Below are 57,671 nucleotides of genomic sequence, written 5' to 3' on the forward strand. Positions count from 1 at the left end.
GGCCGGCGAGCCGGTCCGGGTGGCCGCCTACCGGTTCGACGACCCCGCCGGTGCCGTCGGTATCGAGACGATCCTGGTACGGGTCGACGCCGGCCCGGTCTACCAGGTCCCGCTGACCTACCGGGACGCGCCGTTGGCCGACGCCGACGAGTGGCTGGTCGGCACCACCCACCACTCGGTGCTCGGCCCCCGCTGGGTCTACGACGGGTGCGGCGACCCGGTCTACGCCGCCGCCCTGGCCGCCGCCATCCTCACCGGCACCGGTCAGGCGCAGGAGTACTTCGAGATCGACGGAGTGCGGGAAGTCCGCGAGCCGTCCATGACGGTGGCCGGCACCGGCAACGTCGGGGCCCCCGTCGTCGGCGCGGTACGCCAGGTGGGCGACGGCGACCCGACCAGCATCGGCACCGACACCGTCGACCTGCTCGTCGCCCGCCGGCTGTCCGGTGCCGGACTGCCCGACGACGGGCCGGCCGCCGCCACCCTGACCGGCCGTTGGCCTGGGCAGTCGACCCCGGTGCCGCTGGCCCGAGCCCTGCCCCGCTGATCACCCGGCGGGCCCCGGCACCACCGGGCGGGCCGGGTGGGTCGCCGTCGTCCGGTGTCCGCGCCGCCATCCGCCGTGCCGTGCCGGCGGTGTCGCTTGTGGTCGATCGGGCACGATGCGTCAGCTTCGTCTCCCCACGCGTCCCGAAGGTGACACGATGCGGCGATGGCAGTGACGACACGGATGTTGGGTCGCAGCGGCATCGAGGTCAGCGCCCTCGGCATGGGCTGCTGGACGATCGGCGGCCCCTGGGCCGAGGGCACCCAACCGCTGGGCTGGGGCGCGGTCGACGACGAGGAGTCGGTGCGGGCCGTCCGCCGCGCGCTCGACCTCGGGGTGACCTTCTTCGACACCGCCGACACATACGGCGCGGGGCACAGTGAGCGGGTCCTCGGCCGGGCGCTGGCCGGCCGCCGCGACGAGGCGGTGATCGCCACCAAATGGGGGTACACCTTCGACGAACGGTCCCGGCAGGCCACCGGCGAGGACGCCTCCCCGGCGTACCTGCGGCGGGCGGTCGTCGACTCGCTGCGCCGCCTCGACACCGACCGGATCGACCTCTACCAGCTGCACCTGGGTGACCTCCCGCTGCCGCGGGTGGAGGCGCTGGTCGGCACCTGCGAGGAACTGGTCGCCGACGGCCTCGTCCGGGCGTACGGCTGGAGCACCGACCGGGCCGACCGGGCCGCCGGGTTCGCCCAGGCGGCTCCGCACGCCACCGCCATCCAGCACAGCCTGTCGGTGCTGCGCGACGCCCCGGTGATGCTGGCCGCCTGCGACAAGCACGACCTGGCCAGCGTCAACCGGGGGCCGCTCGCGATGGGGTTGCTCACCGGCAAGTACACCAACGGCTCCACGCTGCCCCGCGACGACGTGCGGGGAGTGGCGCCGGGTTGGCTGGAGTGGTTCCGCAGCGGTCGACCCGCACCGGAGTGGCTGCGTCGGGTCACCGCCGTGCGGGGCGCGCTCACCGCCGACGGGCGGACCCTGGTCCAGGGCGCGCTGGGTTGGCTCTGGGCGCGCAGCGACCGGACGGTGCCGATCCCCGGTTGCCGTACCGTCGCCCAGGTCGAGGAGAACGCCGCCGCGTTGCGCCTCGGCCCGCTCACCCCGGACCACTTCGCCGAGGTGGAACGGCAACTCGCCGCCCTGCGTACAGCCGCCCTCCGGGACGCCGACCGCCCCCACTGGCCACTACCCCCCGTCCCCGCCGCCCGCCCCTGACCCCTCAAACCTCCGTCCCCCACCCCCGCCACCTCCCACCCCCGTCGATCATGGAGTTGTGGGCCCCGCGTAAGCGACATATGGGGACTCAACCCCCACCACAACTCCATGATCGACGCGGTGGGGTGGTGGGCGGGTTGGGGGTGGGGGTGGGGTGGGTTATTTCGGGGTGGGGGTGGGGGTGTAGTGGGCGAAGGTGCGGCGGAAGGTGCCGGTGCCGGCGGTCAGGGCCCGCAACTGCACGGCGTAACGCAGCAGTTCCTGGGCGGGGACCTCGGCCCGGACCAGGGTGCGGCCCTCGACGTCCGGGTCGACCTCGGTGCCGAGCACCCGGCCCCGCCGGCCGGACAGGTCACCCAGCACCGCACCGACCGAGGAGTCGGCGACCCGGACCACCACCTCGTCGACCGGCTCCAACAGGGTCGGAGCGCCCCGCTCGGCGGCGTCGCGCAGGGCGAGCGCGCCGGCCGCCTGGAACGCGGCATCGGAGGAGTCGACGCTGTGCGCCTTGCCGTCGACCAGGGTCACCCGCACGTCCACCACCGGATGCCCGGCGACCACCCCGCGGGCCAGTTGCGCCCGGACACCCTTCTCCACCGCCGGTACGTAGTGGTGCGGCACCGCCCCGCCGACCACCCGGTCGACGAACTCGACACCCGCCCCCCGGGGCAGCGGCTCCACCTCGATGTCGCAGACGGCGTACTGACCGTGCCCGCCGGACTGCTTGACGTGCCGGCCGTGTCCGGTGGCGGCGGCCGTGAACGTCTCCCGCAACGGCACCCGCACCGGCTCGGTGTCCAGCTCCACCCCGCCGGCCCGGAGCCGGTCGAGCACCACGTCGGCGTGTGCCTCGCCCATGCACCAGAGCACCAGTTGGTGGGTGTCCGGGTTGCGCTCCAGCCGCAGCGTCGGGTCGCCGACGATCAACCGGCCCAGGTTGCGGGCCAGGGCGTCCTCGTCGGCCCGGCTCCGGGCGGCCACCGCCACCGGCAGCAGCGGCTCCGGCATCTCCCAGGGCGCGATCAGCAGCGGCTCCCCCTTCGCCGAGACGGTGTCGCCGGTCTCCGCGCTGCCCGCCTTGGTGATCGCGCAGATGTCGCCCGCGACGCACGCGTCCACCTCGCGCAGGGCGGCCCCGAGCGGGCGGTAGACGTGCCCGACCCGCTCGTCGGCGTCGTGGTCGGGGTGGCCGCGCTCGACCAGCCCGTGCCCCGACACGTGCACCGTCTGGTCGGGGCGCAGCGTGCCGGAGAAGACCCGGACCAGGCAGACCCGGCCGACGTGCCGGTCGACGGTGGTCCGGACCACCTCGGCGACCAACGGGCCGTCCGGGTCGCAGTGCAGCGGCGGGCGGGGGGAGCCGTCCACCCCGGTCACCGCCGGGACCTCGCGTTCCAGCGGTGACGGGAAGGCCGACACCAGGGCGTCGAGCAGCACGTCCAGCCCGACGCCGGTGGCCGCGCAGACCGGCGTCACCGGGTGGAAGTGGCCCCGGGCGACCGCCCGCTCCAGGTCGGTGACCAGCACGTCGGTGTCGATCTCCTCGCCGTCGAGGTAGCGGTCCATCAGGGTCTCGTCCTCGCTCTCGGCGATGATCCCCTCGATCAGCTCACCCCGGGACTCGGTGATCGCCGGCAGGTGCTGCGGGTCCGGCTCCCGGACGTCGGCGGGCAGCCTGGCCGAGTAGTCGTGCACCCGCCGGGTGATCAACGCGAGCAGCCCGACGACCGCCTCGCCGTCGTCGCCCAGCATCGGCAGGTGCAGCGGGAGCACGTTGTCTCCGAAGACCCGCTGGCACAGCGCCACCGCCTCGTCGAAGTCGGCGCGCGGGTGGTCCAGCCGGGTGACCGCCACGGCGCGCGGCAGGTCCACGGCGGCGCACTCCTCCCAGAGGGCGGCGGTGGCGGCGTCCATCCCGTCGACGGCGGACACCACGAACAGCGCCGCGTCGGCGGCCCGCAGCCCGGCCCGCAGCTCGCCGACGAAGTCGCCGTACCCGGGGGTGTCCAGGAGGTTGACCGTCACCCCGGCGTGCACCAGCGGGGCGCAGGCGAGGCTTACCGAGCGCTGCTGGCGTACCGCGGCGGGGTCGTGGTCGCAGACGGTGGTGCCGGCGGCGACGGTGCCGGCCCGGTCGATCGTGCCGGTGGCCGCGAGCAGCGCCTCGACCAGGGTCGTCTTGCCGGCGCCGGAGTGTCCGACGAGCACCACGTTGCGTACCCGGTCGGGCGTGGTCACCACCGGCGTGTCACCGGTGGCGCCCTGGTCCTGGTTCTTCTGCGCCATCGCGGCGCACCTCCCTGAGCCGGTGGTGGGTGGCGACCGCCGCGCACGACGGGGAGCGGCCCGGTCGGGTGCCGCGGCGATATCCTCCGGTGGCCCGGCGACCGGCGAACGGTCAACGGGCGAGGTGGTGAGCTGGCTCACCTTGCGCCCCGATCCCACACCCGTCGACGGACCCCGCACAAGTCTCGTCGGGCGGGTCGGGCGACCGGCCGTATCGCGCGGCACTGCCGGCCGTTATCGTGGGACCGCCATGGCGAAGATCTTCCAAGTGACGGCCCGCGCGGGGATGACCCGCGTCGTGGAGCCGGTCGCGCGCGGTCTGCTCCGCGCCGGTGTGTCCCCCAACGCGGTCACCGTGGCCGGCACCGTCGGCGTGCTCGTCGGCGCGCTCGGCTTCGGTGCCCGCGGCCAGCTGGTGGCCGGAGCGCTGATCGTGACCTTCTTCGCGCTGACCGACATGCTCGACGGGACGATGGCCCGGATGAGCGGCGGCTCGACCCGGTTCGGCGCGTTCCTCGACTCGTCGATGGACCGGGTCTCCGACAGCGCGGTGTTCGGTGCGGTCGCCTACTGGCTGGCCACCGAGGGCAACCACTCCGGGGTGGCCGCCGCGTTGATCTGCCTGGCCGCCGGAGGGCTGGTCTCCTATGTCAAGGCCCGCGCCGAGGGGTTGGGGATGAGCGGGAACGTGGGCGTCGCGGAACGCACCGAACGGCTGCTGATCGTCGGGGTCGGTGGGCTGCTCACCGGCCTCGGGGTCGGCCCGGCCCTGGAGATCTCGCTCTGGCTGCTCGCCGCCGTGTCGATCTTCACGGTCGGCCAGCGGGTGGCCCACGTTTACCGGCAGGCGCAACAGGCCGGCCCCGAGTGAACCTCACCGAACTCGGCTACGTCGCCGGCTGGCGGCTGGCCCGCGCGCTGCCCCGGCCCGTGGTCGCCGCGGCCTTCCAGGCGGGCGCCGACCGCGCCCACCGCGCCCGGGGCAAGGGCGCCACCCGACTGCGCGCCAACCTGCGCCGGGTGGTCGGCCCCGACCTGCCCGAGACGGAGCTGGACGCACTGGCCAAGCAGGGTATGCGGTCGTACGCCCGGTACTGGATGGAGGCGTTCCGGCTGCCCTCGCGCAGCCGCCAGCAGATCCTCGACGGGTTCCACCTCGGCGGGTCGGAGCTGCTCGTCGCCGACGTGGCGGCCGGCCGGGGCGCGGTGGTGGCGTTGCCGCACGCCGGCAACTGGGACGCCGCCGGTGCCTGGGTGGCCGCCAGCGGCCTGCCGATCACCACGGTCGCCGAGCGGCTCAAGCCGGAGGGCGTCTACAAGCGCTTCCTCGCCTTCCGCGAAGGTCTCGGCATGGAGATCCTGCCCACCCACGGCGGTGCCCGGCCCGCCTTCGACGTGCTGGTGGACCGGCTCGGCGCGGGCACCGTGGTGCCGCTGCTGGCCGACCGGGACCTGTCCGCCCGGGGCATCGAGGTGGACTTCTTCGGCGGCCGTACCCGGATGCCGGCCGGGCCCGCCCTGCTGACCATCCGCACCGGCGCCCCGCTCTACGTGGCGTCGCTGTGGTACGAACCGGACATGCCGCGCGCGCAGTTGGAGGGCCCGCTGCCGGTGCCCGACCCGGACAGCGCACCGTTGGACGAGCGGGTCCGGGTGCTGACTCAGCGGATTGCCGACTGTCTGGCGGCGGGCATCGCCCGTCATCCGCAAGACTGGCACATGTTGCAGCGGATGTGGCTGGACCAGCGGGGCTCCACCGACGGCGGGTCCACCGCGGCGCCGCCCCCGGCCAGCGCCGGTTCGGTCTGAGGGGAGGGGGCGCCAGTGCGGATCGGCATCGTGTGCCCGTACTCCTTCGACGTCCCCGGCGGGGTGCAGAACCACGTCATGGACCTGGCCGAGGCGCTGCTCGGACTGGGGCACGAGGTGAGTGTCCTGGCCCCCGCCGACGAGGAGTCGACGCTGCCGCCGTACGTGGTCTCCGCCGGGCGGGCGGTGCCGCTGCCGTACAACGGTTCGGTGGCCCGGATCGCGTTCGGGCCGGTCTCCACCGCCCGGGTGCGGCGCTGGCTCACCCGGGGCGAGTTCGACGTGCTGCACGTGCACGAGCCGCTCACCCCGAGCCTGTCGATGCTGGCGGTGCTCTCCGCCCGGGGGCCGGTGGTGGCGACCTTCCACACCGCGATGACCCGGTCCCGGGTGCTCGCCGCCGCCCAGGGGGTGCTCCAGATCCTGCTGGAGCGGATCACCGCCCGGATCGCGGTCAGCGCGTTGGCCCGCAAGGTGCAGGTCGAGCACATGGACGGCGGGGCGGTGGAGATCCCCAACGGGGTGGCGGTGGCGAAGTTCGCCGGGGTCGAGCCGTTGCCCGGCTGGCCGGGGGAGTGCGCCACCGGCAGCGGCGGGACGCTGGGTTTCCTCGGCCGGTTCACCGAGGCCCGCAAGGGTTTCCCGATCCTGCGGGACGCCTTCGTCGCGCTGGCCGCGCACCGGCCGGGGCTGCGCCTGCTGGTGGCCGGGCCCGGCGACCCGGACGACCTGTTCGGGCGGTTCCCGGCGGAGCTGCGCGACCGGGTCACGTTCCTCGGTCTGGTCTCCGAGGTCGACAAGGCCCGGATGCTGCGCAGCGTCGACCTCTACGTCGCCCCGAACACCGGCGGCGAATCGTTCGGCATGATCCTCACCGAGGCGCTGGCGGCCGGCGCGACAGTGGTCGCCAGCGACCTGGACGCGTTCCGGCGGGTGCTCGACGGCGGGCGGGCCGGCCGGCTCTTCCCGACCGGTGACCCGGCCGGCCTGCGGACCGTCCTGGCGGAGCTGCTCGACGACCCGGCGCAGCGGGCCGCGTTGAGCGCCTGCGGCGATCAGGTGGTGGCCCACTACGACTGGCCGGTGGTGGCCCGTCGGGTGGTGGAGGTCTACGCGGCGGCCATCGAGGCCACCGACGGTCGGGTCATCGACCAGGAGTGGGCGGGGCTGGGTGGTCCGCGGTGACCCCGACGGTGCCGCAGCTGTGGGCGGTGTCGGTCGCCGTGGTCGTCGTCGCCCTGGTCGTGGTCTACCTGGTCTGGACGGCGGGCCGGGTCGAGCGGTTGCAGACCCGGGCGGAGTCGGCGGCCCGCGCGCTCGACGCCCATCTGCTGCGCCGGGCCGCCGCCGCCGCGGTGCTGGCCGAGCAGCGACACGGCGTGGAGCTGTACGCGGCGGCGCGGATCGCCCTGGACGCCGTCCCCGAGGAGCGGGAGGCGGCGGAGAACGACCTCACCCGGCAACTGCGGGCGGCCCGGCTGGACCCGGCCGATCCCTCCTGCGGGGCGGTGATCGCGGCGAGCCGGCGGCTGGCGCTGTCCCGGCAGGTGCACACCGACCTGGTGCGGGACGCGCGTAGCGCGCGGAGCCGACCGCTGGTGCGGGTGTGCCGGATGGGCCGCCGCCACCCCTGGCCGCGGTATTTCGACATCGACGACCCCACCCTGGCCCTGCCCGCCGACGTCCCGGCGGGCTGACCGGGGCTGCCGACCGGTGGCTGCCCGACGGTGCGGCCCCTCTCGCGGTGGTGGCCCCGGGTCGCGGTGGTGGCTCGGGTCGCGGTGGCGGGGCCGGGTGGCGGTGGCGGGCGGGTCACCGGGGCGGGCGGCACCGGCCCGGGTCGAGCCGGGGTGACGGGGGCCACAGGGCAGGCCACCGTGGGGCCGATTGGCTGTCGGAGCGGCGTCCGGGGCGTCATAGCATCAGCCGGAGTCAGCCCCTGAGCACGTCCGAGGAGTGATGGACCATGTCCGAAACGACGTCCCCGAGCGCCGATGCCCCCCAGGTCCGGGGCACCGCCCGCGTCAAGCGCGGCATGGCCGAGATGCTCAAGGGCGGCGTGATCATGGATGTGGTCACCGCCGAGCAGGCCAGGATCGCCGAGGACGCCGGTGCGGTCGCCGTCATGGCGCTGGAGCGGGTACCGGCCGACATCCGCGCCCAGGGTGGCGTGTCCCGGATGAGCGACCCGGACATGATCGACGGCATCATCGCGGCCGTGTCCATCCCGGTGATGGCCAAGGCCCGGATCGGTCACTTCGTCGAGGCGCAGGTCCTGCAGTCCCTCGGCGTCGACTACGTCGACGAGTCCGAGGTGCTCACCCCGGCCGACTACGCCAACCACATCGACAAGTGGGCGTTCACCGTCCCGTTCGTGTGCGGCGCGACCAACCTGGGTGAGGCGTTGCGTCGGATCACCGAGGGCGCGGCCATGATCCGCTCCAAGGGCGAGGCGGGCACCGGGGACGTCTCCAACGCCACCATGCACATGCGGCGGATCCGGCAGGAGATCGCCCGGCTCAGCTCCCTGCCGGCCGACGAGCTGTTCGTCGCTGCCAAGGAGTTGCAGGCCCCGTACGACCTGGTCAAGGAGGTCGCCGAGACGGGCAAGCTGCCGGTGGTCCTGTTCACCGCCGGCGGCATCGCCACCCCGGCCGATGCCGCGATGATGATGCAGCTCGGCGCGGAGGGCGTCTTCGTCGGTTCCGGCATCTTCAAGTCCGGCAACCCGGCGCAGCGGGCCGCCGCGATCGTCAAGGCGACCACCTTCCACGACGACCCGGACGTGCTGGCAAAGGTGTCCCGGGGCCTGGGTGAGGCGATGGTCGGCATCAACGTCGACGAGATCCCCCAGCCGCACCGGTTGGCCGAGCGCGGTTGGTGAGGCGGGGGTCCGGGGCCGCTGCCGGTGGCGCGGGAGGAGGGGACGTGGGTGGACCGGTGATCGGGGTGCTCGCCCTCCAGGGTGACGTCCGTGAGCATGTTTCCGCCCTCGCCGGGGTCGGTGCGGAGGCCCGTGCGGTGCGCCGGCCGGCCGAGCTGGACGCGGTCGACGGGCTGGTGATCCCGGGTGGGGAGTCCACCACCATGAGCCGGCTGGTGGACATCTTCGGGCTGCGCGCGCCGATCGACGAGCGGATCGCCGCCGGGATGCCGGTCTACGGGTCCTGCGCCGGGATGATCATGTTGGCCACCGAGGTGCTGGACGGCCGTCCCGACCAGCGGGGCTTCGCCGGCATCGCGATGACGGTGCGACGCAACGCGTTCGGTCGGCAGGTCGACTCGTTCGAGGCGCCGGTGGAGATCACCGGGATCGACGGCGGGCCGTTCCACGCCGTGTTCATCCGCGCCCCCTGGGTCGAGCGGGTCGATGCCGACGTCGAGGTGCTGGGCCGGGTCACCGGGGGTCCAGCCGTCGACCGCATCGTCGCCGTCCGCCGGGGCAACCTGGTGGCGACGTCGTTCCATCCGGAGTTGACCGGGGACCTGCGTCTGCACCGTTACTTCGCCGACCTGGTCGGGGCCGCCCACTGAGCCGCCCATCTCCCGGCGAAAGGGGCAATTCCTGCGCGGGTTGGTGGCGGTGCCGCGCCGGGTGTGACGGCGGGGTGGGTGCTCTCGGTAGGATTGCCGCGGTTCGGCGCGGGCACTGCCCGTCGCAGCCCTCCAACGCGGCCGGTGCTGGCCCGGAGTCGGCGCGGCCAGCCGACGCGAGGCGTGAGTCAACAGACGGAGGTACGAGATGTCCGGCCACTCTAAATGGGCGACCACCAAGCACAAGAAGGCCGTCATCGACGCCAAGCGCGGCAAGATGTTCGCCAAGCTGATCAAGAACGTCGAGGTGGCGGCCCGCACCGGCGGCGGTGACCCGGCCGGTAACCCCACCCTCTTCGACGCCATCCAGAAGGCCAAGAAGAGTTCGGTCCCGAACGACAACATCGACCGCGCGGTCAAGCGCGGCTCCGGCCTGGAGGCCGGCGGCGCCGACTGGCAGACCATCATGTACGAGGGCTACGGCCCGAGCGGCGTGGCCATGCTGATCGAGTGCCTGACCGACAACCGCAACCGGGCCGCCACCGAGGTCCGCACGGCGTTGACCCGTAACGGTGGTTCGCTCGCCGACGCCGGCTCGGTGTCGTACATGTTCTCCCGCAAGGGCGTGGTGATCGTCCCCAAGGCCGACACCACCGAGGACGACGTGATGATGGCGGTCCTCGATGCCGGGGCCGAGGAGGTCAACGACCTCGGTGAGGCGTACGAGGTGGTCTCCGAGCCGACCGACCTGATCGCGGTCCGCACCGCCCTGCAGGAGTCCGGGATCGAGTACGAGTCGGCCGAGTCCGCCCTGATCCCCAGCGTCAACGTGCCGCTGGACGAGGACGGCGCACGCAAGATCTTCAAGCTGATCGACGTGCTGGAGGACTGCGACGACGTGCAGAACGTCTACGCCAACTTCGACGTCTCGGACGACGTGATGGCGGCGGTGGACGCCTGACGGTCGTGCCGGCACACCGGTTCCCGCCGGGCGACGTGGTCGTCCGGCGGGAGATCCTGCGTGGTGAGGTCTGGTTCGGCTGCCCCACCATCTGCGTGGCGGACACCGACGACCTGTTGGCGCTCTATCTGCCGCCGGGTGCCGAGTTCGGCTTCCCGGAGCACGGCGAATTCCCCTGCGGTCGGCACCCGTGGCAGACGGCGGGGCACACCGCGTGGTCCGGGCACGGCAAGCTGATGCTGCACCGCCCGGGCGAGGCGCACTCGGTCGACGTCTTCTGGACCGGGCCGGACCGCACCTTCGCCGGCTGGTACTTCAACCTCCAGGACCCGCTGCGGCGTACCCCGATCGGGGTGGACACCCTCGACCACGAGCTGGACCTGTGGTGGGCGGCGGACGCCGACCGGTACGTCTTCAAGGACGTGGAGCTGTTCGCCCAGCGCCTCGTCGAGGGGCGTTACCCGGGCATGGCGCAGGCGATCCGGGCCGAGGGGGACCGGATCGCCGCGCTGCTCGACGCGGGGCAGCGGTGGTGGGACGAGGGCTGGGCGCACTGGCGGCCGGAGCCGTCCTGGCCGGTGCCGCAGCTGCCGCCCGGCTGGGCTGCTGTGCCGTGCTGACCTGACCCGCCCCCGCTAAACCCGGCACTCCCGGACCGTGCGACGGGCCCGGCGTGGGTACGCCGGGCCCGTCGGGTGCTGGTTCGTTCAGCGCGTCTGGCGGCGTGTCTTCACGGCGCTGTCGATCAGCCCCCAGACCACCACCCCGGCGGCGCTCAGCGCGATGACGACCCCGAGGGTGTCCCGGTTGTCCTGGTCGGCGAGCCAGCTCAGCCGGTCGGCCAGGGCCGGGTTGAGCAGCCGGTCGGAGAGCGCCAGCCACGCCACCGGCACCGCGAACGCCACGTCGAGCAGGCCCTTCACCCCGAACAGCGGCCAGGTCCAGCGTCCGGTCCGGTACTTGACGATTTCGAACACCACGCTGGCGGCCAGTACCACGATCAGCGCCGGCAGCCAGAACGACCACAGCGCCGGGTCGAGGATCGGGATGTTGCCGCCGTCGGTGTCGTGCACCCACGACTGGTAGTGCTGGAAGGGTAGGTATCCGATGGTCAGCGCCAGCATGGCCACCGAGGCGACGGTGTCGGCGAGGGAGACGTCCCGGTGGGTGGGGACGTCGGGGAGCTGGTCGACGGTCCAGCCGGGCATCGTGGTGCCGGGTTGGGCGCGTTCGATGACGGCGAAGGTCAGGGTGAGCCAGAAGGTGATCTGCACGCCCACCTGCATGGCGACGACGATCCCCCGGCCGATCGCGCCGAAGCCGTTGCCCTGTGCCACCTCGACGACCACGACGACCGTGCCGACGATCGCCGGGATGAAGCTGAGCAGCAGTTTGAGCAGTCGGAGCCAGACGAGGTAGTAGGTCGGGCCGATGAGCTGGAGCCGGCGGTCGGTGTACCGGGAGGCCAGCAGGTCCGGGTTGCCCAGTTCGGTGAGCACCTCCCGCTCGGCGGTGGCGGTGTGCTGGCCGCCGCCGGTGCGGTCCTCGATCATGTCTTCGATCGAGGCGCGCAACTCGGTGGCGATCTCGTCCCGACGCTCGGCGGGCACCGAGCGCAGCGTCGCCGCGAGGTAGCGGTCGGTCAGGGTGTTCATCGGTCGGCTCCTTCGATCAGCCCGGTCACGGAGGTCTGTACGGCGGCGAGGTCGTCGAGCAGGCGGGCCAGCACCGTCTCCCCGTCGGCGCTGGTGCGGTAGAACTTGCGCGGCCGGCTCTCCTGGGTGTTCCACTCGCTGGTCAGCAGCCCCTGCTCCTCCAGTCGTCGGAGCAGGGGATAGAGGGTGTTGGCGTCGACCGGGAAGCCGTGCCCGGTGAGGCGTTGCAGCAGCGCGTAGCCGTAGCCGGGTTGGCGCAGGGCCAGCAGGCTGGCCACCACCACCGTGCCGCGACGCAGCTCCTGGAGATGGGTCCGCAGGACCTCTTCGTTGACCATGTGTCACACTATACTGTGTGACACACACTAATGTCGAGCACGACAGCAATGTTGGCGATGCCACCATGCGAACCGGGGCGTCGGGGAGAGCCCCCGACGCCCCGGCCCGGACCGGCGGTCAGCAGGAGTGGCCCTGGCGGAAGGCCCGCTCGACGTGATCCGCCAGCCCGACCTGGAAGTAGCCGACACCCGACCGGATCGGGTGCCCGGTGAACAGCTCGACCCGGTTGCCGAACCGCACCAGGTAGGCCGTGGCGTCCCCGGCGTCGTTGTGGATCAGCGCGCCCCGCGGACCGTAGATCTGCTCCAGTTCGGCCCAGGACATGCCCACCGACGCCCCGGACGGTGAGCGGGGCGGTGCGGTGGCCGTGCCCACCTCGACCAGCCGCCCGTTGCGGAAGGCCACCATGATCACGCCGGCCCACTCACCGGTGACGCCGGCCGTGACCACGCCCTCGCAGTCGAGGGCCGTCCAGTCGATCAGTCCGGCCGAGGTGAGCCGGGTCAGTGACGCCCCGATCCGGAACGGTCCCGCCCCCCGGACGCTGAGCAGGTCGGTGTTGCCGGCCGGGCGGTCCGGCGAGAGGGCCACGGTGGTGCCGGGCGCGACCCCGGGGCCCGGCCCGGCGGCCCCGGCGGGGCCGGCCGGGAAGACGGCGGCGGCCACGGCCAGCACGCCGGTGAGCAGGATGGTGGGAAGACGACGCATGACGGCACTCCTTCGCAGGTACGGGTCTGTCGTGCTGTTGGTCTCCGCCCGGCCGGATTCCGTTCGTCGTTTTCCTGACAGGTCCCGGATGCCCCGGACGCCGACAGCGGTCGATGCCGGTTACCGTGCGGTGGGGGTGGGGCGATGAGCACTCCGGCGTGGATCGGCTCCTACCGGATCGAGCGGCTGCTCGGCGTGGGCTCCTTCGCGACCGTCTGGCTCGGCCACGACCCGGTCCTCGACTCCCGGGTGGCGATCAAGGTGCTCGCCGAGAACTGGAGCCACGACCTGCGGGTACGGGAACGCTTCCGGGACGAGGCCCGGCTGCTGCGGCGACTCGACCACCCCCGGCTGGCGCGGGTGCACGCGGTCGGTGAACTGCCCGACGGCCGACCGTACGCGGTGCTGGCCCTGGCCGACGGCGGCAGTCTGCGGGACCGCCTGGCCGCCGGACCGCTGCCGGTGCCGGTGGCCCTGGCCCTGCTCGACGAGATCGCCGCCGGGGTCGCCGTGCTGCACCGCCAGCGGGTGGTGCACCGCGACCTCACCCCGGGCAACGTGCTCTTCACCTCGACCGCCGACGGCGAGCGGGTGGTCATCGCCGATCTGGGGCTGGCCAAGGCGCTCGCCGCCGCCTCCGGGCTGACCGCTCGCGCCGGCACCCCCGGCTACATGGCGCCCGAGCAGGACGATCCCCTCGCCGTGGTGGACACCCGCAGCGACGTGTTCGGGCTGGGTCGGCTCGGCCTGCGGCTGCTCGGCGGCCCCGACCAGCGCGTGGCCGGGGTGCCCGCGCCGGTGGCGGCGGTACTGCGGCGGGCCACCGCACCCCGCCCCGCCGACCGTCACTGCGACGCGGACGCCTTCCGGGCGGCGCTACGCCAAGCCATCCGCCGGCCCGGCGACCCGGGCCCGGCGGGAGCACTGCCACCGGGGACCGGGTCCGCCGACGACGCGCCCCGCCCCGACCCGGCCGGCCGCGCTCTCCACCGTGACCGCGCCGACCACGCCGACCACGCCGACCGCACCGACCGCGCGGGTCGGGCGGATCGGGTGGTGGCGGGGCCGTCGGGGTTCCGGCGGGGAGCGGCCCACCGGCTCCGCCTGGTCGGGGCCGCTGCCCTGGTGCTCGTCGCGGTGGGGGCGGCCGCGGGCGACGCGGGTGCCCCGGCGCCGGACGCCGGGCGAGGCCGCAGCGGCCCGGTGAGCGTCACCCTGCCGGCCGGCTGGCGGGCCGCCGGGACGGGCTGGGCCGGCCGGTACGACGAGCGGGGGCGGCTCGAACCGGCGCTGGTCGTCTCGCCCGACCCCGGCCGGTGGGCGACCGACCCGACGGTGCCCGGGGCCTTCGTCGGGCTCTCCGCCGGCCTGGCCCGGCAGACCACCCCGGCGGACTTCGTCGCGCAACGCCCGCACGCCGACTGCGTGGCCGGGCCCGTGCGGCGCACCCGGCGGGGCGGCGTGGAGTGGGTGGTCGCCGGGTTCAGCTGCCCGGCGGGGCGTCCGGTGCTGGTCGAGGCGGCGGCCCGCGCCGGCCGCGACGGGCTGCTCTATGCGCAGATCGTCCCGCCCCCGGGCAGCGGGCCGGAGTTCGTCGACACGCTGCTGGCCGGGGTGCGGGTCCGCCCGGCCGACGGTTAGACCACCACCACCGTGACCGGATATGTCTTGCCGCCCTGCGGGATGGTCACCTGCACCGTGCCGGAGTGGACGAAGCGGATGTCCACCACCCCGGCCTCGTAGTGGCTGGAGACCAGGTCCTCCCGGTCCACCTCGACCTCGCCGGGCCCGATCCCCTGGATGCGGAGCACCCCGCCGACGCTCAGGCAGAGCGACTTCAACAGGGCCAACTCGGTGTCGGAGACCACCAGGTCGTAGCGGACCGGGCCGAGGCAGGCCTGCGGCCGGGGGCTCGTCGACGGCGGGCGGGTGCCGGCGGTCGGGGTCCGGCGTGGCGGCGAGGGGGTGTGCCGGGCCGACGGCGCGCTGACGGCGCTGACGACCGGGCCGGCCGAGGTGGGTGCCGCCGTGGTCGGGGCGGTCGGGGCGGTCGGGGTCGCGGGGGCGGCCGTCGGGGTCGGCGACCGGACCGGCAGCGGCGCGACCGGGGTCGGTCCGCAGGCCGTCACGGGTACGAGCGCCAGCAGGGTGATCAGCAGCCGGCCCGGCCGGGGGCGCTCACTCACCGGTCAGCCGTTGCCGGACCTGCCGGCGGGCCAGGTGGACCCGGGACTTCACAGTGCCCTCCGGCACGTCGAGCAGGGTGGCGATCTCCCGGTAGGGCAGGCCGAGCACGTCGCGCAGGGTCAGCGCCTCGGCGACCTCGGGGCGGACCGCGTCCAACGCGTCGAGCAGGTCGAGCCGGGTGCCGGCGACCACGCTGGTGCGCCGGGGGTCGGGTGGGTCGGGCAGCGGCACCCCGTCGGCCTCGACCTGCCAGCGTCGACGCAGTGCCCGGTAGGTGGAGCGGGCCCGGTTGGCGGTGAGCTGGTAGAGCCAGGTGTGGAACGACGACCGGCCCTCGAACCGGTCGATGCCCCGGGCCACCGCGAGCAGGGCGTCCTGGCAGGCCTCCTCGGCGTCCTCCCGGTGCGGCAGCAGCCGGCCGCAGAGCCGCAGCACCTCGGGGCGCACGGCTGTCAGCAGCGCGTCGAGGGCACCCGGCTCGCCCCGGGCGGCGGCGCCGGCCAGGTCGTCTATGTCGTTCGCGAGGAGCATTCCGGTCCCTGTCCGCCGTGATGTGGTGCCGTCGAGGCTATGTCGCGGCACCGGCCCGGCGGGTTCCCGAGTCGGCCAGCCGACCGATGCGGCCGACCGCCGGGCAGCCGGACGGGGGAGCTCACCTGCGGCCGGCCGAGTTTCATGTCACACCATGCAAGTTTGCAGTGGCTGCATCTTTGTTCCTAGGCTCCAGCACATGACCATCGACGAAGGGCTCGGGCGGCGGGACCGCAAGAAGCGTCAGACCCGCGCCGCGTTGGCCGCCGCCGCGCTGCGCCTGGTCGCCGAGCGGGGGCTCGACCAGGTCACGGTCGAGGAGATCAGCGAGGCGGCGGACGTCTCCGCCCGGACCTTCTTCAACTACTTCGCCACCAAGGACGACGCGCTGGTCGGCGACACCGAGGGGGACCGGGAACGGGTGCTGCGGGCGCTGGCCACCGTACCGGCGCAGGTGCCGGCGCTGACGGCGATCCGGTCGGCCCTGTCCGGCGTGATCGACGAGGTGGAGGGTGACGCCGCGTTGTGGCTGCTGCGGATGCAGGTGGTGATGCAGCACCCGGTGCTGCTGGCCCGGCTGGTCTCCGGCAACGCGGCGACCGAGCAGGCCATGGTCGAGGCGCTCGCGGCGCGCACCGGCCATTCGCCGGACGACGGCTATCCCGCCCTGGTGGTGGCGGTCACCGGAGCCGCGTTGCGGACCGCGATGGTCCGCTGGGCCACCGGCGGCGGGTCCCGCTCCCTGGTCGAACTGCTCGACGAGGCGTTCGGCGCCGTCGCCGCCGGGCTGCCCGACCCCCGTACCACCGACCAGCCCGGCGCGACCGCGCCGGGCGTGCACCGAACCCGGTAAGGAAACGTCAATGACCGCAACTGCCGCGTCGACCCCGCCCGAGGCGGGTGCCGGCCGGATGTCCCGCCGGGAGATCCTCCAGGCCCTCTCCGGCCTGATGGTCGGCATGTTCGTGGCGATCCTCGCCTCGACGGTGGTGGCGAACGCGCTGCCGCGCATCATCGCCGAACTCAACGGCAGCCAGACCGTCTACACCTGGATCGTCACCACCGAGCTGCTGGCGATGACCGCCACCGTGCCGCTGTGGGGCAAGATGGCCGACCTCTACAGCAAGAAGCTGCTCATCCAGCTGTCGCTCGGCCTGTTCGTGCTCGGCTCGTTGATCGCCGGGCTCGCCCGCAACGTGGAGACCCTGCTGGCCAGCCGGATCGTGCAGGGCGTCGGTGCCGGCGGGATGACCGCCCTGGCGCTGATCGTGATGGCGGCCATGATTCCGCCCCGGGAACTGGGCCGGTACGCCGGCATCTTCGGCGCCGTGTTCGGCGTCGGCACGATCGCCGGCCCGCTGATCGGCGGCGTCATGGTCGACACCTCCTGGCTGGGCTGGCGGTGGTGCTTCCTGATCGGCGTGCCGTTCAGCCTCATCTCGATCGTCCTGCTGCAACGCACCCTGCACCTGCCGGTGGTCCGCCGCCGGGCGCGCATCGACTGGTGGGGTGCCCTGCTGATCACCGCGGGCGTGTCCACCCTGCTGATCTGGTCGTCGCTGGCCGGGCACCGGTTCGCCTGGGCCTCCGGCTGGACCGCGCTGATGGTCGTCGGTGGGCTGGTGCTGCTGGCGCTTGCGGTCTGGGTCGAGTCGAGGGTCCCCGAACCGATCATCCCGCTGCGCATCTTCCGCAGCCGTACCGTCACGTTGACCACGGTCGCCAGCGTGCTGGTCGGGGTGGCCCTCTTCGGCGGCACGGTCTTCCTGTCACAGTACTTCCAGACCTCGCTGGGCAAGTCGCCGACCGTCGCCGGCCTGATGAGCCTGCCGATGATCCTCGGCCTGCTGGTCTCCTCCACCGTCGCCGGCCAGCTCATCACCCGGTTCGGCCGGTGGAAGGTCTACCTGGTGGCCGGGGCGGCCGTGATGACCGTCGGGATGCTGCTGCTGAGCACCATCGACGCCGACACCGGCGTACCGCTGCTCTCGCTCTACATGGCGGTGCTCGGCACGGGTGTGGGCATGCTCATGCAGAACCTGGTCCTCGCCGCGCAGAACGACGTGCCCGCGCACGAGTTGGGTGCGGCCACCTCGGTGCTGACCTTCTTCCGCAGCATGGGCGGGGCGATCGGGGTCAGCGCCCTGGGCGCGGTGCTGGCCAACCGGGTCACCGGGCTGATGACCGAGCGGCTCGGCCCGGCCGCGGGTGCCACCGGCGGTGGCACCACCGAGGTGCCCGACCTGTCCGCGCTGCCCGCCCCGGTCCTGGCGGTCGTGCGGGACGCGTACGCCACCGCCACCTCGGAGCTGTTCCTCATCGGTGCCCCGATCGCCCTGCTCGCCCTGGTCGCGGTCCTGTTCATCCGGGAGAAGCCGCTGCACGAGGTCAGTGGCGACGAACGCGCCGAGCAGGAGGCGGCGGCCCTGACCGCACTGCACTGAACGGTCGGCCGGCGGCACGGTCGGGCCGGGCCGGTGCGGCAGACGCGCTGGGCCCGGCCCGCGTCTCACGCGGTGGCGGGCCGGGAGCGGACCCGGCGCATCGCCACCACCAGCCACACCCCCGCCACGAGCGTCAGCATGCCGGAGAGCGCGACGATCCACGGCAGCCGGTCCGACAGCGTGGCGGGCAACCCCCAGGCCCCCCGGTCGTGGGGGAAGGTGATCTCGCCGGTGAGTTCGCGGTGCAGCCGTCCGCTCTCCAGTCGTAGCCGTGCCCGCCAGGGGCCGTCGGGGAGCTGCCGGCCCAGCAGGACCTCGGCGTGCGCGGTGCCGCCGGGCGGGACGGTGGTGCCGACGGTGACTCCGAAGGGGCCGGCGGAGAGTCCGCCCGGTCCGTCGGAGAGCCACAGCTTGCCGGAGAGATCCAGGGCGCGTTCCCCGGTGTTGCGGACCGTCGCCCGGACGACCGGCAACCCCTCCTCGGTACGCCCCGGCACCAGCTTGTCGATCGTGAAGTCCGACGGCGGCTCACCGCCCGGCCCGACGTCGAGGTAGATCCGGATGCCCGCCCTGTTGATCTTCTGCACGTTGCCCCGGGTGGGGTCGGGTGTCGCCGAGGCGACCGAGGCCCAGATCGCGCCGTACCGTTCGCCGCGTGGTGCCGAGGGTGGGATGTCGATGTTCACACGAAGCGTGGTGGTGCTGTACGGCGCGGCGACGAAGCTGGGTTGATCGATGTGGACCCACTCGGGCAGCTCGTTGGCGTTCGGGTCGGGTGACGGCACGAACTGGTTGTCCCGGATCTCCGCTGCGTCGACCGACATGGTGATCTTCTGGGGTCGGGGGGAGTCGTTGGTCACCGCGAAGCGCCGGCTCATGGTGGCGCCCGGCGTCAGGTGATCCACGATGTACACCCGGGCGCGGGGGTCGTCGCGCCGGTCGGCCGACGCCTCCAGCAGTTGGATGCCGATGCTGCCCGAGGGCTTTCCCCGCTGCTCACCCCCGGCGTCCCCGTCTCCCTCCGCTGCGACGGGGACACCGGTGGCGGCGAGGAACAGCGCGACGAAGAACGGCGCGAGGAGCACGCGCCACCGCAACTGTGTCGCCGGGGTCATCGGATCAGGCGACCGAGTGGGTGATCGTGCCGGTGAACTGCCCGGCGATGGCGGAGAGCGGAATGTCGATGGTGAGCAGCGGGTTCCAGGTCGCCGTGTTGTTCCCGGTGTCGGCGGGGAGCACGGTGTGGCTGAACGCGGTGGCGGAGGTGCCCAGGGCGGTGCCGTCCGCCGGCGGGGGCGGGTCGCAGGGGCTCGCCTGGCCGGGCACGAAGGTGCCGCTGCCGGTGGTGGCGGTGGCGTCGCCCGAGCAGTAGTAGACGTCGCTGGCCGGGATGCTGGTGCCCGGGTCGGTGCCGGCGCCGGTGATGAAGGCGGTGCTGCTGACCGTGGCGACCCAGCTCGGGGTCGCGCTGGCCCGCAGGTCGTCGACGGTGATCGCGCCGAGCTGGCCGTACGCGTAGCCGCCGGGGGTGCCGTCGTTGGCCAGGTCCACGGTGTCCGGCACGGTGATCTGCAGGGCCCCGGCGGTGACGTCGAAGGTGACAGTCGTGTCGCACGGGTCGGGCGTCACACAGGTGCCCGCGTACGCGGGGGTCGCCGTCAGCACCCCGGCCACCAGTGCTGCCGCCCCTGCCGCGGCGGCGAATGCGAGTCCTCGTCTCATGCTGTCTCCTCTGGATGTTTGGGGATTTGCCGTCACCAGACTAGGAACAGCATGGGCTTTTGTCCGCTACAACCACATTTAGCAACAAGTGGGCCCGATGACCGTTCCGATGTCGCCCCCCGGCCGCGGAAGGTGCCGGGTGCGGGCGGGTGGCCGTGCCGGCGGTGGCCGTCGCGGTGCGGTCGGTGATCGTCGGCGTTGCCGGAGCCGACACCCCCGCGGGTTCGGCGGGGCGGCGGGGGCGGCCCGGTAGGGTGGGCCGGTCGTGCCTGTTCCGCCTTGATCGACCTTCACCGGGGGCTCACGTATGAGCGATTCGTTCGCGCATCTGCACGTGCACACCGAGTACTCGATGCTCGACGGAGCGGCCCGGTTGAAGGACCTCTTCGCCGAGGCCAACCGGCTGGGGATGCCGGCGGTGGCGATCACCGACCACGGCAACATGCACGGCGCGAACGACTTCTACAAGCAGGCCATGGCCGCCGGGATCACCCCCATCCTCGGCGTGGAGGCGTACGTCGCGCCGGAGTCGCGCTACCACAAGGCGCGGGTCAAGTGGGGCCGGCCGGAGCAGAAGAGCGACGACATCTCCGGTAACGGCGCGATCACCCACAAGACCATGTGGGCGCGCAACGCGCAGGGCCTGAAGAACCTGTTCACCCTCAACTCCCGGGCCTCCATGGAGGGCCACTACGTCAAGTGGCCCCGGATGGACATGGAGCTGATCGCCGAGCACGCCGAGGGGATCATGGCCACCACCGGCTGCCCGTCCGGTGCGGTGCAGACCCGGCTGCGGCTCGGCCAGTTCGACGAGGCGCTCAAGGTCGCCGCCGCCTACCAGGACATCTTCGGCAAGGAGAACTACTTCCTGGAGATCATGGACCACGGGCTCTCCATCGAGCAGCGGGTCCGTGAGGATCTGATCACCATCGCCCGCAAGCTGGACATCCCGCCGGTGGTCACCAACGACTCGCACTACACCCACGAGGCGCAGGCCGAGGCGCACGACGTGCTGCTCTGCGTGCAGACCGGCAGCAACGTCGCCGACCCGAACCGGTTCCGCTTCGAGGGCGGCGGCTACTTCGTCAAGTCCGCCGACCAGATGCGGGCGGTCGACTCCTCGGAGTTCTGGCAGCAGGGCTGCCGTAACACCCTGCTGGTCGCCGAGAAGGTCGACCCGAGCGGGATGTTCGAGTTCCACAACCTGATGCCGCGCTTCCCGGTGCCCGAGGGGGAGACCGAGGAGTCCTGGTTCCGCAAGGAGACCTTCAAGGGGCTGTCCCGCCGCTACCCCGGCGGCATCCCCGAGGGCCACGTGGTGCAGGCCGAGTACGAGCTGGGCGTCATCAACCAGATGGGCTTCCCGTCGTACTTCCTGGTGGTCGCCGACTTCATCCAGTGGGCCAAGAACCAGGGCATCGCGGTCGGCCCGGGGCGTGGCTCGGCGGCCGGTTCGCTGGTCGCGTACGCGTTGGGCATCACCGACCTGGACCCGATCCCGCACGGCCTGATCTTCGAGCGGTTCCTCAACCCCGAGCGGGTCTCGATGCCGGACGTCGACATCGACTTCGACGAGCGTCGGCGCGGCGAGGTGATCAAGTACGTCACCGACAAATGGGGCGAGGACAAGGTCGCGCAGATCGCCACCTTCGGCACGATCAAAGCGAAGGCCGCGATCAAGGACTCGGCCCGGGTCCTCGGCTTCCCCTACGCGGTCGGCGACCGGATCACCAAGGCGATGCCCCCGGCGGTGATGGGCAAGGACATCCCGCTCACCGGCATCTTCGACCCCAAGCACCCCCGGTACGCCGAGGCCGGCGAGATCCGGGGCCTCTACGAGTCCGACCCCGACGTCCGCAAGGTGATCGACACCGCCAAGGGCATCGAGGGGCTGATCCGGCAGACCGGGGTGCACGCCGCCGGGGTGATCATGTCGGCCGAGCCGATCATCGAGCACATCCCGCTGACCCGCCGGGACGCCGACGGGGCGATCATCACCCAGTTCGACTACCCGACCTGCGAATCGCTCGGGTTGTTGAAGATGGACTTCCTCGGCCTGCGCAACCTGACGATCATCGACGACGCGGTCAAGAACATCCAGCTCAACCACGGTCGGGAACTCGACCTGCTGGGCCTTGAGCTGGACGACAAGCCCGCCTACGAGCTGCTCGCCCGGGGCGACACCCTGGGCGTGTTCCAGCTCGACGGCGGGCCGATGCGTTCGCTGCTGCGGCTGATGAAGCCGGACAACTTCGAGGACATCTCCGCCGTGCTGGCGCTCTACCGGCCGGGCCCGATGGGTGTCGACTCGCACACCAACTACGCGCTGCGCAAGAACGGCCTCCAGGAGATCACCCCGATCCACCCGGAGCTGGAGGAGCCGCTGCGGGAAATCCTGGCGCCCACCCACGGCCTGATCGTCTACCAGGAGCAGGTGCAGCGCGCCGCGCAGATCCTCGCCGGTTACACCCTCGGCCAGGCGGACCTGCTGCGCCGGGCGATGGGCAAGAAAAAGAAGGAGATCCTCGACAAGGAGTTCATCCCGTTCCGGGACGGCTGCCGCGAACGCGGCTACTCCGACCAGGCCATCCAGGCGGTCTGGGACGTCCTGGTGCCGTTCGCCGGGTACGCCTTCAACAAGGCGCACTCCGCGGCGTACGGCCTGGTGTCGTACTGGACGGCGTACCTCAAGGCGCACTACCCGGCCGAGTACATGGCGGCGCTGCTGACCTCAGTCGGTGACGACAAGGACAAGATGGCGCTCTACCTGTCGGAGTGCCGTCGGATGCGTATCCAGGTGTTGCCGCCGGACGTGAACACCTCGGCCGGCCCGTTCACCCCGGTCGGCAAGGACATCCGCTTCGGCCTGGCCGCGGTACGCAACGTCGGGGCGAACGTGGTCGCGGCGATCATGCGGTGCCGCGAGGAGAAGGGCGAGTACGCCGACTTCTACGACTTCCTGTCCAAGGTCGACGCGGTGGTCTGCAACAAGAAGACCATCGAATCGCTGATCAAGGCGGGCGCGTTCGATTCGCTGGGGCACACCCGCAAGGGCCTGCTCGCCGTGCACGCCGACGCCATCGACGCCTTCGCTGACGTCAAGCGCAAGGAGGCCGTCGGCCAGTACGACCTGTTCGGGGCGGGCTTCGGTGACGCCGACACCGGCAGCACCACCGTGATGCCGACCATCGGCGACGCGGAGTGGGACAAGCGGGACAAGCTCGCGTTCGAACGCGAGATGCTCGGCCTCTACGTCTCCGACCACCCGCTGTTCGGGCTGGAACACGTCCTCGGCGCGGCGGCCGACACCACCATCGCCGCGCTGTCGGAGGAGGGCACCGTCCCGGACGGGGCGGTGGTCACCCTGGCGGGCATCCTCTCCGGCGTGCAGCGCCGGGTCACCAAGCAGGGCCGGGCCTGGGCGTCGGCGGCCCTGGAGGACCTGGCCGGCGGGGTGGAGACGCTGTTCTTCCCGAACACCTACGAGGTGATCGGCCAGTACATCGCCGAGGACGCGATCGTGGTGGTCAAGGGCCGGGTGGACCGGCGTGACGACACCCCCCGGATCATGGCGATGGACATGTCCATGCCGGACGTCAGCAGCACCCCCGGCAGTAAACCGGTGACGCTGACCATCCCGGTGCACCGCTGCACGCCACCGCTGGTGGAACGGCTCAAGGAGACCCTGGTGCTGCACCCGGGCGACACCGAGGTGCACGTCAAGCTGCTCAACGGCGGCAAGGTGACCACCCTGCGGCTCGGGCCGTTCCGGGTGGCCGCCACCACCGCGCTGATGGGCGACCTCAAGAGCGTCCTCGGCCCCGCCAACGTCAGCTGACCGCCGGCCGGTCAGCTCACGTCGGTCGGCGGCAAGATCGTGCTCGATCCTTGTTGTGGTGGTTTCCCCCTGCGCGGATGCCACTACAACAAGGATCGAGCGGCCGGCGCGTCGTCCCCGGCACAGCAGCGCGGCGCTCGTCGCACCGACCGGTCGGTCGTCACTTGCCGCCGGTGACGATGCCCGGGTTGATGCACAGCCCGGGGGTGGAGCCGTTCTTCTCGGCGATCTCCAGGCAGCGGGACACCTTATCGACCTTGGCGTTGGTCTCGGTGATCTGCTTCTGGATCTCGGCGTTCTTGCGGTCCTGTTCGAGGTTGCGGGTCTGGGCCAGCTTGTCCTGGAATGCCTTGATGTTGCCCTCGGTCTTGTCGTCGTGGTTGACCCGGGTGATGGTGACGGACAGGATGTCGACGTCGCCGGAGAGCCGGCCCTCGGCGTTGCCCCGGATGCCGTCGGCGAACGGCTTGAGGTCGACGTTCAGGTTGCCCGTCCGGGCGTCGATCTTCTCCAGCGGGTTGTAGGTGGCGAAGGCGTCGTTGACCGCGCTGTCCAACTGCACCCCCACCCGCTGGCCCCGGAAGCTCTCGAAGTCGCCCTTGTAGTCCATGAACTGCTTCGGCGCGTTCTCGGGCTTGACCTGCCACTCGATCAGCACTTCCACGCAGGCGTCGGCGAGGGTGCCGGTGCGGACCCGGACACACTGGTCGCCGCCGATGTGGTCGTACTTCTGCCGGCCGGCGTCCCACTCGCCGACCTTCTGCCAGGGGGCGACCCACTTCAGACCGGAGCCGGTGACCTCGCCGGTCGGCTTGTTGAAGCTGGTGACGATGCCGACCGAGCGGATCGGCACGGAGTGCGCGCTCGCTCCCACGCCGAAGAGCACCGTTCCGGCCAGGCAGCCGAGCGCGACCAGCGCGGCGATGCGCTTGACGCCCGGGTTGCGGGCGATGAGCGTCACCGCGCCGGCGACCGCCAGCCCGATGGCGAGAATGACGGCGAACGTGAAGCCGACCGGCATGGAGGATCACCCTTCCGGGTTGGTCACAATGTTGATCTTCAACCTAGGGCACCCTGTCAAGCCCGGACCAGCGCTGTGGCCTGCCGAGGCTCCCACCGCTGCCGTCCCGACCGACCCAGGACCACGACCACGACCACGACCCGGACCAGGGCCCGGACCCGGACCAGGGCCCGGACCCGGACCAGGGCCCGGACCCGGACCAGGGCCCGGACCCGGACCAGGGCCCGGACCCGGACCAGGGCCCGGACCCGGACCAGGGCCCGGACCCGGACCCGGGCGGACCAGGACCTGGGCCCGGTCCGGGCCACCGGGCCCGGATTGGCGCTGACGCGCGGGCGGAGGGAGTGGCTAGCGTCGGTAGCATGGAGCTGGAACAGGCACGTGAGCTGTGGCAGCCGGAGCCGGGCTGGTTGAACACCGCCAGCTACGGGCTCCCACCCGAGCCGGTCTGGACGGCGGTGCAGGGCGCGCTCGCCGACTGGCGGGTGGGGCGTACCTCGTGGGAGGGGTGGGGAGAAGCGACCGGGCGGTCCCGGGAGGCCTTCGCCGGGCTGATCGGGGTGCCGGTGGCGGACGTCGCGGTGGCCAGCACCGTGTCGCAACTGCTCGCGCCGATCGCCGCCGCCCTACCCGCCGGGGCCACCGTGGTCGTCCCGGAGGTCGAGTTCACCTCCAACCTGTTCCCCTGGCTGGTGCAGCAGGAGCGCGGGGTGCGGGTGCGTACCGTGCCGTTGGCCGGTCTGCGGGACGCGATCGACGCCGGCACCGACCTGGTGGCGTTCAGTCTGGTGCAGTCCGCCGACGGGGCCGTCGCCCCGTACGCCGAGATCGTGGCCGCCGCCCGCGCGCACGACGCGTTGGTGGTGGTGGACGCCACCCAGGCGTGCGGGTGGCTGCCGTTCGACGGGTCGCTGGCCGACGCGGTCGCGGTGGGGACGTACAAGTGGCTGATGTCGCCGCGCGGCTCGGCGTTGGCCTATCTGGCTCCGGCGCTGCGGGAGCGGATGCGGCCGGACGCCGCCGGCTGGTACGCGGGTAAGGACCCGCACTCCACCTACTACGGTCCGCCGCTGCGGTTGGCCGACGACGCCCGCCGGTTCGACATCTCCCCGGCCTGGTTCAGCTGGGTGGGCACCGCGCCGGCCCTGGAGCTGGTCGCCGCGCTCGGCCCGGCGGTGATCGGCGCGTACGACGTGGGGTTGGCGAACCGTTTCCTGGCCGGGCTGGGTAAACCACCGGGGCGCAGCGCGATCGTGGCGGTGGAGGTGCCCGACGCGCGGCAGCGGTTGGCGCGGGCCGGGGTCCGGGCGGCGGTGCGCGCCGGGCAGGTCCGGGTCGCGTTCCACCTCTACACCACCGAGGCGGACGTGGACCTGGCGTTGACGGCGTTGACCGACTGAGCCGCCGCAGATAATCCACCGACGGCGCATCCAGACCGTGCCGTCCGGGCGAATCCCCTGGTAATGGTGAGCTACCCGGGGGTGCGTCTGGTGTTGACAGATCCGATGCCGGTGGAGGCCGTCGAGACGACCCGCAGGCGGCTCGCGGCAGCCGCCGAGGACCTCGACGCCAACCTGGTCGCCGCGCTGGTGCTGGAGTTCGCCGCCGACGCCGGGGTGGTGGCGGCCTGGGAGCGGCTCTGCGTGCCGATGCTGGCCGGGCTGCGGGGGCGCGACGCCGCCGAGATCGCCGTCGAGCACGCCCTGTCCGAGGGCATCCGGATCGGGCTGGACGTGCACCGCCGTGCTCCCGTCCGGCAGTTGCGCGCCGACGGTGTGCTGCTCGCCGGTGCCGAGCACGAGGCGCACTGCCTGGGCCTGCACGCGGTGGCCGCCGCGCTGCGCGAGCAGGGTCGGGGCTGCCTGCACCTGGGGCCGGACCTACCCTGGGCGGCGCTGCGTTCCGCCGTGCTGCGGGCCCGCCCGCGGGTCGTGGTGGTCTGGTCGCAGACACCGGTCACCGGCCGCGCGTACCGCCTGGTCCGCTTCGGCCGTGATGTCCCGGGGGTACGCGTGTACGCCGCCGGGCCGGGCTGGATCGGGCCCCTGCCGCCCCCGGCGGCCCGGTTGAGCAGCTTCTCCGCTGCCCTGGCCGCGTGCGGTGTGCCGGCCTGAGTCGCGCTTCGACCGTCCAGGGTGGCGTGACCCGCACCACATCCGATACGAACCGGTGCCGTATCGAAACATCCCCCTCGTAAGGTGAGTGTCGTTACGAGTCTGCCCCGTATCGTATTGCCGGTACGGGTGAACCGGGGGGAGCACCGGAGCGTATGCAACCGCACGAGAACACCGGACATCCGAGACGATGGGCGATCCTCGGCGTGCTGGTGGTCAGCCTGCTCGTCGTCGTCCTCGACAACACCATCCTCAACGTCGCGCTGCGTACCCTGGCCGACCCGGTGCACGGCCTCGGGGCCAGCCAGGGCGAGCTGGAGTGGGCGATCAACTCCTACACCCTCGTCTTCGCCGGCCTGCTGTTCACCTTCGGGGTGCTCGGGGACCGGGCCGGCCGCCGCCGGTTCCTGCTCATCGGCCTGGTCCTGTTCGGCCTGTCGTCCCTGCTGTCGGCGTACGCGCAGAGCCCCGGCCAGCTGATCGCGGCCCGCGCCCTGATGGGCATCGGTGGCGCGGCGATCATGCCGGTCACCCTGTCGATCATCTCCAACGTGTTCGACCCCCGGGAACGGGGCCGCGCGATCGGCGTCTGGGCCGGCGCGGTCGGCCTGGCGGTGGCGATCGGCCCGATCCTCGGCGGCGCGCTGCTGGAGCACTTCTGGTGGGGCTCGGTCTTCCTGATCAACGTGCCGGTGGTGGTGCTCGGCGTGCTGCTGGTCGCCCTGCTGGTGCCCGAGTCCCGCGACCCCCGGCCCGGCCGGGTCGACATCCTCGGCGTGCTGCTGTCGGTCGTCGGACTGGTCGCGCTGACCTACGGCATCATCGACGGCGGCGAGCACGGCTTCGGCCGGCCCACGGTCTGGGCCGCCATCCTGGGCGGAGTGGCGGTGCTGGCCTGGTTCGTCGAGCACGAGCGGCGCAGTGACCATCCGTCGCTGGACGTCCGGCTGTTCCGGGTGCCCCGGTTCGCCGCGCCGGTGGCGATCGTCGGCCTGGTCTTCTTCGCCGCGATGGGCGTGATGTTCTTCAGCTCGTTCTACATGCAGCTGGTCCGGGGCTACAGCCCGTTGGAGACCGGCCTGTTCTTCCTGCCGTTCGCCGGGGCCCAGCTGGTCTTCGCGCCGCGCAGCGCCGCGATGGTGCGCCGGTACGGCGGCCGGGCGGTCGCCACGGTCGGCCTCGTGCTGACCGCCGTGGCGCTGGCCGCGTTCGCCTTCATCGACGCCACCACGCCGATCTGGGTGGTGCTGGTGGCCTTCTTCCTCCAGGGCGTCGGGATGGCGAACATCATGCCCCCGGCCACCGAGTCGATCATGTCGGCGCTGCCCCGCGAGAAGGCCGGCGTCGGCTCGGCGGTCAGCAACACCGTCCGCCAGGTCGCCGGCGCGCTGGGCGTCGCGGTCCTCGGCTCGGTGCTGTCCGCCGTCTACCGGCAGGACATCGCCGCGACCGTCGACAGCCTGCCCGCCCCCGCCCGGGAGGCGGCCACCGAGTCGGTCTCCGGGGCGTACGCGGCGGCGGCGCAGGTCGGCCCGGCGGCACCGAAGCTGATCGCGGCGGCCAACGACGCGTTCGTCTCGGCCATGCACTGGGCGGCGGCGATCTCCGCGGTGGTGGCCGCCCTCGGCATCCTCATCGTGCTGCGCTGGATGCCGGGCCGCACCGCCACGGCCACCGACGCGACGCCGGTGGCGGAGCGGGAACTGGCCGCAACCACATAGGGCCGGGAAGAATGTCTGACATGAACCCCACCGCCGATGCTCCGCGGTCGCCCGGGCGACCGCGGAGCGTCCGCGCGGACGAGGCCATCGTCGAGGCCACCCTGGACCTGCTCGCCGAGGGCAGCACCATCGAGGCACTGTCGATCGAGGCGATCGCGGCCCGCGCCGGGGTGGGCAAGGCCACCATCTACCGCCGCTGGCCCGGCAAGGACGCCCTGCTGCTCGACGCCCTGCGCCGGCTCAAGGGGGTGGTCCCCCAGCCGGCCGGGCACTCCGTGCGCGACGACCTGGTGCTGTTGGTCGGTGCGGTCGGGCACAACATCGACCCCCGGGCCGAGCGGATCATGCCGTGCCTGGTGCCCGAGGTGAACCGCAGCCCGGACCACTTCCAGCTCTACCAGAACATCATCGAGCCCCGCCGCAAGATCATGCGGGAGGTGCTCCGCCGGGGCGTGGCCACCGGCGAACTGCGCGCCGATCTCGACATCGAGGTGGCCATGGCGCTGCTCACCGGGCCGATGCTGGTCCAGCGGCTGCTGCGCTGGCACCCGGAGCTGGACGACCGGTTGCTCCCCGAACGGGTCGTCGATGGCGTGCTCGACGGCCTGCGTACCCGCTGAGCCCCACCGGCGGGCGGCGTGTCCGCCCACCGGCGTGTCGGGGTGGACCAGTAGGGTGTCGAACACCCGTACTGTCGAGGGGCCTGGAGGAGACGGCGTGCGTGTGCTGGGCGTCGACCCGGGGCTGACCCGGTGCGGGGTCGGCGTGGTCGAGGGCGTGCCGGGGCGGCCCTGCTCGCTGGTCGCCTACTACGTCGTCTACACCGATCCCGCCGACGACCTGTCGCTGCGGCTGCTGCACCTGGACCGGTCGTTGACCGGCCTGGTCGCCGAGCACCGACCCGACGCGGTCGCCGTGGAGCGGGTGTTCAGCCAGCACAACGTGCGCACCGTGATGGGCACCGCCCAGGCCAGCGGGATCGCCGTGCTGGCCGGGGCGCGGGCCGGGCTGCCGGTGCAGACCTACACGCCGAGCGAGGTCAAGGCCGCGGTGACCGGGTCCGGTCAGGCCGACAAGAAGCAGATGACCGCCATGGTCACCCGGCTGCTGCGGCTGGCCGAGCCGCCCAAGCCGGCCGACGCGGCGGACGCCCTGGCCCTGGCCATCTGCCACGTGTGGCGGGGCGGCACCCGGTCCAAGCTGGCCGAGGCCGCCGACCGGGTTCGACGAGGAGGAGCACGATGATCGCCAGCGTGCGCGGCACGGTGACCGCGACCGGTCCGGACCATGCCGTGGTGGAGGTCGGGGGGATCGGCCTGGCGGTGCAGTGCGCCCCCGGCACCCTGGCCGAGCTGCGGGTCGGCCAGCCGGCCCGGCTCGCCACCAGCCTGGTGGTCCGGGAGGACTCGCTCACCCTCTACGGCTTCGCCGACGACGACGCCAAGCAGCTGTTCGAGCTGCTCCAGACGGCCAGCGGGGTCGGCCCGCGGCTGGCCCAGGCGGTGCTGGCCGTGCACACCCCGGACGCGGTGCGCAAGGCCATCGCCAACGCCGACACCGCTGCCCTGACCCGGGTGCCGGGGATCGGCAAGAAGGGCGCCGAGCGGCTGGTCCTGGAGCTGCGTGACCGGATCGGCCCGGTGCCGGTGGGGCCCGACGGCGCGGCCGGGGTGACCGCCGGGGCCTGGCCGGACCAGGTCCGCCAGGCGCTGGTCGGGCTCGGCTGGACGGCCGGGCAGGCCGACCAGGCGGTGGCCGCCGTGGCGGAGACCGTCGACGGCCCCACCCCGCCGGTGCCGGTCCTGCTCAAGCAGGCCATCCGACTGCTCGGCCGGACCCGGTGACCGGCGTGGCACGGCCGGCACGGTCGCGGTCGGGGCGGCCGGCATGAGCGGCGACGGCCTGGTCTCGGCGTACGCCGACGACGCGGAGCGGGACGCCGAGGTCAGCGTCCGGCCGAAGCGGCTCGACGAGTTCATCGCCCAGCACCGGGTCCGCGACCAGCTCGACCTGCTGTTGCAGGGCGCGATGCGGCGCGGCGCCCCGCCCGACCACATCCTGCTGTCGGGGCCGCCCGGCCTCGGGAAGACGACGTTGGCCAACATCGTGGCCGCCGAGCTGGGTTCCGGTATCCGGGTGACCAGCGGGCCGGTTATCGAGCGCTCCGGCGACCTGGCCGCCATCCTGACCAGCCTCGCCGAGGGCGACGTGCTGTTCATCGACGAGATTCACCGGATCGCCAAGCCGGCGGAGGAGCTGCTCTACAGCGCGATGGAGGACTTCCGGGTCGACGTGATCGTCGGCAAGGGGCCGGGGGCCACCGCCATCCCGCTGGACGTGGAGCCGTTCACCCTGGTCGGTGCCACCACCCGGTCCGGCCTGCTGACCGGTCCGATGCGGGACCGGTTCGGTTTCGTCGCGCACCTCGACTTCTACTCCCCGGCCGACCTGGAGGCGTTGCTGCACCGGTCGGCGCGCATCCTGGGCGTGCCGATCACCCCGGAGGGGGCGGTGGAGATCTCCGGCCGGTCCCGGGGCACGCCCCGGATCGCCAACCGGCTGCTGCGCCGGGTGCGCGACTACGCCGAGGTCCGGGCCGAGGGGGTGGTCACCCTGGAGACCGCGCGCGCTGCCCTGACCGTCTACGACGTGGACGCCCTGGGGCTGGACCGGCTGGACCGGGCGGTGCTGACCGCGCTGGTCGACTCGTTCCGGGGCGGGCCGGTGGGCCTGTCCACCCTGGCGGTGGCGGTGGGGGAGCAGCCGGACACGGTGGAGGAGGTCTGCGAGCCGTTCCTCGTCCGCGCTGGACTGCTGGCCCGTACGCCCCGGGGGCGGGTGGCCACCGAGGCGGCCTGGCGGCACCTCGGCCGGACACCACCAAATGGTACATTTGGCATGGAAGCCCCCGCTGTGCCTGATCTGTTCTCGAACGCGCCCGATCCACCGTGATCTGAACGTGATCTGCGCCGCATTCGGCGTTCCCAGGTGCAGGGATTAGACTCGCCGCGGTCTGTACAGGATGTGAATATCCGCCTCCGCTCCGGCGCGCACCGCGCCGAACGGGGGCCAATGGGAAGGTCGCACACCGTGCTTTACGCAGCACAGTCCGGCGGAGGCGCCGGCAGTCTGACGCCGATCATCATGATCGCCCTGCTCTTCGGGGTCATGTACTTCATGATGATCCGGCCGCAGCAGAAGCGCCGCCGCGAGGCCGAGGCCATGCAGTCCGCGCTCGGCCCCGGTGACGAGGTCGTCACCATCGGCGGGCTCTACGGCACGGTCGTGGGCGTCGAGGACGACACCGTGCTGCTGGAGGTGGCTCCCGGCGTGCAGTCCCGTTACGCCCGGCCGGCCATCGCCCGGGTGGTCACCCGGGCGGAGCGTCCGGAGGCCGACGAGCCGGTCATCGAGGACGCGGAAGCCGTCAAGGAGTGAGTGTCACGCCCGCCCCGCCGGGGTGGGCGTGACAGGACAACTGGATAGGTGGGCCGGTCCCCGGGGCCGGCACGCGCGCCCCGCCGTCCGACGCCCCCACGTCGGCGGTGGTACGCCGTGCCGCACGGTCGGGAGCGGTCCGCGCAGAGCACGTCGGGGCGGGAACCCCGCTCCGACCTCGTCGCCGCTGCGCCGGCGGCGCGACCGTTACAGGGAGACAGACAGCCGTGGCACCACCTCAGGGACAGATGCGCCCCGGGCGGCAGCTCGCCGTGCTCGGGTTCATCTTCGTCGTCCTCTATTCCTTGGTGTTCTTCTCGGGCGGTGCCAGCGGCGGCTGGAAGGACCGGCTGGAGCCCCGGCTCGGCCTGGACCTCATCGGTGGCACCCGGCTGACGCTGGAGGCGACCAACAGCATCGACGGTAAGCCCCCGACGTCGGCCAACCTGGAGGAGGCCCGGCAGATCATCGAGAGCCGGGTCAACGCCTACGGGGTGGCCGAGGCCGAGGTGGTCACCGAGGGCAACCGGAACATCGTCATCTCCCTGCCCGGTGAGAACCGCGACCTGACCGACGTCGGCAGCGCCGCGGAGCTGCGCTTCCGCAAGGTGCTCAAGGCCGCCGACGGCAGCGGTACGGTCGCCGCCCCGGCTCCGTCCGGCAGCGCGTCGCCGGCCCCGTCGGGTAGCGCCTCCCCGGCCCCGTCGGGCAGCGCGTCGCCGAAGGCCTCCGGCAGTGCGGCGCCGAAGGTGACCGGTTCGCCGAGCGCCGGTGGGCAGGGTGGTGGCGCCCCCGCGCCGAGCGCCAGCCCGAGCGCCTCCCCGTCCGGGTCGGCCTCGCCGAGCGCCCCGGCCGCCTCGCCCAGCGCCAGCGAGGCCCCGGTGCCGCAGAGCATCGAGGAGCAGCGCAAGGCCGTCGAGAAGAAGGTCGGCGCAGCCGCCTGGGCCGCCGCGAGCGGGCTCCAGGCCCCGGCCGACCTGGCCACCAACCCGGCCCTGGCGGAGACGTTCAAGCCGTTCGGCACGCTCTCCCCGCAGGAGATCGCGGTGCTGACCCCGCAGATGCAGTTCAACGTGCCGACCATCACCTGCGCCCAGCTCGACAAGCGGCCCCCCGCGTCGATCAAGGACGAGAAGCAGCAGGCGGTCGCCTGTGAGGGCGGCGCGGCGAAGTACCTGCTCGACCAGGCCAAGGTGGTCGGCACCGACGTCAAGGACGCCAACGCGGTCCTCGACCAGGCCAGCACCTGGGTGGTCAGCCTGAACTTCACCGGCGACGGCCAGTCCAAGTGGACCGAGCTGACCCGGGAGGCGTTCAACAACACCGGCGGCGGCTGCGACCAGACGGCCCTGGGCCAGGACGGCAAGTGCCGGGTGGCGGTGGTGCTGGACAACGAGATCGTCTCCTCGCCCGAGATCCAGGGCGTGCTGACCGGCGACTCGCAGATCACCGGCAGCTTCGACAACACCTCGGCCAACGCGCTGGCCAGCCAGCTGCGCTACGGCGCGCTGCCGGTCACCTTCGTGCCGCAGGAACAGCAGAACGTCACCGCGACGCTGGGCGACAGCCACCTGCGGGCCGGTCTGCTGGCCGCCGGCATCGGCATGCTGCTGGTCATCATCTACTCGTTCTTCTACTACCGGCTGCTCGGCTCGGTCATCTTCCTGAGCCTGGTGCTCTCCGCGCTGCTGGTCTTCGGCGCGCTGGTGGTGCTCGGCCGGTCGATCGGCTTCACCCTCACCCTCGCCGGCATCGCCGGCATGATCGTCTCGCTCGGTGTGGCGGCGGACTCGTTCGTCATCTACTTCGAACGGCTCAAGGACGAGATCCGGGAGGGGCGCAGCCCGCGCAGCGCGGTGGGCCGGGCCTGGATCCGGGCCCGCCGGACGATCATCTCGGCCAACGCGATCACCCTGATGTCCGCCGTGGTGCTCTACATCGTCTCGGTCGGCACGGTGAAGGGCTTCGCCTTCGCCCTCGGCCTCGCGACCGTGCTCGACCTGGTGGTCGTCTTCCTCTTCCGGCACCCGATCATGACGATGTTCGCCCGGACCCCGGCGTTCCTGTCGCCCCGGGTCAGCGGCCTCGGTCGGGCCCTGCCAGCCCGTTCGGCCGACCCGGCCACCGCCCGCAACTCGCGCGTCAAGGAGGCCTGAGATGGCTAAGAGTGGTCTGGCGTCCCGGCTCTACCGGGGCGAGGCCGGTCTCAACATCGTCGGCCGGCGCAAGTTGTGGTTCACCGTCGCCGGCGTGCTGGTGCTGATCGCCGTGCTCAGCTTCGCGGTGCGCGGCTTCAGCCTGGGCATCGAGTTCGCCGGCGGCAACTCGTTCCAGGTGCCGGCCAGCGTCGGCACCCTCGACCAGGCCGAGGACAAGGTCAACGAGGCGCTGGCGGCCGAGGGCGACGGCATCAAGGTGGTGACCGCGCAGAAGGTCGGCAGCACCAGCGGCGAGTACTACGAGCTGCGCACCTCGCAGCTCAGCGCCGACCAGGCCAACGCGGTCAAGGCCAAGATGGCGCAGGAGTTCGGCATCAACGCCGACCAGATCAGCGGCAGCCAGGTCAGCGAGGCGTGGGGCAGCCAGGTGACCTCCCGGGCCCTGCTCGGCCTGATCATCTTCGTCCTGGTGGTGGCGGCCTACCTGGTGCTGCGGTTCGAGTGGCGGATGGCGGTCGCCGCGATCATCTCGCTGTTCATGAACCTGATCCTCACCGCCGGCATCTACTCGCTCGTCGGCTTCGAGGTCACCCCGTCGACCATCATCGGGTTCCTCACCATCCTGGGCTTCGCGCTCTACGACGTGGTGGTGGTCTTCGACAAGGTCCAGGAGAACACCCGGGGCATCACCGCCAACAACAACCAGACCTACGGCGAGGCGGCCAACCTGGCGCTCAACCAGAGCCTGATGCGGTCGCTGAACACCTCGGTGGTCGCCCTGCTCCCGGTCGGCGGTCTGCTCTTCATCGGTGCCGGCCTGCTCGGCGCGGGCACCCTGAAGGACCTGGGCCTGGTGCTCTTCGTCGGTATGGCGATGGCGTTCCTGACCTCGATCCTGCTGTCCACCCCGTTGCTGGTGCTGCTCAAGAACAAGGACCCGCGGATCGAGGCGCACACCAAGCGGGTGCTGGCCCGGCGGGGCGCGATCGCCCGGGGCGAGGTCGTCCCGCGTGGCGCGGCCCGCCAGGCGACTGCCGACGAGGCCACCGACGAGCCGATCGACCTGGACGCGGCGGCCCTGGCCGGCAGCGCCCCGAAGGTCGGTTCCCGGCCGGCGGCCAAGCGGGCGACCGGCGCCCGGGGTGGTCGCCCCAGCGGCGGCGGGGGCAACCGCCCCGGTGGCGCGAAGCGGCGCTGACCGACGGGCGACCCGCCACACGTCGAGTCGACGGCGTCCGCCATGCTGTGCGAGCAGCATGGCGGACGCCGTCGTCGTAGCGAAGGAGAATCGACCATCGTGACGGAGACCCACAGCACCGCGGTACGGGGAGACAGCGGCCCGCAGGTCGCCCGGCTGGTCGCCAGCCGGGTGCTGGACGTGCCGGACTTCCCCAAGCCCGGTGTCCTGTTCAAGGACCTGATGCCGTTGTTCGCCGACGGCGACGTGTTCCGCGAGGTGATCGACGGCATCATCGACCACCACGGGCGGGACAGCTTCGACATCGTGGTCGGCATCGAGGCCCGGGGCTTCGTGATCGCCGCCGCGATCGCGTACGCGACCGGGATGGGGGTGGTGCCGGTGCGTAAGGCGGGCAAGCTGCCCCGGCCGGCGTACTCGGCCTCCTACGCCCTGGAGTACGGCGAGGCGACGCTCGAGGTGCACCAGGACGCCTTCACCGCCGGGCACCGGGTGCTGGTGGTCGACGACGTGCTGGCCACCGGTGGCACCGCCGAGGCGACCCTCGATCTGGTCGAGCGGGCCGGTGGCACGGTGGCCGGGTTCACCGTACTGCTGGAGTTGGGTTTCCTGGGTGGGCGGGAGCGGCTCGCCGGGCGTCCGGTCCATGCCCTGCTGACCGTGTGACGCCCGGTCGTCCCGCCGACCTGGGACGGACCGTCCGGCGGAGCGGCACGGCACCTACCGTGCGGGTAGCATTGCCCATTGCTGACCGGGCGATCACCCGTCCGGGCGGCGGGCAGGGCGTCGGCCGGGGGCCGGCGGGTAACGCCATCGGCCCCGACGGCGGCCGATGGGAACATGCCGGCGCGACGGCCGGTTGGAAGACAGGCGTCGGCCGCACGGCCGGCGTGGTCCCGGCGATCGGTGAGGAGGCCGGTGTCCCACGATGTCGTCCCTCCGGTGGAGGGCACGGTGCACCCGACAGGCGACGCTGACGGCGCGGTGACCGCTCGGAAGAACGACCCACCGGTCGGCCCGGCGGGGGTCGGCGACGACGTCGCTGCCACGCTCGACGGCATGGCAGCCGGGGCGGCGCTCGACGACGACCCGTCCCCGAGCGCCGGTTTCGCGTTGTCCAACGCGCCGACCGGGCGTCGGGTGCGGGCGCGGCTGGCCCGGTTCAACGCCCCCTGGCAGAGTTCCCAGGTCAGCGAGGTGCTCGAACCGCTGATCTCCAGCCACCGGGAAAACCACCCCAAGGCGGATGCCCGGCTGCTCCAGCGCGCCTTCGACACCGCCGCGCGGTGGCACTCCGGTCAGTACCGCAAGTCCGGTGACCCGTACATCACCCACCCGCTGGCGGTGGCGACCATCCTGGGCAACCTGGGGATGGACACCACCACGCTGGTGGCGGCGCTGCTGCACGACACGATCGAGGACACCGAGTACACCCTCGACCAGATGCGCACCGACTTCGGTCCCGAGGTCACCCTGCTCGTCGACGGCGTGACGAAGCTGGACAAGGTCAAGCTGGGCGACGCGGCCAAGGCGGAGACGATCCGCAAGATGGTCGTGGCGATGGCGAAGGACCCCCGGGTCCTGGTGATCAAGCTGGCCGACCGGCTGCACAACATGCGGACGCTGTCCTTCCTGCCGGCCCCGAAGCGGGAGCAGAAGGCCAAGGAGACGCTGGAGATCCTGGCGCCGCTGGCCCACCGCCTCGGTATGAACACGATCAAGTGGGAGCTGGAGGACCTGGCCTTCGGCACCCTGTTCCCCAAGCGCTACGAGGAGATCCTCCGGCTGATCGGGGAGCACCAGCCGCAGCGGGAGTCGCTGCTCAAGCAGGTCACCCAGAAGGTCGGCACCGATCTCAAGGCCGCGAAGATCAAGGCGGAGACGACCGGGCGGCCGAAGCACCTCTACTCGATCTACCAGAAGATGATCGTGCGGGGGCGGGACTTCAACGACATCTACGACCTGGTCGGGGTGCGCATCCTGGTCGACACGGTGCGGGACTGCTACGCGGCGTTGGGGGTCATCCACGCCAACTGGCAGCCGGTGCCGGGCCGGTTCAAGGACTACATCGCGATGCCCAAGTTCAACATGTACCAGTCGTTGCACACGACGGTCATCGGGCCCACCGGCAAGCCGGTGGAGATGCAGATCCGCACCTACGCGATGCACCGTACCGCCGAGTTCGGTATCGCCGCGCACTGGAAGTACAAGGAGCACAAGGGCACCCAGATCGTCGGCCCGCCGGCGCACATCGACGAGATGACCTGGCTGCGGCAGCTGCTGGACTGGCAGCGGGAGGCCGCCGACCCGTCGGAGTTCCTCGACGCGTTGCGCTTCGACCTGTCCAGCCAGGAGGTGTACGTCTTCACCCCGAAGGGTGACGTCATTCCGCTGCCGACCGGGTCGACGCCGGTGGACTTCGCGTACGCGGTGCACACCGAGGTCGGGCACAAGTGCATCGGGGCACGGGTCAACGGCAAGCTGGTGCCGTTGGAGTCGGCGCTGTCCAACGGCGACGTGATCGAGATCTTCACCTCGAAGTCCGACACGGCCGGTCCGACGCAGGACTGGCTGAGCTTCGTCAAGAGCCCCCGGGCGCGCACCAAGATCCGCCAGTATTTCAACAAGGAGCGGCGTGAGGAGGCGATCGAGGCCGGTAAGGACTCGATCGTCAAGGCGATGCGCAAGCAGGGCATGCCGTTGCAGCGGATGCTCACCTCCGACGCGTTGATGGCGATCGCCCGGGACCTGCACCTCGCCGACGTCGCGTCGCTCTACGCGGCGGTCGGCGACAGCCAGGTGTCGGCGCAGTCGGTGGTGCAGAAGCTGATGGCCGCGTACGGCGGTGAGGAGGGCGCGGCGGAGGACATCGCCGAGACCGCCGTCGCCACCCGTCCGCCGCACAGCCGGCAGAACAGCAGCGACCCCGGGGTGGTGGTGCGGGGCGTCAGCGACGTCTGGATCAAGCTGGCCCGGTGCTGCACGCCGGTGCCCCCGGATTCGGTCTTCGGGTTCGTCACCCGTTCCGGCGGGGTCAGCGTGCACCGTGACGACTGCGCCAACGCCGAGGACCTGCGGGCCCAGGCCGAGCGGGTGGTGGAGGTCAGCTGGAAGCTCACCTCCGCCTCCACGTTCCTGGTGGCCATCCAGGTGGAGGCACTCGACCGGCACAAACTGCTGGCCGACGTCACCCGGGTGCTCTCCGAGGAGCGGGTCAACATCCTGTCGGCGACGGTCACCACCACCCGGGACCGGGTGGCGGTGAGCCGGTTCAGCTTCGAGATGGCCGACCCGAAGCACCTGGGGCACCTGCTGGCCGCCGTCCGCAAGGTCGACGGGGTCTTCGACGCCTACCGGGTCACCTCCGGCGCCTGACGGGCCTGGGGAACCTCCGCCCGGCGGCTCACCCGACCGCCGGGCCGGCGGCCCACCCGGCCGTCCGGGAGCCGTCCGGAGGCGCCCCCGGGGAGGGTTCGGACACCAGGGTCACGAAAGCGCCCGCCGGCTCAGCCGGCGGGCGCTTCGTCGTACCCGAGGGGTCAGCCCTCGATGTCGCTCATGGTCAGCTTGGTGATGGTGACCTCCTTCTTGGGGTGGCCACCCCCGGCCTGCTGCGCGTACGCCTTGTCGTCACCGGCCGCCCCGACCTGCTTGACCAGGTCCATGCCGGAGGTGACGGTGCCCAGCACGGTGTAGTTCGGGTCGAGCTGCGAGTCGCCGTAGACGATGAAGAACTGGCTGCCGGTGGTGCCCTGCCCGGCGTTCGCCATCGCGATGACGCCCTCCGGGTAGGGGGGCCGCTTGTCGGTCGGCAGGTTCTCCTCGGCCATGCCGTAGCTCGGCCCGCCGGTGCCGTCGGTCTGCCGCCAGCCGGCGCCGGTCGCGCTCGGGTCGCCGCACTGGAGCACCTTGATGCCCTCGGTCACCAGCCGGTGGCACTTGGTGTTGTCGAAGAAGCCCTTGCTGGCCAGGTGGGTGAAGCTGCCGGCGGTGCAGGGCACCTTGGTCCGGTCGAGCTTGGCGACGATCGGACCCAGGTTGGTCTCCAGGGTCAGCGTCTGGGTGCCCTTGTTGGCCTGCTGGTTGGGGGGCAGCCCGACGTCCTTGATCTGCGCGGGCCGGCCCTCCTTGGGCGCCTCGTTGTAGGTGCACTGCGAGAAGCCCTCGGTGCTGGCGGTCTGCTGCTTGTTGTCGTCGTCATCACCGCCGAGGCTGGTCGCCAACCAGACGGTGCCGGCGACCACGAGCACCAGGATCGCGGCGGCCCCGACGATCGCCTGCGTCTGCCGGCGCTTGCGGGCCTTGGCCGAACGTTCGGCCATCTCCCGCTCAAGTCGGGCCCGCGCCGCCGCGCGCTGCCGCTCTCTCGTGGACGTCACGGTCACTCCTCCTGGGCTTTCTCTGGCGCGGCGTGGCCGCAGGTACGGGTGGTGGGCCGGCTCAGCCGGCGCTGGGGCTGGCCGCCGGGGACGCGGCCGGGGAACCGGTCGCCGGAGCCGGCGCGGCCTGCGCCTCGCCGACGGTCAGCTTGCGGATCAGCACGTCGGTCTTGGGCTTGACCTTGGCGCCCGCCCCGTTGTCCACGGTCGGCTGGGCGCCGATCTTCTCGACCACGTCGAGGCCGCCGGTGATCCGGCCGATGATCGGGTACGCCGGCTGGGCCGGGCTGGAGTCCTTGAAGAAGAGCAGGAACTGGCTGCCGTTGGCGCCCGGCGGGTTGCTGATCATCGCGACCGTGCCCTTGGGGTAGGTCGGCGGCTGCCCGGGCGGCGGGCTGGCCGAGGGGCTCGCCTCGGGCGCGGTCGGCACGTTCTCGTTGTAGAACGAGTAGCTGGGGCCGCCCAGCCCGGTGCCGCTCGGGTCGCCGCAACGCAACGCACCCTCGGTGGTGATCTCGTGGCACTTGGTGTTGTCGTAGAACGACTTGCCGGCCAGGTGGGCGATGCTCGCCCCGGCGCACGGCGCCGCCGCGAGGTCCAGCTCGGCGGTGACCGGGCCGCCCTGGTCGGTGTCGATCGTCATGGTGCGTACCCCGGTGGTGGGCAGACCGGTGGTGGCCGGGGTGCCGACGTCCTTGAGGTTGGTGTTGGCGGCCGCGTCCTGCGGCGTCCAGAGGCAGACGTCCTCGGCGGCCTTCTGCTCGGGGTCGCTGTCGAAGGCACCCAGCCCCCAGGCCGCGCCGGCCACGATCAGCACCAGCACCACGGCCGCACCGACCCCGGCCTGGATCTGCCGACGCCGTCGGGCGGCGGCGGCCCGCCGGGCCAACTGCCGGTCGAGCTTCTCCCGCGCGAGCTTGCGCTGCCGGTCCCTGCTGGAAGCCACCCGTGCTCCCCTCCTCTACCCTGGTCGTCACCGGCGGTCGGGCCGTACGCGCCACGATGTCCGCAGGTGCGCCACGCCACACGCCCGCCAGAGTGTACGGGTACCCGCTGTGAAAGTGGTGTACGAGGGCCGGCCTGGGTTTATCAAAGTGCGTCACTGTGCCGTACGGGGGCCGTGGTGCGGGTGGGCGCGGATATCGGATCGCGCCGACGACTAGGCTGCCCAGGAGACGGACGACTCGAACGAAAGGGGAGCGGACGTGCTCGTGGCCGGCTTTCCCGCGGACGCCTTCGGCACCAACTGCTACGTGGTGGCGACCGCGCCGGGGGAGCAGTGCGTGGTGGTCGACCCCGGTATCGGGGTGCTCGACCGGCTCGACGCCGTACTCGCCGAGCACCGCCTGCACCCGGCCGCCGTGCTGCTCACCCACGGCCATCTCGACCACACCTTCTCCGTCGCCCCGGTCTGCGGTGCGCGCGGCATCCCGGCGTACGTCCACCCGGAGGACCGGGAGCTGCTGGCCGACCCGACCAAGGCGCTGTCGATGGACCTCACCGCGCTGTTCGGCGGCCGGCTGCCGTACACCGAGCCGGACGACGTCGCGGAGCTGACCGACGGGGCGACGCTGGCGCTGGCCGGCCTGGAGATCACCGTCGACCACGCGCCGGGCCATACCGGCGGGTCGGTGCTGTTCCGGCTGCCCGGCACCGGCTCGCCCTGGGAAGCCGACCAGCTCTGCCTCTCCGGTGACGTGCTCTTCGCCGGCTCGATCGGTCGCACCGACCTGCCCGGCGGCAGCATGCCCCGGATGCTGGCCAGCCTGCGGGAGAAGGTCCTCCCGTTGGCCGACGACACGGTCGTGCTGCCCGGCCACGGCCCGAGGACCACCATCGGCCGCGAGCGGGTGCGCAACCCGTACCTGGTCGACGTGGCGGGCCCCGGTGGCGCACGTCCGGCCGCGCCCACCCGCGGCCTCTAGCTTCTCCTCCGCGCCGCGCGCGGACCTTTCGCTCTCACCGCGCCCGGCGCGGACCCGCAAGGAGTACGCCATGAGCAAGCCCACGCCCCTGTCCGGCTTCCCGGAGTGGACCACGTCGCAGCGGATGATCGAGCAGTTCGTCCTCGACCGGATCCGGCACACCTTCGAGCTGTACGGGTTCGCGCCGCTGGAGACCCGGTCGGTGGAGCCACTGGACCAGTTGCTGCGTAAGGGGGAGACCTCGAAGGAGGTCTACCTGCTGCGCCGGTTGCAGGCCGACGCGGATGGTCCGGCCGGTGACGATGCGCTCGGCCTGCACTTCGACCTGACCGTGCCGTTCGCCCGGTACGTGCTGGAGAACGCCGGCAAGCTCCAGTTCCCGTTCCGCCGCTATCAGATCCAGAAGGTGTGGCGGGGTGAGCGCCCGCAGGAGGGGCGCTACCGGGAGTTCCTCCAGGCCGACATCGACATCGTCGACCGGGACACCCTGCCGGCGCACTACGAGGCGGAGATGCCGCTGGTGATCGGGGACGCGCTGCGGTCGCTGCCGATCCCGCCGGTGCTGATCCAGGTGAACAACCGCAAGATCTGTGAGGGGTTCTACCGGGGCATCGGGCTGACCGACCCGGAGGCGGCGCTGCGCGCGGTCGACAAGCTCGACAAGATCGGCCCGGACAGGGTGGCCGACCTGCTGGCCGAGACGGCGGGGGCGAGCGCGGCCCAGGCGAAGGCGTGCCTGGCGCTGGCCGGGATCTCCGCCCCGGACGCCTCCTTCGCCGACGCGGTGCGCGCCCTCGGGGTGAGCGATCCGCTGCTCGACGAGGGCATCGCGGAGCTGGTCGCGGTGGTGGAGACGGCTGCCGCGCACGCGCCGGGGCTCTGCGTCGCCGACCTGCGGATCGCCCGGGGCCTGGACTACTACACGGGCACCGTCTACGAGACCCAGCTGCTCGGCTACGAGCGGTTCGGTTCGATCTGCTCCGGTGGCCGGTACGACAACCTGGCCAGCGCCGGTGCCGTGTCGTACCCGGGGGTCGGCATCTCGATCGGGGTGACCCGGCTGCTCGGCCTGCTCTTCGGCGCCGGGGCGCTGTCGGTCTCGCGCAGCGTGCCGACCTGTGTGCTGGTCGCGGTCGGTGCCGAGGAGGAGCGGGCGGGCAGCAACGCGGTCGCCGAGGCGCTGCGGTCGAGGGGGATCCCGACCGAGGTGTCACCGAACGCGGCCAAGTTCGGCAAGCAGATCCGCTACGCCGAGCGGCGTGGTATCCCGTACGTGTGGTTCCGGGGTGCCGAGGGTGACCAGGTCAAGGACATCCGTTCGGGCGAGCAGGTGAACGCCGTGCCGGCCGAGTGGACGCCGCCCCACGCGGACCTGAAGCCGCTGGTCGGCTGAGTCTCAGTTACTGGCGCGTACGCCGACGGGGACCTACGGTGGCGTAAGTTACGCCACCGTAGGGAGGGGCCCTGTGACCGAGCTGAGCCAGACCGCGCTGCTGCACGAACTCGAACCCGTGGTCGCCAAGAACCTCGACCGTCACCTCTCGGTGGCCAAGGAGTGGTTTCCGCACGAGTACGTGCCGTGGAGCGAAGGGCGGACCTTCGACGGCCCGCTCGGCGGCGAGGCGTGGTCGGAGGGGGACTCGACCCTGCCCGAGGTGGCCCGGACGGCGTTGATCGTCAACCTGCTCACCGAGGACAACCTGCCGTCGTACCACCATCAGATCGCCACCCTGTTCGGCCCGGACGGGGCGTGGGGGACGTGGGTGGGTCGGTGGACCGCCGAGGAGGGTCGGCACGGTACCGCCATCCGGGACTACCTCACGGTGTCCCGGGCGGTCGACCCGGTGGCCCTGGAGCGGGCCCGGATGGTGCACATGACCGCCGGCTACAGCAACTCGCACGACACGTCGATGCTGCGCTCGCTGGCGTACGTGTCGTTCCAGGAGTTGGCGACCCGCATCTCACACCGCAACACCGGCCGGATCACCGGCGACCCGGTCTGCGAGGCGTTGCTGGGTCGCGTCGCGGCCGACGAGAACCTGCACATGATCTTTTACCGCAACCTGCTCGGCGCGGCCCTCGAGGTGGACCCGAACCAGACGATGCGTGCCATCGACGAGGTGCTGGCAGACTTCCAGATGCCCGGGGTGGGCATCGAGGGCTTCGCCCGCAAGTCGGTGACGATCGCCCTCGCCGGCATCTACGACCTGCGGCAGCACCGCGACGACGTGGTGGCCCCGGTGCTGCGCCAGTGGGACGTGTTCAACGTCGTCGGTCTGGACGCCGAGGGCGAGGCCGCCCGCGACCGGATCGCCGCCCACCTGGACGGCCTGGAGCAGGCCGCGTCCCGGTTCGAGGAGAAGCGCGACGCGCGCGCCGCCAAGCTGGCCGCCCGCGCCTGACCTGACCGTCCCCTCCGGCGTTTCACCACCCCCGTGCCTGCCCGCAGGCACGGGGGTGTGCTGCGACCACGTCGCCACCTCCTGCGGCGGGCGCGTCGGGTGTGCCGTGCGGCGGGCGCGTCGGCGTGCCGCGCGGGTGGGGACGGCTCTTCCGGCCCTCCGCCGCTTCGCCCGGGGTTGTGCCGACGTCATGCGTAACCCGGTTGCCCCGTCCGTTCCTCGAAGTCGGTGACTTTCGGTGACAGGTCGGTGGGTGTGACGCACCGTGACAACGGCTCCCCCCTCGTGCTCCTACCCTTCCGCGCTTTGCTCTGCTGCCCTCGGAGCGCCACCGGCCTGAGCTGCCCTTCCTTGCGACGTGTGGTTCGCTGGTCTTCTCATGGGTGGCTACCTGAGGTAACTGTCGCGGTGAAGGCGGCAGAGCAAAGGGGGCGACCGTCAGGTGGCGGGGTCGACTGATGATGACTCCCGGTGACGGGTGTCGAGTGTTGCCGTTCTCCGCCGCCATCGGGCCTGCCGGCACGGGACGTCCTGGTCGGCGGCCCGGTCGTGCCGTGCCGTCCCGGCTGTGGCCGGCCCACCCCGGTGCCACTGGTCTCGCCGGAGGGTGCGGGGGCGGGTCGGCTCCGGTCGGTGCGTCCACGGGATCGGCTGGGGTGCCTGCGGGATCGGCTGCGGTGCCTGCGGGACCGGGTGCGGCGCGCAACCGGGCCGCCTGCGAACCACTCGACACCGGGTCGGGACCGCGGCGTCGGACCCCCGGTGTGGCGGCTTCGGGCTGTCGGCGGTGGCCGCTTCGGGCCCGGCCCGCTGTGGGGGCGGGGCAGGCTGACTGAGGGTCTGACATGGATGTGTCCACGATGTTGCCTGACCGTCATAACCGCTGGTGGGGTGAATCCGGGCAAACGCATGTCTTGATAACGATCTTAAATATGTGAATACTTCAGTCTCTCGGCCGGTTTCCCCAGGTCGGCCGGTTGTCCCCGGGTGCGTCTTCATGACGCCGCCCGTCACCCCCTTCCGGAGGTTGTTGCATGCGACCCACGAGGTCCTCACTCCGACACGCCGCCGCCGTCGCCATGGCCGGAACCCTGGTCACCGGCGCGCTCATGGGTGCCCCCGCCCAGGCGGCCCCCGCCTCGCCCGCATCCCCCGACGCCGCCGCCAGCCTGGCCGAGCGTCTCGGTGACCGCGCCGCCGGCACCTACGCCGACGCCGCCGGCAAGATGGTCGTCACCGTCACCGACACCGCCGCCGCCAAGCAGGTCCGCGCCGCCGGTGCCGTCCCGAAGCTGGTCACCCGGGGCGCGGCCCAGCTCCGCTCCGCCACCGCCGAGCTGGAGCGGTCGGCCAAGATCCCCGGCACCGCGTGGTGGACCGACACCGCCACCAACCAGGTCGTCGTGTCGGTCGACAGCACCGTCACCGGCGCCAAGCTGGAGCGGGTCAAGGCCGCCGCCGCGCGCACCGGCGGCACCGTCCGGGTCGAGGCCGAGGCCGGCGTGCTCAGCACCAAGATCTCCGGCGGCCAGGCCATCTACACCGGCGGCGGTCGCTGCTCGCTCGGCTTCAACGTCCGCAACAGCGCCGGTCAGACCTTCTTCCTGACCGCCGGGCACTGCACCAACATCGGCTCGACCTGGTACTCGAACTCCGGCCAGACCAGCGTGCTCGGCACCCGTACCGGCACCAGCTTCCCGGGCAACGACTACGGCATCGTCCGGCACAGCAACGCCGCCAACGCGACCGGCAACGTCTCCCTCTACAACGGCAGCTTCCGGGACGTCACCGGTGCCGCCAACGCGTACGTCGGCCAGAGCGTGCAGCGCTCCGGCAGCACCACCGGCCTCAAGAGCGGCTCGGTGAGCGCCATCAACGCCACCGTGAACTACGCCGAGGGCTCGGTCTCCGGCCTGATCCGGACCAACGTCTGCGCCGAGCCGGGCGACAGTGGCGGTTCGCTGTTCAGCGGCAGCAGCGCGGTCGGCCTCACCTCCGGCGGCAGCGGCAACTGCACCCGCGGTGGCACCACCTACTTCCAGCCGGTCACCGAGCCGCTGAGCGTCTACGGCGTCAGCATCATCTGACCGATCTGCCGCATCCTCTGATGCGCCACCGGATCCGCTGATCCACCTTGCGCGAACGGGCCGTCGGGAACACCGGCGGCCCGTTCCGCGCGTCCGGTGGGCGGGCCGGCCTTGCTCACCCCGCAACCGGGCGGACCGGGCGGCTGACACAATGCGGGGGAACAGCCGTACCGCAGATGAGGAGACGCAAGTCGTGATCCGTACCCATGACGCCGGCAGCCTGCGCGCGACGGACGCCGGCACCACGGTGACGCTCGCCGGGTGGGTGGCCCGCCGGCGCGACCACGGCGGTGTCATCTTCGTCGACCTGCGCGACGGCTCCGGCGTGGTCCAGGTGGTGTTCCGCGAAGAGGACGCGCACGCGCTGCGCAACGAGTTCTGCGTCAAGGTCACCGGCGAGGTGACCCGCCGCCCGGAGGGCAACGAGAACCCGGAGCTGCCCACCGGTGAGATCGAGGTGACCGCCAGCGCGCTGGAGGTGCTCTCCGAGGCCGCGCCGCTGCCGCTGCCGGTCGACGACCAGGTCGAGGCGGGCGACGACATCCGGCTGCGCTACCGCTACCTGGACCTGCGTCGCAGTGGCCCGGCCAACGCGATGCGGCTGCGCTCCCGGGCCAACCAGCTCGCCCGCACCGTGCTGCACGAGCGGGACTTCCTGGAGATCGAGACCCCGACGCTGACCCGGTCCACCCCCGAGGGCGCCCGCGACTTCCTGGTCCCGGTGCGGCTCCAGCCCGGCAGCTGGTACGCGCTGCCGCAGTCGCCGCAGCTGTTCAAGCAGCTGCTCATGGTCGGCGGCATGGAGCGGTACTACCAGATCGCCCGCTGCTACCGCGACGAGGACTTCCGCGCCGACCGGCAGCCGGAGTTCACCCAGCTCGACATCGAGATGTCCTTCGTCACCGAGGACGACGTGATCGACCTCGGCGAGGCGATCGTCGCGGCGCTCTGGAAGGACCTGGCCGGGCACGAGATCTCCCGGCCGATCCCCCGGATCACCTGGCACGACGCGATGGCCCGGTACGGCTCCGACAAGCCCGACCTGCGTTACGGCCTGGAGCTGACCGAGCTGACCGAGTACCTGCGCGGCACCGAGTTCCGGGTGTTCGCCGGTGCGATCGACGCGGGCGGCTACGTCGGCGCGGTGGTCATGCCCGGCGGTGCGGCGCAGACCCGCAAGGAGCTGGACGGCTGGCAGGACTGGGCCAAGGCGCGTGGCGCGCGCGGCCTGGCGTACGTGGTGCTGGACGCCGAGACCGGCGAGGCGCGTGGGCCGGTGGCCAAGAACCTCTCCGCCGAGCACCTGGGTGGCCTGGCCGACGCGGTCGGGGCCAAGCCGGGCGACGCGGTCTTCTTCGCCGCCGGCACGAACACCCGGGAGGCGCAGGAACTGCTCGGCGCGGCCCGGATCGAGATCGCCAAGCGGGCCAAGCTGATCGACGAGAGCGCCTGGGCGTTCTGCTGGGTGGTCGACGCGCCGATGTTCGAGCGCACGGACGAGGGCGGTTGGACGGCCGTGCACCACCCGTTCACCTCGCCGAACGCCGACTGGGTCGGCCGGTTCGAGGAGGCCCCGGACCGGGCCCTGGCCTACGCGTACGACATCGTCTGCAACGGCAACGAGATCGGCGGCGGCTCGATCCGTATCCACCGGGGCGACGTGCAGCAGCGGGTCTTCGACCTGCTCGGCATCACCCCCGCCGAGGCGCAGGACAAGTTCGGCTTCCTGCTGGAGGCGTTCAAGTACGGCGCCCCGCCGCACGGCGGCATCGCGTTCGGCTGGGACCGGGTCTGCATGCTGCTGGCCGGGGCCGACTCGATCCGCGAGGTGATCGCCTTCCCCAAGACCCGGGGCGGCTTCGACCCGCTGACCGGCGCCCCGACCCCGATCACCACCCAGCAGCGCACCGAGGCCGGCATCGACGCCAAGCCCAAGCCCCCGGCCGCGTCCCCCGGCACCGCCGGCCCCGCCGCCCCGGTAGCCGACCCGGTCTAACCCCCACCCCACCCCCGGCCGGCCCGCCCGGCCGCCCTAGCCCGGATCGTTGATCAAGAGGTTTACGTCATCATCACGCCGTGAGGTGACGTGAACCTCTTGATCGCTGTAGGGGGAGTGGTGGGATGCGGGCGCTGGTGGTGGGGGGTAGTGGGTTTCTCGGGGGTGAGGTGTGTCGGCGGGGGGTTGCCGCCGGGTGGTCGGTGGTGGGGACGTGCTGGTCGGGTGCGGTCGGGGTGCCCGGGGTGGCGGTGCGGCGGCTCGACGTGACCGATCGGGAGGCGGTGCGCCGGCTGGTCGCCGAGGTACGCCCGGACGTCGTCGTCGCGACCGCGTACCGCACCGACGACTGGACGGTCACCGCCGACGGGGCGGCGCACGTCGCGTACGCGGCGGCCGAGGTCGGGGCGCGGTTGGTGCACCTGTCCAGTGACGCGCTGCACGCCGGCCGTCCGACCCCCTATCTCGACGACGACGTGCCGACCCCGGTGCATCCCTACGGTGCGGCGAAGGCGGCGGCGGAAACCGCCGTACGGGTGGTCGACCCGGGCGCGGTGCTGGTGCGGACCTCGCTGATCCTGGGGGAGGGCAGCAAGCAGATCCAGCTCTGCCGGGACGCGTTGGCGGGTCGGGCCACCCTGTTCACCGACGAGTTGCGCTGCCCGGTCGACGTCGGTGACCTGGCCGACGCGGTGCTGGAACTGGCCGACTCGACAGTCGCCGGCCCGCTCAACGTGGCCGGCCCGGAGCCGGTCAGCCGGGCCGGGCTGGGACTGCTGGTGGCCCGTCGGCACGGGATCGATCCGGCCGGGATGACGACCGCCACGACCACGGCGGCCGGGCTGCGGCGTCCCACCGACGTGCGGCTCGACTCGTCCCGCGCCGTCACCCTGCTGCGGACCCGGCTGCGCGGCGTGACCGAGTTGCTCGCCGACTGACAAGCAGACCGTCGGGTCGGCCGTGTCGGGTCCCACAGGAAAGCTTGCACAGAATCTATGCACAAATATTGTGCATAGATTCTGTGCACAGTTATTGTGCATGCATGGAGAACGACGACACCGGCGGGCGACCCGCGACCAGCTCCGTCCGGATCGACCACCGGCAGGTCCGCGTCCTGGCCCACCCGCTACGGCTGCGGCTGCTCGGCGCGCTGCGGGTGCAGGGACCGGCCACCGCCACCACCCTCGCCGGCCTGCTCGCCACCAACACCGGCGCCACCAGCTACCACCTGCGCCAGCTCGCCGACGTGGGGCTGGTGGTCGAGGACCCGGACCGCAGCGCCGGGCGGCAGCGCTGGTGGCGGGCCGCGCACGAGGTGACCGACTGGGAGCCGAGCGACTTCGACGACGACCCCGACGCCCGGGCCGCGATCGAGTGGATCCAGGGCGACCAGGTGCGCCTCCTGGCTGAGCGGGCCGAACGCTGGTTCGCCGTCCAGCAGGACTGGTCACCGGCCTGGCGGGACGCGTTCGGGATGAGCGACGCCTTCCTCAGCCTCCCCGCCGACCGGCTCCAGGCCCTGGAGGACGAGCTGTGGCAGGTCCTGGAGCGCTACCGCACCGAGGCGGACCCGACGCAGCCGGACGCCGAGCGGGTGCACGTCTTCGTGGCCGCGTTCCCGATGATCGAGCAGCAGTGATGGCCGCGCTGACCGTACGCCAGGTCCGGTTCCGTTATCTCACCCTCTACGGCCTGCGGTGGCTGCCCACCGGCCTGACCATTCCGGTGCTGATCCTGCTGATGCAGGAACGCGGCCTGTCGCTGTCCCAGATCGGTCTGGTCGCCACCGCCCAGGGCCTGGTCGTGCTGGTGCTGGAGCTGCCGACCGGTGGCCTGGCCGACGCGCTCGGCAGCCGGGTGGTCCTGGTCACCGCCTGGTCGGTGAGCCTGCTGTCGCTCGGGCTGTTCGCGGTGGCGGACTCGTTCGCCCTGTTCTTCCTGGTCTGGGCCCTGCAAGGGGTCTACCGGGCGCTCGACAGCGGCCCGCTCGACTCCTGGTACGTCGAGTCCACGCTCGCCGCCGACCGGGACGCCGACTACGAGCCCGGCCTCGGCTTCGCCGGCACCGTCGCGGGCGTCACCATCGCCGGCGGTGCGCTGCTCAGCGGCGGCCTCATCGCGCTCGGCCCGGTCGGGCCGGTGAGCGCCCTGACGGTGCCGGTGCTGGTCGCCGCCGCCCTCCAGGCCGTCGCCCTGGTCGTTCTGCTGATCATGCTGGTCGAGACCGGCCCGGCCCGGGGCCCCGGCACGCTGCGTGCCTCGGTCGTGGCGGCACCCCGGATGGTGGGTCGGGCCGTCGGCCTGTTGCGCCGCTCCCGGGTGCTGCTCGCCCTGGTCTCGGTGGAGCTGTTCTGGGGTTTCGGCATGGTCACCTTCGAGTCGCTGCTGCCGATCCGGCTCGCCGACGTGGTCGGCGACGCCGAGCGGGCGGCGGCACTGCTCGGCCCGGCCAACTCGGCGGCCTGGCTGGTCTCGGCGGCCGGTGCGGCGGCCACCCCGCTGCTGCTGCGCTGGCTCGGTGCCGCCCCCGCCGCCGGGCTGCTGCGCATCCTCCAGGGTGTCACCGTGCTCGGTATGGGGCTGTTCGCCGGGCCGGTCGGGGTGCTGGTCGCCTACCTGGCCTGCTATGCGGTGCACGGCGCGTCCAACCCGCTGCACCTGGGGCTGCTGCACCGGCAGGTCGACGGGCCCTACCGGACCAGCGTCATCTCGCTCAACTCGATGATGGGGCAACCGGGGTTCGCCCTCGGCGCGGTGCTGCTCACCGCGCTGGCCGACCGCAACGGGGTCGGCCCGGCGATGGTGGTCGGCGCGGTCGCGCTGGCGGTGGCCGCCCCGCTCTACCTGCCCGCCTGGTGGGCCGGCCGGCGGGCCACCCCGGCCGCAGCCCCACCCGGCGACGTCCCGGTCGAAGTCGAGCCGGGGAACGTCCCGGTCGAAGCCGGACCTGGGAACGTTCCGGCCACACCGGCCGGGGCCGGACTTCCCGCTGTGCCCGCCGGGGCCGGACTTCCGGCCGTGCCCGCCGGGGCCGACCACCGGGGCGCTCAGCCGGCCGGGTCGGCGGCCTCAGCCGAGCCACACCGAGCTGCGTCGTAGGGTGCCGGTGAAGCCGAGCCGGCGGTAGAGCCGCAGCGCGGCGAGGTTGTCGGCGTAGACGCCGAGCCCGACCTGGTCGTACCGGGTGAGCAGGGCCCGGGTCATCCCGGCGGTCAGCGCTGCGCCCAGCCCCCGCCCCCGTCGGTCGCGGGCCACGGTCAGCCCGGCGAGGAAGCCGATGTCGCCGCGACTGCGGTCCGCCCCACAGGCGACCAGTCGCTCGGCCTCCCACCTGCCGTACCAGTCGACGACCGTCGGGTCCTCGGGGCGCGACGAGGAGGTGGGGAAGGCGTCGTCGATCAGCGCGGACAGTGCCGGGTGGTCCGCCGGGCCGAGGCGGACCACCCGCTCCTGCCCGTGTTGCCGGGGCGGGGCGGCGGTGGTCCAGAGGAAATCCCAGTCGTCGACCCGGGTCGCGCCGAACCGGTCGACCAGCAGCCTCCGGTCGGCCCGGGGCAGCTGCAGGTACTGCCCCGGGCGCACGAACCCGTCGGCGACCAGCGCCGCGACCAGCTCCACCGCCGCGTCGACCGGACCGACCACACCACCCGCCCGGTCGTTCTCCGCCGCCGGGAGCACCCAGGCCACCGCGCCGTCGCGGACCCAGCCGCGGGGCCGGTCGTCGCGCCGCAACGCGTGCCGTACGTACGGATGGTGGTCGGTGGCGGCGAGGACTGCCGCCCGGCCGGCAAGTTCCCGGTCGGTGTCGATCATGCGAGCAGCCTAGAACCCGGCCGGGCGAGACGCCCCGGCGACGGCGATCTCCACGGTGGAGATTGACGAGTCGACCGATTGGGTACATCGGGGCCGACCTACTGGGACCCCCTACCGGAGGACATACACATGCTCGCCATCCTCGCGGCCGTCGTCTTCGGCTTCGCGCTCCTGCTGGACCTGCTCAACACCAACTTCGGCGCCCCCGACCTGTTCAACTGGAACACCCTGGTCCTGATCGGCCTGCTGCTGCTCTCGCTCTACCTGGCCGGCGTCGGCAGCGGCCCGCGCGGCGGTGGCGGCGGCCGGTGGTACCGGGGCCGTCGGCCGGGTCGCGGCTGACCGCACCTGACCGCATCGGATCAGAACGGGCGGGGCCGACGGCGCGATTCCGGCGTCGTCGGCCCCGCCCGGTACTGTCTTCCTGATGGATTCCGACGCCCTCTTCTCCCTCGGTGCACCCGCCGCGGCGCCCAGCGCCCCCGCGGGCACCGTCGGCGTCGACGACTTCGCCTCGGTGGGGCAGGACGCCCCCCTGCCGGTGCGGATGCGGCCCGCGAGCATCGACGAGCTGGTCGGGCAGGAACACCTCCTCGCGCCCGGCGCCCCGCTGCGTCAGCTCGTCGGCGGCGGCGCGGCGCTGTCGGTCATCCTCTGGGGCCCGCCGGGCAGCGGCAAGACCACCATCGCCCACCTGGTGGCCCGGGCCACCGACCGTCGCTTCGTGGCCATGTCGGCGCTGACCGCCGGGGTCAAGGACGTCCGGGCCGTCATCGAAGCCGCCCGTCGGCAGCGCCGCTCCGGCGGCCCGCAGACCGTGCTCTTCATCGACGAGGTGCACCGGTTCAGCAAGACCCAACAGGATTCGCTGCTCGCCGCCGTCGAGGACCGTACGGTCACCCTGCTCGCGGCGACCACCGAGAATCCGTACTTCTCCGTCATCTCGCCGCTGCTGTCCCGTTGCGTGCTGCTCACCCTCCAGCCGTTGGACGACGCGGCCGTGCGGGCGCTGCTACGGCGTGCGGTGACCGACCCGCGCGGCCTCGCCGGCGCGCTGACCCTGGCCACCGACGCCGAGGACCACCTGGTGCGCCTGGCCGGCGGTGACGTCCGCAAGGCGCTCACCGCGCTGGAGGCGGCGGCGGCCTCGGCGACCGCGCTCGACGTCGACCGGATCGACCTGGCCACCACCGAACAGGCGGTGGACGTGGCGGCCGTGCGTTACGACCGCGACGGCGACGCGCACTACGACGTGACCAGCGCCTTCATCAAGAGCATGCGCGGCTCGGACGTCGACGCCGCGCTGCACTGGCTGGCCCGGATGCTGGTCGCCGGGGAGGACGCCCGGTTCATCGCCCGCCGCATGGTCATCTTCGCCAGCGAGGACGTCGGCCTGGCCGACCCGACCGCCCTGTCGGTGGCCACCGCCGCCGCGCACGCGGTGGAGTACGTCGGCCTGCCCGAGGCCCAGCTCAACCTCGCCCAGGCGGTGATCCACCTGGCGACCGCGCCGAAGTCCAACTCGGCCACCACGGCCCTCGGCGCGGCGATGGCCGACGTACGGGCCGGTCGGGGCGGCGCGGTGCCGCGTGGGCTGCGCGACGCGCACTACTCCGGCGCGCGGGGGCTCGGGCATGGCACGGGCTACCGCTACCCGCACGACGACCAACGCGGAGTGGTCACCCAGCAGTACGCTCCCGACGACCTCGTCGGGACCGACTACTACCGGCCCAGCGGGCACGGTGCCGAGCGGTCGGTGGCCGCCCGGCTGCCCCTGCTGCGCCGGATCGTCCGGGGGCTGTCCACCCCGGTGTCACGACCCGACGGGCCGGTGCCGGTGGTCAACGGCCGTCACCCGTCGGGCCCGGGACACGCCGGTGGGGCGGATGAGGACGGCGGCGACGCCGGGGAGGTTCAGCAGTGACATCGCGAGGTGGGGAGCAACCGCAGGACGGTCCCGACGAGCGGCGTGAACCTCGCGCCAAGGGACGTCGGTGGGGTCGGGGGCGGGGCGGCGACGACACCCCGCCCGAGCCGGCCGGCGAAGAGTTCGGTTGGATCGACGACCTGCGTACGGCGAAACAGCAGCGCACCGAACTCGGCCCGGACGGTGGTCCCGTGCCGCCGGTCCGCCCGGTGCCGCCGGTTGCCGGACGGGGACCGGTCGCCCCGCCGGACGCCCCGGGGGGACCGGTCGCGCCGCGCGTCGGTCAGCCGGTGTCCCGTCCCGACGGGCCCCCCTCGGCCGGCGTCCGCCCACCGCAGCCGGACCCCCGGCCGCAGCAGGCACCGCCGGCTCCCCGGCAGCAGCCGGCCCCGCCGGAGCTTCGGCCGCAGCAGCAGCCGGGCGCCCGACCGGAGTCCGGACCTCCGACAGGTCCGCCGGCCGGTTCACCGGGTCCGCGGCGGGAGACGCCGACATCGGGTGGCCCCCGCCCGCCGCAGCCGGGTGGGTCGTCCCCGCTGCCGCCGGTCGGCCCCGCCCGGCCCGGGGCGGCGTCAGCCGGCACCGATTCGCCCCGTCCCGCCCGCCCCGACGGATCACCACCGGGGCCGGCACACCCCGCTACCCAGGCTGCCCCACCGGTGCGTGGGCCGGGCTGGTCCGCACCCTCCGGGCAGCATCCGCGTCCGGGTGCCGGGCCCTGGCCGGGCCAGGCGTCCGCCGATCACCCCGGCCCGCAGCGGCCCGGACAGGCATCCCACCCGGACGCCACCGCCGGTGGTTCCGGTCCGGGCCGGGCTGCGGTCCCGGCCCCCGGCCGGGCGACGGTCCCCGGCGCGGCTCCCGGCCGACCGGTGCCACCCGGTCAGGCACCACCTGTCGGATGGGCCGGTCCCGGTGCCCCGACGCCTGCCGGGCCTTCGCACGGTGCCCCGACCCCTGCCGGGCCACCCCCGGGCCGTCGGGCGGTACCCGACGACCGGTCGGGGGCGGCGGCAGCGGATGGTCCTTCCCTGCGGGGTCGCCGGACCGTGCCGGACGACCGGCCGAGAGAGCGACGTCCCGGTCCGATCGAACCGGCGAACCGGCCCGGCCCCGGGCCCGGTGGTCCCGCGCCCGCTGCGGCGCAGCCGGCGGGCACACCCCGCGCCGGGGTGGGTGCCCCGACCGGCGCCGGAGTACTACCGGACCCGACTGCCGGCGGCCCCCGTACCGCCCCGACGGCCCCGCCGGGCGGTAACCCTCCGCCCGAGACGGCGGCACCCGGCCGGGCCGGGGGGGTCCGCCGTGCCGAGGCACCGCCCACCCCCGTGCGTGATGCCGGTGGCCGGCCGGCCGGCGAGCGGGCAGGCCGTCGTCGTGCCGCCGAACCGGACCAACCGGCGGTGCCGCTGACCGGCAACGCGCCACCGCTACCCGGGGCCGCGCCGACCCCACCCGGTGTTCCGCCGTCGCCGTCCGTTCCCGGCACCGGCCGGTCCGGTCCGGCTGCCCACGACGACAACGGGCGTCGCCGCCCGCCCACCGACATCGCCCCCCCACCGGGCCGACGGTCCGGTGCTGACGGCGGACCGGCGGCCCACCGTCCCGGGTCGGCCGGCGACGGGCCCGGGGGGCGGCGGAACCGCCCGGACGGTGAGGAGCCGTCAGGGCAGTGGCGTGTCCGGACCGGGAACGAGTCCGATCCCCAGGGACGCCCGCCCATCGACGAGTCGCGGGGCCGGCGGAGTCGGCCGGACGAGGGTACGGCGGTTGGTCGCCCGGTCCCGCCCGGTCCCGCCCAGGACGAGCGGCCCCGTGGCGACCGGCCGGATCGGCCGGCGGACTGGCTGCGGCAGGCCGGTCGCACCTCACACACCGACCCCGCCCTGCGGGTGCTCAACCGATCGACCCCACCGGGTGGTCGGCCGACCCCGCCGGGCGGCGTTGGTCCGGCCGACCCGGCTGGTCGGGGGCGACCGGGCGACCCGCACCGGCCGGAGCAGGGAGACCCGCGCCGGCCGGAGCAGGGAGACCCGCGCCGGCCGGAGCAGGGAGACCCGCGCCGGCCGGAGCAGGCTGGCCCGCGCCGGCCGGAGCACGGTGACCCGCGCCGGCCGGAGCAGGCTGGCCCGCGCCGGCCGGAGCAGGGCGACCCGCGCCGGCCGGAGCAGGCTGGGCCGGCTCGGGGGACGGCACGGCCGGTCCCGCCCGAGCGGCCGGCCGGTCCCGGGCCGGTGGGCGATGACCCCGGTCCGGCCCGTGCAGCCCGCCCCGGGCCCGACCCGGCTCGGGGTCCGCGTCCCGGTGGCTCCGATCCCGGGTCCGGCGGCCCCCGGGCCGGTGGTACCGCTTCCGTACCGGTGCCCGGCACGCCGCCGGGTGCGGGGGCTGCGCGCCCCGCCGGTCCCGGTACGGTTTCCGGTGGCCCCCGGGTCGGCGGCTCGGCCCCGGTGCCCGGGGCCGCGCCGGTCCCGGGCGAGTCGCGCCCGGCAGGCCCGCCGCCGGCGGCCCGACCGTCCCGCGACGCCGGTCCGGACGGTGCCGCGACGGCACCGACCTCCGGCGCTCCCCGCTTCGGCGCACCGGGTCCGAACGCTGCCGCCGCGCCCCGCAACGAGGTACGCGCCGGGGGCGGGCCACGTCCGGACGCCCCCGCCCCGCCGGCCCCGCAGCCGGGGGCACCCCGACCGGGCGGGTCCGACCCGAGGACGACCCGACCGGGCGCGTCCGACCCGAGGGCGGCGCAGCCTGACCCGAGGGCGGCCAAGCCCGGCGCGTCTGACCCGGTCGCACCCCGTCCCGGCACGTCGTCGCGGGGCACCGCCCGTGCGGAGGGGTCGGTCACCGGCACCGCCCGCCCGGACGGTCCCGCCACCGGCCCGGTCACCGGCGTCGCCCGCCCGCCCGCCATCACCGACGATCCGCATCGGGCGGCTGGCGCGGACGGCGGCCGGCCCGCCGGGCCACGGTCCGCTGCCCGACCCGCCGGTACGGGTGGGGCCGTCGCGGCGGCTGCTGTCGCCCGGGCCACCGCGCCGGGCGGACGACCGGTCGCCGGCCCGCAGGACGCCGTGGGCCGGGCAGCACCTCCGGTGCGTCCCCCCGATCGGACGGAGCCGGCAGGTGCTCCGGCCGGCCCGTCCTCCGGTCGGGTCGACGGCCCCGGGGTGGCCCGGGTGACGCCACCGCAGGGGGCCCGGTCCGATCCGGACGGGTCGGCCGGGGCGCCGTTGCGTTCGCCCACGCAGGACGAGCCCGACGGCGCCGACGACACCGGCGGCGAACCGCGTCGCCGGACGGGGCACCGGCGTCGCCTGCGGCTGGGAATCCTGGTGCTGGCCAGCGCGTTGCTCCTCGGGGCGCTCCCGGCCTTCTTCGGGATGCGGACCTTGAGCCGGGACCCGGTCTTCGGCACCCTCGACGAGTTGGGCGTGCCGGGTTGGGCGACGGTGGAGACGGTGGACAACGTCAGCGGCAGCCGCTGGTGCCTGCAGGACTGCCGGCTGCGGGAGCGCACCGTGGAGTCCGACCGCGCGCCGCAGGAGACCACCCAGGTCTACGAACAGGCCCTGCGCGCGCAGGGCTGGCGGCCGTGGAAGGTGACCCGGTGCCCGGAACAGCCGGCCAAGGGCAGCTACACCTGCTGGCGGCGCGACGAGTTGACCCTCGACCTGTGGGTGCGGGAGCCGACCTGTGCGGCACCGCC

At 73.1% G+C, this 57,671-nt stretch carries 50 protein-coding genes (2 of these 50 only partly in view); 37 read left to right on the forward strand and 13 right to left on the reverse strand.

Annotated features, from left to right (window positions below):
• Both JQN83_RS24075 and JQN83_RS24080 read left to right on the forward strand, forming a co-directional pair.
• A protein-coding gene (locus JQN83_RS24075; RefSeq protein ID WP_208569429.1) for a CG0192-related protein crosses the window boundary here: on the forward strand, nt 1–547 show its 3' portion. 92 nt of this gene lie to the left of the window's left edge; the window shows 547 of its 639 coding nt (coding positions 93–639); its start codon lies beyond the left edge, outside the window; its stop codon occupies nt 545–547.
• Between the two features lie 165 nt (nt 548–712).
• Complete coding sequence (locus JQN83_RS24080) at nt 713–1,771, forward strand: aldo/keto reductase (RefSeq protein ID WP_208569430.1); 1,059 nt, start codon at nt 713–715, stop codon at nt 1,769–1,771.
• A gap of 159 nt (nt 1,772–1,930) precedes the next feature.
• Here the strand turns inward: JQN83_RS24080 and JQN83_RS24085 are convergent, their stop codons facing one another.
• The gene (locus JQN83_RS24085; RefSeq protein ID WP_208569431.1) at nt 1,931–4,057 is read right to left on the reverse strand and encodes an elongation factor G-like protein EF-G2; all 2,127 of its coding nucleotides are present in this window, start codon (nt 4,055–4,057) and stop codon (nt 1,931–1,933) included.
• Between the two features lie 250 nt (nt 4,058–4,307).
• Between JQN83_RS24085 and pgsA the strand changes: the two genes are divergently transcribed.
• The 8 genes from pgsA to JQN83_RS24125 all read left to right on the forward strand — a co-directional run bounded on the left by pgsA (nt 4,308) and on the right by JQN83_RS24125 (nt 10,981).
• Entirely contained in the window at nt 4,308–4,928 is a 621-nt protein-coding gene (gene pgsA / locus JQN83_RS24090; RefSeq protein ID WP_208569432.1) for a phosphatidylinositol phosphate synthase, read from the forward strand.
• A complete protein-coding gene (locus tag JQN83_RS24095; RefSeq protein WP_208569433.1) occupies nt 4,925–5,866 on the forward strand; it encodes a phosphatidylinositol mannoside acyltransferase in 942 nt (313 codons plus the stop codon). Before pgsA ends, JQN83_RS24095 begins: the two co-directional genes overlap by 4 nt.
• A 15-nt stretch (nt 5,867–5,881) precedes the next feature.
• A complete protein-coding gene (locus JQN83_RS24100; RefSeq protein WP_208569434.1) occupies nt 5,882–7,051 on the forward strand; it encodes a glycosyltransferase family 4 protein in 1,170 nt (389 codons plus the stop codon).
• Nucleotides 7,048–7,563: a hypothetical protein gene (locus JQN83_RS24105; protein ID WP_372444114.1), complete on the forward strand. Its 516-nt coding sequence runs from the start codon at nt 7,048–7,050 to the stop codon at nt 7,561–7,563. Before JQN83_RS24100 ends, JQN83_RS24105 begins: the two co-directional genes overlap by 4 nt.
• Before the next feature lie 269 nt (nt 7,564–7,832).
• On the forward strand, nt 7,833–8,750 hold the full coding sequence (gene pdxS / locus JQN83_RS24110; RefSeq protein ID WP_208569435.1) for a pyridoxal 5'-phosphate synthase lyase subunit PdxS: 918 nt from the start codon (nt 7,833–7,835) through the stop codon (nt 8,748–8,750).
• Between the two features lie 44 nt (nt 8,751–8,794).
• On the forward strand, nt 8,795–9,400 hold the full coding sequence (pdxT, locus tag JQN83_RS24115; protein WP_208569436.1) for a pyridoxal 5'-phosphate synthase glutaminase subunit PdxT: 606 nt from the start codon (nt 8,795–8,797) through the stop codon (nt 9,398–9,400).
• 208 nt (nt 9,401–9,608) lie between these two features.
• Nucleotides 9,609–10,361: a YebC/PmpR family DNA-binding transcriptional regulator gene (locus JQN83_RS24120; protein ID WP_208569437.1), complete on the forward strand. Its 753-nt coding sequence runs from the start codon at nt 9,609–9,611 to the stop codon at nt 10,359–10,361.
• Between the two features lie 5 nt (nt 10,362–10,366).
• Nucleotides 10,367–10,981 carry a ribonuclease FAU-1 family protein gene (locus JQN83_RS24125; RefSeq protein WP_307799648.1) on the forward strand — a complete coding sequence of 205 codons (615 nt, stop codon included), beginning with the start codon at nt 10,367–10,369 and terminating at the stop codon, nt 10,979–10,981.
• 87 nt (nt 10,982–11,068) lie between these two features.
• On the opposite strand, the gene JQN83_RS33885 is transcribed toward JQN83_RS24125, so the two are convergent.
• From JQN83_RS33885 to JQN83_RS24140, 3 genes are all read right to left on the reverse strand, one after another.
• Nucleotides 11,069–12,016 carry a permease prefix domain 1-containing protein gene (locus JQN83_RS33885; protein WP_208569438.1) on the reverse strand — a complete coding sequence of 316 codons (948 nt, stop codon included), beginning with the start codon at nt 12,014–12,016 and terminating at the stop codon, nt 11,069–11,071.
• Complete coding sequence (locus JQN83_RS24135; RefSeq protein ID WP_208569439.1) at nt 12,013–12,354, reverse strand: PadR family transcriptional regulator; 342 nt, start codon at nt 12,352–12,354, stop codon at nt 12,013–12,015. Before JQN83_RS24135 ends, JQN83_RS33885 begins: the two co-directional genes overlap by 4 nt.
• Nucleotides 12,355–12,472: 118 nt before the next feature.
• Nucleotides 12,473–13,063, reverse strand: a complete 591-nt coding sequence (locus tag JQN83_RS24140; protein WP_208569440.1) for a hypothetical protein — start codon at nt 13,061–13,063, stop codon at nt 12,473–12,475.
• Between the two features lie 144 nt (nt 13,064–13,207).
• On the opposite strand from JQN83_RS24140, the gene JQN83_RS24145 reads away from it, so the two are divergent.
• A complete protein-coding gene (locus JQN83_RS24145) occupies nt 13,208–14,704 on the forward strand; it encodes a serine/threonine-protein kinase (protein WP_208569441.1) in 1,497 nt (498 codons plus the stop codon).
• Here the strand turns inward: JQN83_RS24145 and JQN83_RS24150 are convergent.
• Both JQN83_RS24150 and JQN83_RS24155 read right to left on the reverse strand, forming a co-directional pair.
• A complete protein-coding gene (locus tag JQN83_RS24150; RefSeq protein ID WP_208569442.1) occupies nt 14,701–15,249 on the reverse strand; it encodes a hypothetical protein in 549 nt (182 codons plus the stop codon). The two genes, JQN83_RS24145 and JQN83_RS24150, sit on opposite strands and share 4 nt — an antisense overlap.
• On the reverse strand, nt 15,242–15,781 hold the full coding sequence (locus JQN83_RS24155; RefSeq protein WP_208569443.1) for an RNA polymerase sigma factor: 540 nt from the start codon (nt 15,779–15,781) through the stop codon (nt 15,242–15,244). Before JQN83_RS24155 ends, JQN83_RS24150 begins: the two co-directional genes overlap by 8 nt.
• A gap of 199 nt (nt 15,782–15,980) precedes the next feature.
• Between JQN83_RS24155 and JQN83_RS24160 the strand changes: the two genes are divergently transcribed.
• The gene (locus JQN83_RS24160) at nt 15,981–16,634 is read left to right on the forward strand and encodes an acyl-CoA-like ligand-binding transcription factor (RefSeq protein WP_208569444.1); all 654 of its coding nucleotides are present in this window, start codon (nt 15,981–15,983) and stop codon (nt 16,632–16,634) included.
• A 10-nt stretch (nt 16,635–16,644) separates the two neighbouring features.
• Nucleotides 16,645–18,225, forward strand: a complete 1,581-nt coding sequence (locus JQN83_RS24165; RefSeq protein ID WP_244253082.1) for an MDR family MFS transporter — start codon at nt 16,645–16,647, stop codon at nt 18,223–18,225.
• A 65-nt stretch (nt 18,226–18,290) separates the two neighbouring features.
• Here the strand turns inward: JQN83_RS24165 and JQN83_RS24170 are convergent, their stop codons facing one another.
• Entirely contained in the window at nt 18,291–19,340 is a 1,050-nt protein-coding gene (locus JQN83_RS24170; RefSeq protein WP_208569445.1) for a hypothetical protein, read from the reverse strand.
• A 4-nt stretch (nt 19,341–19,344) separates the two neighbouring features.
• Nucleotides 19,345–19,947, reverse strand: a complete 603-nt coding sequence (locus tag JQN83_RS24175) for a hypothetical protein (RefSeq protein WP_208569446.1) — start codon at nt 19,945–19,947, stop codon at nt 19,345–19,347.
• 307 nt (nt 19,948–20,254) lie between these two features.
• On the opposite strand from JQN83_RS24175, the gene dnaE reads away from it, so the two are divergent.
• Complete coding sequence (gene dnaE, locus JQN83_RS24180; RefSeq protein ID WP_208569447.1) at nt 20,255–23,785, forward strand: DNA polymerase III subunit alpha; 3,531 nt, start codon at nt 20,255–20,257, stop codon at nt 23,783–23,785.
• A gap of 160 nt (nt 23,786–23,945) precedes the next feature.
• Here the strand turns inward: dnaE and JQN83_RS24185 are convergent, their stop codons facing one another.
• Entirely contained in the window at nt 23,946–24,806 is an 861-nt protein-coding gene (locus JQN83_RS24185) for an SPFH domain-containing protein (protein ID WP_208569448.1), read from the reverse strand.
• A 56-nt stretch (nt 24,807–24,862) separates the two neighbouring features.
• On the reverse strand, nt 24,863–25,114 hold the full coding sequence (locus JQN83_RS24190; protein WP_208569449.1) for a hypothetical protein: 252 nt from the start codon (nt 25,112–25,114) through the stop codon (nt 24,863–24,865).
• Nucleotides 25,115–25,168: 54 nt separating this feature from the next.
• Between JQN83_RS24190 and JQN83_RS24195 the strand changes: the two genes are divergently transcribed.
• The 12 genes from JQN83_RS24195 to JQN83_RS24250 all read left to right on the forward strand — a co-directional run bounded on the left by JQN83_RS24195 (nt 25,169) and on the right by JQN83_RS24250 (nt 38,811).
• Nucleotides 25,169–26,206: an aminotransferase class V-fold PLP-dependent enzyme gene (locus tag JQN83_RS24195; RefSeq protein WP_208569450.1), complete on the forward strand. Its 1,038-nt coding sequence runs from the start codon at nt 25,169–25,171 to the stop codon at nt 26,204–26,206.
• Nucleotides 26,207–26,296: 90 nt separating this feature from the next.
• On the forward strand, nt 26,297–26,920 hold the full coding sequence (locus tag JQN83_RS24200; RefSeq protein WP_307799652.1) for a transcriptional regulator: 624 nt from the start codon (nt 26,297–26,299) through the stop codon (nt 26,918–26,920).
• Nucleotides 26,921–27,075: 155 nt separating this feature from the next.
• The gene (locus JQN83_RS24205) at nt 27,076–28,641 is read left to right on the forward strand and encodes an MFS transporter (RefSeq protein ID WP_208569451.1); all 1,566 of its coding nucleotides are present in this window, start codon (nt 27,076–27,078) and stop codon (nt 28,639–28,641) included.
• 11 nt (nt 28,642–28,652) lie between these two features.
• Nucleotides 28,653–29,261, forward strand: a complete 609-nt coding sequence (locus JQN83_RS24210; RefSeq protein ID WP_208569452.1) for a TetR/AcrR family transcriptional regulator — start codon at nt 28,653–28,655, stop codon at nt 29,259–29,261.
• Between the two features lie 97 nt (nt 29,262–29,358).
• Nucleotides 29,359–29,886, forward strand: a complete 528-nt coding sequence (ruvC, locus tag JQN83_RS24215; protein WP_208569453.1) for a crossover junction endodeoxyribonuclease RuvC — start codon at nt 29,359–29,361, stop codon at nt 29,884–29,886.
• Nucleotides 29,883–30,485: a Holliday junction branch migration protein RuvA gene (gene ruvA, locus JQN83_RS24220; protein ID WP_208569454.1), complete on the forward strand. Its 603-nt coding sequence runs from the start codon at nt 29,883–29,885 to the stop codon at nt 30,483–30,485. Before ruvC ends, ruvA begins: the two co-directional genes overlap by 4 nt.
• A 43-nt stretch (nt 30,486–30,528) precedes the next feature.
• Nucleotides 30,529–31,593: a Holliday junction branch migration DNA helicase RuvB gene (gene ruvB / locus JQN83_RS24225; RefSeq protein WP_208569455.1), complete on the forward strand. Its 1,065-nt coding sequence runs from the start codon at nt 30,529–30,531 to the stop codon at nt 31,591–31,593.
• 120 nt (nt 31,594–31,713) lie between these two features.
• Nucleotides 31,714–32,079 carry a preprotein translocase subunit YajC gene (yajC, locus tag JQN83_RS24230; protein WP_244253083.1) on the forward strand — a complete coding sequence of 122 codons (366 nt, stop codon included), beginning with the start codon at nt 31,714–31,716 and terminating at the stop codon, nt 32,077–32,079.
• A gap of 227 nt (nt 32,080–32,306) precedes the next feature.
• Nucleotides 32,307–34,235 carry a protein translocase subunit SecD gene (gene secD / locus JQN83_RS24235; RefSeq protein WP_208569457.1) on the forward strand — a complete coding sequence of 643 codons (1,929 nt, stop codon included), beginning with the start codon at nt 32,307–32,309 and terminating at the stop codon, nt 34,233–34,235.
• 1 nt (nt 34,236) lies between these two features.
• Nucleotides 34,237–35,436: a protein translocase subunit SecF gene (secF, locus tag JQN83_RS24240; protein WP_208569458.1), complete on the forward strand. Its 1,200-nt coding sequence runs from the start codon at nt 34,237–34,239 to the stop codon at nt 35,434–35,436.
• A gap of 99 nt (nt 35,437–35,535) precedes the next feature.
• A complete protein-coding gene (locus JQN83_RS24245) occupies nt 35,536–36,102 on the forward strand; it encodes an adenine phosphoribosyltransferase (protein WP_208569459.1) in 567 nt (188 codons plus the stop codon).
• 252 nt (nt 36,103–36,354) lie between these two features.
• Nucleotides 36,355–38,811: a RelA/SpoT family protein gene (locus JQN83_RS24250; protein WP_372444115.1), complete on the forward strand. Its 2,457-nt coding sequence runs from the start codon at nt 36,355–36,357 to the stop codon at nt 38,809–38,811.
• 164 nt (nt 38,812–38,975) lie between these two features.
• Here JQN83_RS24250 and JQN83_RS24255 read toward each other — a convergent pair whose 3' ends face one another.
• Together JQN83_RS24255 and JQN83_RS24260 are read right to left on the reverse strand one after the other, a co-directional pair.
• On the reverse strand, nt 38,976–39,815 hold the full coding sequence (locus JQN83_RS24255) for a peptidylprolyl isomerase (RefSeq protein WP_208569460.1): 840 nt from the start codon (nt 39,813–39,815) through the stop codon (nt 38,976–38,978).
• A gap of 61 nt (nt 39,816–39,876) precedes the next feature.
• Nucleotides 39,877–40,761 (reverse strand): peptidylprolyl isomerase, encoded by an 885-nt coding sequence (locus JQN83_RS24260; RefSeq protein WP_208569461.1) that lies wholly within the window; start codon nt 40,759–40,761, stop codon nt 39,877–39,879.
• A 259-nt stretch (nt 40,762–41,020) separates the two neighbouring features.
• Here JQN83_RS24260 and JQN83_RS24265 point away from each other — a divergent pair, with 259 nt between their 5' ends.
• From JQN83_RS24265 to JQN83_RS24300, 8 genes are all read left to right on the forward strand, one after another.
• Nucleotides 41,021–41,740: an MBL fold metallo-hydrolase gene (locus JQN83_RS24265; protein ID WP_208569462.1), complete on the forward strand. Its 720-nt coding sequence runs from the start codon at nt 41,021–41,023 to the stop codon at nt 41,738–41,740.
• 70 nt (nt 41,741–41,810) lie between these two features.
• Complete coding sequence (gene hisS / locus JQN83_RS24270; protein ID WP_208569463.1) at nt 41,811–43,133, forward strand: histidine--tRNA ligase; 1,323 nt, start codon at nt 41,811–41,813, stop codon at nt 43,131–43,133.
• Nucleotides 43,134–43,206: 73 nt separating this feature from the next.
• Nucleotides 43,207–44,142 (forward strand): acyl-ACP desaturase, encoded by a 936-nt coding sequence (locus JQN83_RS24275; RefSeq protein ID WP_208569464.1) that lies wholly within the window; start codon nt 43,207–43,209, stop codon nt 44,140–44,142.
• 1,034 nt (nt 44,143–45,176) lie between these two features.
• Nucleotides 45,177–46,229, forward strand: coding sequence for a S1 family peptidase (locus JQN83_RS24280; protein ID WP_208569465.1), 1,053 nt, complete (start codon nt 45,177–45,179; stop codon nt 46,227–46,229).
• 193 nt (nt 46,230–46,422) lie between these two features.
• Nucleotides 46,423–48,225, forward strand: coding sequence for an aspartate--tRNA ligase (gene aspS / locus JQN83_RS24285; protein ID WP_208569466.1), 1,803 nt, complete (start codon nt 46,423–46,425; stop codon nt 48,223–48,225).
• A 125-nt stretch (nt 48,226–48,350) separates the two neighbouring features.
• Nucleotides 48,351–49,163 carry an SDR family oxidoreductase gene (locus tag JQN83_RS24290; RefSeq protein WP_208569467.1) on the forward strand — a complete coding sequence of 271 codons (813 nt, stop codon included), beginning with the start codon at nt 48,351–48,353 and terminating at the stop codon, nt 49,161–49,163.
• 104 nt (nt 49,164–49,267) lie between these two features.
• On the forward strand, nt 49,268–49,864 hold the full coding sequence (locus JQN83_RS24295) for an ArsR/SmtB family transcription factor (RefSeq protein ID WP_208569468.1): 597 nt from the start codon (nt 49,268–49,270) through the stop codon (nt 49,862–49,864).
• Nucleotides 49,864–51,324, forward strand: a complete 1,461-nt coding sequence (locus JQN83_RS24300) for an MFS transporter (protein ID WP_208569469.1) — start codon at nt 49,864–49,866, stop codon at nt 51,322–51,324. The genes JQN83_RS24295 and JQN83_RS24300 overlap by 1 nt, the downstream gene beginning before the upstream one ends.
• Here JQN83_RS24300 and JQN83_RS24305 read toward each other — a convergent pair.
• Nucleotides 51,295–52,038, reverse strand: coding sequence for a GNAT family N-acetyltransferase (locus JQN83_RS24305; RefSeq protein ID WP_208569470.1), 744 nt, complete (start codon nt 52,036–52,038; stop codon nt 51,295–51,297). The two genes, JQN83_RS24300 and JQN83_RS24305, sit on opposite strands and share 30 nt — an antisense overlap.
• 129 nt (nt 52,039–52,167) lie before the next feature.
• Here JQN83_RS24305 and JQN83_RS24310 point away from each other — a divergent pair, with 129 nt between their 5' ends.
• The 3 genes from JQN83_RS24310 to JQN83_RS24320 form a co-directional block, all read left to right on the forward strand.
• On the forward strand, nt 52,168–52,380 hold the full coding sequence (locus tag JQN83_RS24310; RefSeq protein ID WP_067307861.1) for a hypothetical protein: 213 nt from the start codon (nt 52,168–52,170) through the stop codon (nt 52,378–52,380).
• Between the two features lie 85 nt (nt 52,381–52,465).
• Nucleotides 52,466–53,962 carry a replication-associated recombination protein A gene (locus JQN83_RS24315; protein ID WP_208569471.1) on the forward strand — a complete coding sequence of 499 codons (1,497 nt, stop codon included), beginning with the start codon at nt 52,466–52,468 and terminating at the stop codon, nt 53,960–53,962.
• 3,233 nt (nt 53,963–57,195) lie between these two features.
• On the forward strand, nt 57,196–57,671 hold the 5' portion of the coding sequence (locus JQN83_RS24320) for a hypothetical protein (protein ID WP_244253108.1). Its footprint extends 214 nt past the window's final position; the window shows 476 of its 690 coding nt (coding positions 1–476); it begins with the start codon at nt 57,196–57,198; the stop codon falls past the right edge of the window.

This window comes from Micromonospora antibiotica (assembly GCF_017599305.1).
Lineage (GTDB): Bacteria > Actinomycetota > Actinomycetes > Mycobacteriales > Micromonosporaceae > Micromonospora > Micromonospora antibiotica.

Coding starts and splice junctions, on each gene's coding strand:
- JQN83_RS24080 (WP_208569430.1), top strand. CDS start 713: ATGGCAGTGACGACACGGATGTTGGGTCGCAGCGGCATCGAGGTCAGC.
- JQN83_RS24085 (WP_208569431.1), bottom strand. CDS start 4,057: ATGGCGCAGAAGAACCAGGACCAGGGCGCCACCGGTGACACGCCGGTG.
- pgsA (WP_208569432.1), top strand. CDS start 4,308: ATGGCGAAGATCTTCCAAGTGACGGCCCGCGCGGGGATGACCCGCGTC.
- pdxS (WP_208569435.1), top strand. CDS start 7,833: ATGTCCGAAACGACGTCCCCGAGCGCCGATGCCCCCCAGGTCCGGGGC.
- JQN83_RS24120 (WP_208569437.1), top strand. CDS start 9,609: ATGTCCGGCCACTCTAAATGGGCGACCACCAAGCACAAGAAGGCCGTC.
- JQN83_RS33885 (WP_208569438.1), bottom strand. CDS start 12,016: ATGAACACCCTGACCGACCGCTACCTCGCGGCGACGCTGCGCTCGGTG.
- JQN83_RS24135 (WP_208569439.1), bottom strand. CDS start 12,354: ATGGTCAACGAAGAGGTCCTGCGGACCCATCTCCAGGAGCTGCGTCGC.
- JQN83_RS24140 (WP_208569440.1), bottom strand. CDS start 13,063: ATGCGTCGTCTTCCCACCATCCTGCTCACCGGCGTGCTGGCCGTGGCC.
- JQN83_RS24145 (WP_208569441.1), top strand. CDS start 13,208: ATGAGCACTCCGGCGTGGATCGGCTCCTACCGGATCGAGCGGCTGCTC.
- JQN83_RS24155 (WP_208569443.1), bottom strand. CDS start 15,781: ATGCTCCTCGCGAACGACATAGACGACCTGGCCGGCGCCGCCGCCCGG.
- JQN83_RS24160 (WP_208569444.1), top strand. CDS start 15,981: ATGACCATCGACGAAGGGCTCGGGCGGCGGGACCGCAAGAAGCGTCAG.
- JQN83_RS24165 (WP_244253082.1), top strand. CDS start 16,645: ATGACCGCAACTGCCGCGTCGACCCCGCCCGAGGCGGGTGCCGGCCGG.
- JQN83_RS24170 (WP_208569445.1), bottom strand. CDS start 19,340: ATGACCCCGGCGACACAGTTGCGGTGGCGCGTGCTCCTCGCGCCGTTC.
- JQN83_RS24175 (WP_208569446.1), bottom strand. CDS start 19,947: ATGAGACGAGGACTCGCATTCGCCGCCGCGGCAGGGGCGGCAGCACTG.
- dnaE (WP_208569447.1), top strand. CDS start 20,255: ATGAGCGATTCGTTCGCGCATCTGCACGTGCACACCGAGTACTCGATG.
- JQN83_RS24185 (WP_208569448.1), bottom strand. CDS start 24,806: ATGCCGGTCGGCTTCACGTTCGCCGTCATTCTCGCCATCGGGCTGGCG.
- JQN83_RS24195 (WP_208569450.1), top strand. CDS start 25,169: ATGGAGCTGGAACAGGCACGTGAGCTGTGGCAGCCGGAGCCGGGCTGG.
- JQN83_RS24205 (WP_208569451.1), top strand. CDS start 27,076: ATGCAACCGCACGAGAACACCGGACATCCGAGACGATGGGCGATCCTC.
- JQN83_RS24210 (WP_208569452.1), top strand. CDS start 28,653: ATGTCTGACATGAACCCCACCGCCGATGCTCCGCGGTCGCCCGGGCGA.
- ruvA (WP_208569454.1), top strand. CDS start 29,883: ATGATCGCCAGCGTGCGCGGCACGGTGACCGCGACCGGTCCGGACCAT.
- ruvB (WP_208569455.1), top strand. CDS start 30,529: ATGAGCGGCGACGGCCTGGTCTCGGCGTACGCCGACGACGCGGAGCGG.
- yajC (WP_244253083.1), top strand. CDS start 31,714: ATGGGAAGGTCGCACACCGTGCTTTACGCAGCACAGTCCGGCGGAGGC.
- secF (WP_208569458.1), top strand. CDS start 34,237: ATGGCTAAGAGTGGTCTGGCGTCCCGGCTCTACCGGGGCGAGGCCGGT.
- hisS (WP_208569463.1), top strand. CDS start 41,811: ATGAGCAAGCCCACGCCCCTGTCCGGCTTCCCGGAGTGGACCACGTCG.
- JQN83_RS24280 (WP_208569465.1), top strand. CDS start 45,177: ATGCGACCCACGAGGTCCTCACTCCGACACGCCGCCGCCGTCGCCATG.
- JQN83_RS24290 (WP_208569467.1), top strand. CDS start 48,351: ATGCGGGCGCTGGTGGTGGGGGGTAGTGGGTTTCTCGGGGGTGAGGTG.
- JQN83_RS24295 (WP_208569468.1), top strand. CDS start 49,268: ATGGAGAACGACGACACCGGCGGGCGACCCGCGACCAGCTCCGTCCGG.
- JQN83_RS24300 (WP_208569469.1), top strand. CDS start 49,864: ATGGCCGCGCTGACCGTACGCCAGGTCCGGTTCCGTTATCTCACCCTC.
- JQN83_RS24305 (WP_208569470.1), bottom strand. CDS start 52,038: ATGATCGACACCGACCGGGAACTTGCCGGCCGGGCGGCAGTCCTCGCC.
- JQN83_RS24310 (WP_067307861.1), top strand. CDS start 52,168: ATGCTCGCCATCCTCGCGGCCGTCGTCTTCGGCTTCGCGCTCCTGCTG.
- JQN83_RS24315 (WP_208569471.1), top strand. CDS start 52,466: ATGGATTCCGACGCCCTCTTCTCCCTCGGTGCACCCGCCGCGGCGCCC.